The following is a 57,671-nucleotide window of genomic DNA, read 5'->3' as shown; positions in this document are numbered from 1 at the left end:
TCGTGCTCGAGGCCTCCGACGGTGCATTCAACGACCTGCTCGTGATCGGCTTCCTCTCCTCGATGAAGAGGGAGTGGGCCTGGCGCATCTCACGCGGTGAGTCGACGCGCAACCTCGAAGCGTTCAGGCACCTGCTGGAGGATCAGCCCCGCTCCTGAATCGGGGCCCCCGCGAAGTATCGGACGGAGCTTGCGAGCGGAGAACTCTGTGGGGCATCTCTAGGGTGACGGCATGACTTATACCCTCTGCCTGTTGCGCCATGGCGTCACCCCACGAAGTCCTCGCTCCTTCGTCGCTCGGTACTTCGCGGGGACCCCGACCCTAGGATGACGGCATGACTTATACCCTCTGCCTGTTGCGCCATGGCGAGTCCGACTGGAACGCCAAGAACCTCTTCACCGGATGGGTGGACGTCCCGCTCAGTGAGAAGGGTCGCGCGGAGGCCGTCTACAGCGGTGAACTGATCCGCGATGTCGGCCTGCGGCCGGACGTCGTCCACACCTCCTTGCTGCGGCGCGCCATCAGCACGTCGAATATCGCGCTCGACGTCGCCGACCGGCACTGGATCCCGGTGCGCAGGTCCTGGCGGCTCAACGAACGTCACTACGGCGCCCTGCAGGGCAAGGACAAGAAGGCCACCCTGCAGGAGTTCGGCGAGGAGCAGTTCATGACCTGGCGCCGCTCCTACGACGTGCCGCCACCGGCCATCGAGCCCGATACGCAGTTCAGCCAGGCCGGGGATGTCCGGTATGCCGACCTGGGCGACGAGGCGCCGCGCACCGAATGTCTCAAGGATGTCATCGCCCGGTTCCTGCCCTACTGGAACGACGCGATCGTGCCGGACCTCACGGCGAACAAGACCGTGCTGGTCGTCGCGCACGGCAACAGCCTGCGCGCCCTCGTGAAGCATCTGGACAACGTCTCCGACGGCGACATCGTCGGGCTCAACATCCCGACGGGTATGCCGCTCGTGTACCGGCTCGACGAGAACCTGGTGCCCACGGTGGCCGGCGGGGAGTACCTCGACCCGCACGCGGCCGCGGCGGCCGCCGAAGCGGTCGCCAACCAGGGCCGCTGACGCCCCGAGATTGTGGTAACGGGCATCAGCTCTGGGCAGAAGTCGTGTTACTGCGCACTTTCTGGTCAACCAGCGTGCCGGGCGCTGGGTGGTGAACGGTCGCAGACCGTCAGGTGAACAGTCGGCGGATCTTCGCCGGTAATGCGGCCGGCTGTGCGATCGGTCGGTCGCTGCTGCGTACATTGGGCATGTGCATGTAGCCATCGGGGTGCTCATCGGCCTGCTGCTGGGTCTTGCCGTCGGGGCAGCGCTCCTGCGACGCCGACGCGACCCCGCCCGCCCTGCAGACGACGCGGAAGGTGGCACTGCAGAGGCCGCCGCCCTCTCGCCTGCTGTGGTCGACGTGCTCGACACCCTGCAGTCGATGACGGTCATCGTCGACCCGGACGACCACGTCGTGCGCGCCTCGCACAGCGCAAAGGCTCTCGGCCTGGTGCGTAGTGGCGAGTTGGTGCACCCGGAGCTGCGCACGCTCGTTCGTGACGTGCGCGAGCGTCAGCAGGTGCGCGAGATGGAGTTCGAGGTGGCTCGCGGGCCCGTCGGGGTGGGTAGGCTGTCCATCGGTGTGCGGATCGCGCCGCTCGGCACCTCGCACGTGCTGGCCCTCATCGAGGACCACACGAGCTCGCGGCGCGTCGAGGAGACCAGGCGTGACTTCGTGGCCAATGTGAGTCACGAGCTGAAGACACCGGTCGGTGGGCTGACGCTGCTCGCCGAGGCGATGGACGAGGCACGAGACGACCCGGAGTCCGTGCACCGCTTCGCCACTCGAATGCGGACCGAGACCAGCAGGCTGGCTCGGCTGGTCCAGGAAATCGTGGAGCTGTCGAGGCTCCAGGCAGCCGACACGTTGGAGAGTCCGGACCTGGTCGACGTGCGGCAGTGCGTGCGAGAGGCCGTGGATCACCTGCTGGTGGTCGCGGAGGACCGCCAGATCCAGATCGTCACGGACTTGGGCGAGTCCGGCCGGCCGGCCGAGATCTACGGGGATGCCAACCTGGTGACGACCGCCGTGCGCAACGTCGTCGAGAATGCGATCAGCTACTCCGGAAGCGACACGACGGTGCGGGTGTCCGTGCAGACTGGCACGGACCTCGTCGCAGTGCAGGTCGAGGACGAAGGAGCCGGCATCTCACCCGACGACCTGGACCGCATCTTCGAGCGCTTCTATCGGGTGGACGCCGCCCGGTCCCGCAGCACCGGGGGCACCGGTCTCGGCCTCGCGATCGTCAAGCACATCTGTGCCAACCACGGTGGTGAGGTCAGCGTGCGCTCCGAGGAGGGCCACGGCTCGACCTTCATCGTCCGTCTTCCGCTGGCCCGCCCCAGCGGCGGCGCATCATCCCCCACGACCCGAAAGGTCTCATCATGACCCGTATTCTCGTCGTCGAGGACGAAGAGTCCATCTCCGACCCGTTGTCCTACCTGCTCGGCAAGGAGGGTTACGACGTCGCCGTCGCGGCGACCGGCCCCGACGCGCTGATCGAGTTCGACCGCACCGGTGCCGACCTCGTGCTGCTCGATCTGATGCTGCCGGGCCTGTCCGGTGTGGACGTATGCCGCACGCTGCGGCAGAAGTCGTCCGTCCCCGTGATCATGCTGACCGCCAAGGACAGCGAGGTGGACAAGGTCGTCGGACTCGAGATGGGCGCCGATGACTATGTCACCAAGCCGTATTCGTCACGGGAGCTGCTCGCCAGGATCAAGGCGGTGCTGCGCCGAGGGCAGGAGCCGGAGGAGCTGTCCGAGTCCCAGCTGACCTGCGGACCCGTGCGGATGGACGTCGAGCGGCATACGGTCAGCGTCGATGGCGAGCGACTGCCCTTGCCGCTCAAGGAGTTCGAGCTGCTCGAGATGCTGCTGCGCAACAGCGGCAGAGTGCTCACGCGAGGTCAGCTCATCGACCGGGTGTGGGGCAGTGACTACGTCGGCGACACGAAGACCCTTGATGTGCACGTGAAGCGGCTGCGCAAGAAGATCGAACCGGATCCTGGCAACCCGCAGCTCCTGGTCACCGTGCGGGGGCTGGGCTACAAGCTGGATACGCCGTAAACGGGTTGCTGACGATCAGCCGTCCGGCTCGGTGGTCTGGCCGTTCGGCGGAGCAGAGTAGGTCGGGTGGCTCGGGCTGGCCGAGCCGTAGATGCCCTGACTGAGCAGAACTGGGACCTGGATCGGCGTCGCCCCGGCCTTGCTGGTGGTGAAGGTGATGGTCATCGGCTTGCCCGGTGCCGCAGTGACCTTCGCGACGGTGACGGGTTTGATCTTGGTCTTCGAGTCACCGGAGGTCTTGCCGTCCAGCCGGACCGCCGTCTGCGCCGGTATGGTCACGGACTGGCCGGCGCCACCCTGCGGGCTGATCGTGAGCTTGACCTCCGACTGCCCGTTGTTGGTCACCATCCCGATCAATGCGCCGCGGGCACCCTTGGCAGAGGCGACGACCAGCACGTCGGACAACTGAAGCGAGCCGACCGTGGCGATCGTCCCATCCGCCGGGTCATAGCTCTGGGTCGTCTGGGCCGGCGAGAGGTACATGCAGCCACTGAGCATGGTGGCGGAAACGGCCAGGCCAAGCGCACCGAGCGCTGGGCGGGCCGGGAACAGTCGTCGCGTCACGGACGCCAGCCTAGCGGCTCGGTGCGCTCGTCGTGCTCGTGGGCCGGGATGAGACGTGTTCCGGTGCAGCCCAGCCGGAGTCGACCGACCATGGTCGGCCGGTCCGATGCCAGTTCTACCCGCGCGAAGCACGACACGCAGGTTCCTGTCAAGAGGGGTGCGGCGACGATTCCTGACCCCGTGTAAGCCTCTGACCTGCGCAAACGTTTCTGTGTGGTGCGTCACTCGTGATATCCTGAGGATCGCGAAAGGGGCAAATAACACATGGTTTTCAAGGTCGGCGAGACGGTCGTCTATCCGCATCACGGAGCGGCACTCATCGAAGAAATCAAGGTCCGCAAGATCAAAGGTGAGGATAAGAAGTACTTGGTCCTCAAGGTCGCTCAAGGTGATCTAACCATCGAGGTCCCCGCAGAGAACTGTGATCTCGTCGGAGTGCGCGATGTCGTCGGCAAGGAAGGCCTCGACAAGGTCTTCCAGGTGCTGCGCGCCGAGCACACCGAAGAGCCCACAAACTGGTCACGTCGTTACAAGGCCAACCTCGAAAAGCTCGCCTCGGGCGACGTGATCAAGGTTGCCGAGGTTGTGCGCGACCTGTGGCGCCGCGATCAGGACCGGGGTCTGTCCGCGGGCGAGAAGCGGATGCTGGCCAAGGCGCGCCAGATCCTCGTCTCCGAGCTCGCCCTCGCTGAGCACACCAACGAGGACAAGGCGGAGGCCACCCTCGACGAGGTGCTCGCCTCCTGAACGCGCACGACAGACACCACGACGCCCACGACGGAGTTTCCTCCGGCGTGGGCGTCGTCGTCGTGGCCGCCGGCTTGGGCACGCGACTGGGCGCCGGACGCCCGAAGGCCCTGGTGCTGGTCGGGGGCGAGCCGCTCGTCGTGCATGCGGTCCGCCAGGCGACGCGTGTGCGAGGGGTGTCGGCCGTGGTCGTCGTCGCCCCCGCCACGCACCTGGACGACTTCGCTCGGCTGCTGCCGCCCGGCATACGGCTGGTCGCTGGTGGGGCCGAACGCACCGACTCGGTGGCCGCCGGCCTCGCGGCGCTGCCCCGCGACCTGGAGACCGTGCTCGTGCATGATGCGGCACGAGGATTGGCGCCGGCCCGGCTGTTCGATGCGGTGGCGGACGCGGTCCGGGCCGGGGCGGACGCGGTGGTGCCCGGGCTGCCGGTCACGGACACGATCAAGCAGGTGGATCCGTCCGGTCGGGTGACGCGCACGCACGAGCGCGACGCGCTGCGGGCGGTGCAGACGCCGCAGGGGTTCCGCCGAGCGGCGCTGGAGGCCGCCCATGTCGGCGGCGCCAACGCCACCGACGATGCGGCACTGGTCGAGGCGACCGGCGGCGCGGTGATCGTGATCGACGGCGATCCGCTCGCCATGAAGGTCACGGCCCCGCCGGATCTCGAGGCCGCCGAGCGGCTGCTCGCGGCATCAGCGGAGCCCGCGCGTTCCTCACCAAATGTGCCCTTTCGCTCGAAAGGCGCTCCTGTGGCTGCGCCTTTCGAGCGAAAGGGCACAAACCGAGGGCCTTGGCTGATCGTGTTGGGTGGGCTGCCGGGTGTCGGCAAGACCACCCTGTCCCGCGCGCTCGCGACGCGAGTGCCGATGGTGCACCTGCGCGTGGACACGATCGAGCAGGCGCTGGTCGACTCGGGTGAGCTCCCCGGCCCGGTGCAGGTCGGCGGGTATGCCGTGGCCTACCGGGTCGCCGAGGATCAGCTGGCGCTTGGCCAGTCGGTGATCGCGGATATGGTCAATCCGGTCGACGAGGTGCGCGCGGCCTGGCTGCGGGTTGCCGACCGGCACCAGGCGAGGGTCTTGCAGATCGACCTGACATGCTCCGATGGCACGGAGCACCGCCGCCGGGTCACCACTCGGCGCAGCGACATCGCGACCTTGCAGCAGCCGACCTGGGAGCAGGTGCACAACCGCGTGATCGAGCCGTGGCGCCCGGACCTACGGCTCGACACGGCATACGAGACACCGGCGCAGCTCGCCGATCGCGTGCTTGCGGCCATGACCACACCAGGAGAAGGCTGAAAGAGATCACCCCACAAAGTTCTCCGCTCGCGAGCTCGCTCCGATACTTTGCGGGGACCCCACGATGAAAGGCACCCGATGAACCTGCCGCGCACCGGCATCGGCGTTGATGTGCACGCGTATGCCGACGACGGGCGGCCGCTGTTCCTCGCCGGCCTCGAGTGGCCGGGGGAGCGCGGCATCGAGGGCCACTCCGATGGCGACGTGGCCGCGCACGCGATCTGTGACGCGTTGTTCTCCGCCGCGGGCCTCGGTGACCTCGGCGTGCACTTCGGCACCGGCCGAGCGGAGATGGCCGGCGCCCACGGCAACACGATGCTGACCGAGGCGGCCAAGATCCTGGCGGCCGAGGGCTTCACGATCGGCAATGTGGCGGTGCAGATCGTCGGCAACCGCCCCAAGCTCGGCCGGCGCCGCGTCGAGGCCCAGCAGATCCTGTCGGCCGCGCTCGGCGCGCCGGTGGCCTTGTCCGCGACCACCGCAGACGGGCTCGGCCTCACCGGTCGCGGTGAAGGCGTCGCCGCGATCGCCACCGCGCTGGTCGTGGCGGTCTGAGAGATTCTCGACGGGTTCGCGGGCGCCGTCCCCGACCGCGCCGGAGATGCGTATGGTCGATACCACGACGACGAGACGAAGGAGTGGTGGTATGCCGAGCACCGTGAAGGGTGTCATCGCCCGCGCCAAGGGAGCGCCGGTCGAGGTGGTGGACGTTGTCGTCCCCGATCCCGGGCCCGGAGAAGCGGTCGTGCGGGTGGCGGCGTGCGGTGTCTGTCACACCGACCTGCACTACCGCGAGGGCGGGATCAGCGACGACTTCCCGTTCTTGCTCGGCCACGAGGCTGCCGGCACCGTAGAGGCCGTCGGCGAGGGCGTCACGGACGTCGCACCGGGTGACTTCGTCATCCTCAACTGGCGCGCGGTGTGCGGCCAGTGCCGAGCCTGCGCGAAGGGCAAGCCCTGGTACTGCTTCAGCACTCACAATGCGACCCAGAAGATGACGTTGACCGACGGCACCGAGCTCGAGCCCGCGCTCGGCATCGGCGCGTTCATCGAGAAGACCCTTGTCGCCGCGGGGCAGTGCACGAAGGTCGACAGGGCGGCCCCGGCAACCGCTGCGGGGCTGCTGGGCTGCGGCGTGATGGCCGGGTTCGGTGCCGCGGTCAATACCGGTGGGGTGACCCGCGGCGACTCCGTTGCCGTATTCGGGTGCGGTGGTGTCGGGGACGCAGCCATCGCCGGAGCGAGCGTGGCCGGTGCGACGACGATCATCGCGGTCGACATCGATGACCGGAAGCTCGCCACCGCAACAGAGTTCGGCGCCACGCACACGATCAACTCCAAAGAGTGCGATGTCGTCGAGGAGATTCGCTCGCTGACGGGCGGGTTCGGTGCGGACGTCGTCGTCGACGCAGTGGGGCGACCCGAGACCTACGAGCAGGCCTTCTATGCCAGGGATCTCGCCGGGACAGTGGTCCTCGTCGGCGTGCCCACACCGGACCTGAAGATCGAGCTGCCGCTGATCGAGATCTTCGGCCGTGGTGGCGCGCTGAAGTCCAGCTGGTACGGCGACTGCCTTCCCGCGCGCGACTTCCCGATGCTGATCGACCTCTACCGGCAGGGACGATTCGACCTGGACGGGTTCGTCTCCGAGAAGATCGGAATCAACGACATCGAGTCCGCCTTCGACAAGATGGGCAAGGGCGACGTGCTGCGATCGGTGGTGGAGCTGTGAGCGACGTTGTGCTGACCAAGGACGCAGTGCGCGTCGAGCGGGTTGTCACCTCAGGGACGTTCAACCTGGATGGCGGCAGCTGGGAGGTCGACAACAACGTCTGGCTCATCGGTGATGACGACAGCTGTGTCGTGATCGACGCGGCCCACGATGCCGGTCCGATCCTGAAGGCCGTCGGCGACCGCAAGCTGACCGCGGTGCTGTGCACGCATGCGCACGACGACCACATCGGCGCGGTCGGGGACGTGCTCGACGCAACCAAGGCTCCGGCATACCTCCACCCGGCCGACCGGATGCTCTGGGACAAGGTGTATTCCGTGCCGCCGGGGCATGAGCTGGCGGACGGCGACGTGGTGGAGGTGACGGGCACCCAGCTCAGCGTGCTGCATACGCCCGGTCACTCGCCGGGTGCGTGCAGCTTCTACCTGCCGTTTCTGGACGCGGTGTTCACCGGTGACACCCTTTTCCAGGGCGGACCGGGCGCCACCGGACGGTCGTTCAGCGACTTCCCGACGATCATCGAGTCGATCCGCACCAAACTGGCCACGCTGCCGGCGCGGACCGCGGTGCTGACCGGGCATGGCGACTCGACCACGGTCGGCGACGAGGCGCCACACATCGACGACTGGGTCACCGCCCACGACAACGGCTGACCCCTCTCGTCCGCACACAAGGGTAGGCAGAACACGTCACCTGTGACTCGTTCTGCCTACCCTTGTCACTTCCCGCCTATGCACAGGTGACACTGCGTGACATCGTTATCCACCCTCGAGGGATCGGATGCCGCATCCGCTGTTCTGGATGCAGCCGATGGCCATGCAACATGAGCCGTCAATCACGACAGGGCGCACCCAAGGAGCCCGGCTCGCAGGGCAGATCGCCATAACGCACAGTGGCGTCGTGCACCGAGCGGACCTTCGCGCGGTCGGCATCACCCGGGATGACGGTCGCACCGAAGTCCGAGCGCGGCGGTGGGCTCGCGCGGGGCGCCGCACCGTGGTCATAGACGGTCGCACCCCCACGGGTGAGGGAGCCTGGTGGTGGGCCGTATGGGAGAGCGGCTCGGGCGCAGTGCTCGATGGGGTGGCCGCCCTGACGGCAGCCGGTAGGAGCGGGTTCGGCGTCGTGCGCCTGGACGTGACGGTGCCGCGTACGAACACGGCACATCAGCAACTGGAGTCAGTCTCCATCGCCGTTGGCACCTCGGCCCGGTTGCCGGGGCAAGGGTTCCGCGAGCTTGTCCCGAGGCGGCGGCGATCCGTGCGGTGCAGCGGGCGACCAGCGATCGCCAGGCCGCATTGCTGATCTGCCTACCGGTCCAGCAGCGGCTCGTCCACCCGCAGCGGCTGCTGCAGCAGCGGGAGACGGTCAGGCGATCTGCCCGGCGCGCTGTCCTCGATGGGATCTCGCGCGCCGTATGCGATGGAGCTCACACGCTCGGCGAGCCGGATTTCGGGGGCTGTGCCACCCAGTACGGTCTCCCCGCGCCGTCACGGCAGACGGTGCACCAGCTTCGTTCCGGTCCATCTCGACGCCGAGTGGGAGGACATCGGACTCGTGGTGGAGATCGACGGCGGCCATCATGCCGCCGCGCTGAAGCGCCCTGATGACGCGCTGAGGGAGAACGAGGTGACCTTGACCTGCGGCATGGTGTTACGCATCCCAGTGCTGGCGTTCCGGCTGGATGAGAAGGGCTTCATGTGTCAGGTGGTCCGCGCGCATGTTGGGCGATCCGTGGACAAGCGGCCGTGGCTGCCTACCCTTGTTCGATCTTGCCTAGGGGTCGGGTGCGGCCGCCATTCCCTGCCCGAGCTCACGGCCACTTCACACCAATTTTCACAGAGTTGGGGTTAAGGGCAAAACACCGTGACCTGCCCTTGACCTCCCGCGTTATGGAGCGCGCTCCGCGCCGCGAATTTCTCCCCGGCGCCGCCCGGTCGATAAACTGCCGCAGTGACTCTGCAGATCTACGACACCGCCACCCGCGAGCTACGCGACTTCGAGCCGTTGCGCGAGGGCAAGGTCGGCATGTACATCTGCGGCCTCACGACACAGGGCGCCCCGCACATCGGCCACGTCCGATTTGCCGTCGCCTTCGACATCCTGCGCCGGTGGTTGACCGCCGGCCACGGGTACGACGTGACTCTGGTGCGCAACGTGACCGATATCGACGACAAGATCCTGCGCAAGTCGGCCGAGCACGACGTCGACTGGTTCGCGTGGTCCTACCAGCACGAACGAGCCACCAACGACGCCCTCGACCTGCTGGGAGTCCTGCGACCGACCTACGAGCCGCGCGCGACCGGCCATGTCACCGACATGGTCGAGATCATGCAGCGCCTCATCGACAAGGGCCACGCGTATGCCGCGGACGACGGTAGCGGTGACGTCTACTTCGACGTGCGGTCCTGGCCGGACTACGGCTCGCTGACCCGGCAGAACATCGACGACATGGAGGACGACGGGGACGCCGCGGCGCGGGGCAAGCACGACCCGCACGACTTTGCGCTGTGGAAGGGTCACAAGGAGGGCGAACCGGAGAGCGCCAGCTGGCCCACTCCCTTCGGCCGTGGTCGCCCCGGCTGGCACCTCGAGTGCTCCGCAATGGCCCACCGCTGGCTGGGGGAGTCCTTCGACATCCACGGCGGCGGCATCGACCTGCGCTTTCCACATCACGAGAACGAGCAGGCCCAGTCGCGAGCGGCCGGTTTCGGATTCGCCGGCTACTGGATGCACAACGGCTGGGTCACCCTCGGCGGCGAAAAGATGAGCAAGTCGCTGGGCAACACCCTGTCGATCCCGGAGATCACCAAGACCGTTCGGCCGCTGGTGCTGCGCTACTACCTCAGCGCCGTGCACTACCAGTCGACCATCGAATACCACGAGGGCTCACTGGTGGAGGCGCAGGCGGCCGTCGAACGCATCGAGGGTTTCCTCGACCGAGCGCTCGACGAGACGCCGACGGAGTATGCCGAGGAGCTCCCGAAGGAGTTCGCTGCGGCGATGGACGACGACCTCAACGTCTCCGGAGCGCTCGCGGTCGTCTTCGACACCATCCGGGAGGGCAACACCGCACTCGACGAGGGTGAACGCGACGACGCCCGCCGGCTGGCCCTGCAGGTGGTCGCCATGACCGACCTGCTCGGGGTGAACCCACTGGACCCGCAGTGGTCCGCCGGCGGTGACGACCGAGCCGAGCACGCGTTGGACCAGCTTGTCGGGGCCTTGGTCGAGCAGCGCAAGCGGGCCCGTGCTGCACGGGACTTCGCCACCGCGGACACCATCCGCGACGACCTGGCCGAGGCCGGTGTCGTGGTGGAAGACACGCCGAATGGTGCGCGCTGGACGCTCTCCTCTGCATCAACAAACAACGAAAAGGCCTGATATGCCTGGCAACTCACAGCGCCGAGGCGCGATCCGCAAGGGTGCGTCAAAGAAGGGTGCAACGGTCGGCACCGGCGGCCATCGCCGCAGAGCTCTTGAGGGCAAGGGCCCCACGCCGAAAGCCGGTGACCGACCGAACCACAAGGCCTACAAGAGCGCCCAGAGGCCTGGCAGCGGCCATGGCGGCGCCGGCCGATCGGGCGGCCAATCGGGGGGTCGCAAGTCGCGCAGCTCGACCGAGATCGTCGCCGGACGCAACTCGGTCCTCGAGGCGCTGCGCATGGACGTGCCGGCAACGACGCTCTATGTTGCCGGCCGCGTCGACTCGGACGATCGGATCCGGGAAGCGCTGAAGATCGCCGCCGAGCGGGTCATCCCGATCCTGGAGACCCCGCGCGGTGAGCTGGACCGGCTCACCGATGGTGCGGTGCATCAGGGGCTCGCGCTGCAGGTGCCGCCCTACGACTACGCACACCCGGGGGACCTGGTCAACCCCGAGGCACCCGGCATACCCCTGGTCGTGGCCTTGGACGGGATCACCGATCCACGCAACCTGGGCGCCATCATCCGGTCGGTGGCGGCGTTCGGCGGCCACGGAGTGATCGTGCCGGAGCGTCGCTCGGCGGGTATGACGGCCGCGGCCTGGAAGACGTCGGCCGGCGCCGCCGCGCGGATCCCCGTGGCGCTTGCGGGCAACCTGACCCGCACATTGCAGGACTTCCACAAGGCCGGGTTCTTCGTCCTCGGTCTCGACATGGACGGTGACGTCGAGCTGCCCGGGCTGGCGCTGGCCGGTGAGCCGCTGGTGATCGTGGTGGGTTCGGAAGGCAAGGGCCTGTCGCGGCTGGTGCGCGAGAACTGCGACCAGATCGTATCTGTGCCGATGAGCTCGGCCGTCGAGTCGCTGAACGCCGGGATCGCAACCTCGGTCACGCTCTACGAGATCGCTCGGCAGCGCGCGAAGCTCTGAAGGTTCGCAGACGAGAAGGGGCCGGACCACCACGGTGGTCCAGCCCCTTCGACGTGCGAGGTCCTACTTCGGCGACCGAACGACAACGGTGTGCATCACCTTGTCGGCGAGGGTCTGGTTCTTGTCGTCCCACAGCGGCCACAGCCAGCCGATGTAGCAGATCAGGCTGTCGAGGATGTGCGCGAGGTCGCGCACGAACGCGGAGCCGACGCCGATCGGCTGACCGGTCTGCTCGCTCACCAGCGTGATGCCGACCGCCTTGCGACCGACGGTCTGGCCGGTCTTGCCGCCCCTGATCCACCGGTTCCAGATCTGAATGCCGAGCATGACGAGGAACCCGACGAGCATCAGCAGCACGCCGGCGGCGCTGCCACCCGTGGAGGTGACGTTGCCGTACTGGTCGGTCTGGATGGTGCTGGCGTTCATTCCGGCGCCGATCCCGTAGATGATCGCACCGGGGATGGAGAGGAGGCCGTCGATGATGTAGCCACCGACCCGGGAGCCCCAGCCGGCGTAGTCGTGATTGCCGGCGAGCGGCTGATACGGGTTGGCGTAGGCGGGGGCGCCGGACCGGCCATACTGACCGTAGCTCTGCTGGGGCTGCTGGCCGTACTGCTGCGGCTGGCCGTACTGACCGTAGCCCTGCTGGCCGTACTGCTGCTGGCCGTTCTGGTCGTGGCTCTGCTGGGGCTGCTGGCCGTACTGCTGCTGGCCGTACTGACCGTAGCTCTGCTGGGGCTGCTGGCCGTACTGCTGCTGGCCGTTCTGGTCGTGGCTCTGCTGGGGTTGTGACTGGCCGTACTGCTGGCCCAGGCCCTGTTGCTGGCCCCCCTGCGGATTGTTCGGGTCATAAGGGTCGTAGTTGGACATGTCTTCCTCGGGGTTCTCGGATCGTGGATCAGGCACAGACCGTAGCCAGAGTCACCGCAACCTGCACGATCGCTCTGCGCTATCGGTCACTCGGACGGCGCGAACTGGCAGATGGTTCCCTGAGCATCTACGGTTTCCTCCCACGGGTGACAGGGCGCGCATGTCCATGCGGGAGCGTATACCAGTCGGGCGGCGGGTGGGCGTACCGACGCCTGGTCGGTTGCCGGGCACCGTGCTGCACCGCATACGCGACCCGCTGCTCTTCGGAACGGGCGTCGCGGGGGCCGCAGGCGTGCTGCATTTCATGAGCCCGAACCATCCGGGGCACTACCCGGGCTGTCCGTTGCTTGCGCTGACCGGGCTCTACTGCCCGTTCTGTGGTGGCCTTCGCTCGGTCGCGGACCTCACCCATGGCGACGTGTCCGGGGCCTTCGCCCGGAATCCCCTGGTGCCGCTGGCGCTCGCCGCAGGACTGGTGCTCTGGGCGCGGTGGCTGGTCACCGCTATGCAGGGACGGCCAGTGCGACCCCAGCTCGGTCCCGGTGGCAATCGCCTGGTGCTGGTGCTGGCGGTGACCTTCATGATCCTGCGCAACATCCCCGGGTGGACCTGGCTCTCACCCGCCTGACGATGCACTTTCGCTCGAAAGGCGCAGCTGTAACTGCGCCTTTCGAGCGAAAAGCACAATTGGCGAAGCTGGTCAGGGGCGCTTGGCGCGCACCGGGATCGACTCGGTGTCGACACCGACCACGGCACTCTCATCGGGCTTGTCCGGCATGACATGCTCCACGTAGTCGGCGGCGGCCGATTCGATCGTGACGTCCAGCTGGGCCTTTTCCGACATGTACCAGCGGTGTTCGAGGATCTCGTGGAAGATCTCGGCGGGCTCCATCCGCCCGCGCAGCTCTCGCGGGACCGAGCGGGTGATCGGCTCGTAGACCTGGGTGAGCCAGTCGTGAGCCACCTGTTCCTCGTCGTCGTTCTGCCGGTCCTGTGACGCGCGGAAGGAGTCGAGATCGTTGAGCAGGCGGCGGGCCTGGTTGTCCTCGACGTCCACGCCAGTGAGTCGCAACAGGCGGCGTGAATGATGGCCTGCGTCAACGACCTTGGGCTGGATCTGGATATGGGCGCCGTCGAAGTCGGTGGTGATGTCGAGCTCGCCGACATCGAACCCGAGGTCGTTGAGGCCACGGATGCGTTCCTCGACGCGCCAGCGCTTGTCGTCGGAGAACCGCTCGATGGCGGTGAGGGCCTCCCACAGCACGGCATACCGGTCCAGGATCTGCCCGGACACACTGACCGGGTCGACGTCCTCGTCGACGAAGCCGCCGCCCTGGAGGTCGAGCAGCTCGCCGGCAATGTTGACTCGCGCGATGTCGAGGTCGTGGGCGCGCTGCCCGTCGCTCAGGGTGTCGTGCAGCTCGCCGGTCTCGGCGTCGACGAGGTATGCCGCGAACTCGCCTGCGCTGCGCTTGAACAGGGTGTTGGACAGGGAGACGTCGCCCCACCAGAAGCCGGCCAGATGCAGCCGCACGAGCAGCACGGCAAGCGCGTCGATGAGCCGGTCGGCGGTGTCCGGCCGCAGGGTCTGGCTGAGCATGGCCCGGTAGGGCAGCGAGTACTGCAGGTGCCGGGTCAGCAGACACGCGTCCAGCGGTTCACCGTCGGTGCCGATCCGCCCCGCGACCACACCGACCGGCTCGACGGCGGGCACTCCGATCCGGCGCAGCATCCGCAGCAAGTTGTATTCGCGGCGGGCGATGTCGGCCTTGATCTCCTTGACCGCGATGACGCGCCCCTCGAAGCGCAGGAACCGCACGACGTGCCGCGACAGGCCGCGGGGGAGGGCCGCAAGGATGTCCTCCGGCCACTGCTCCAGTGGGGTTCGCCAGGGTAGGTCGAGCAGTGCCGGCCAGGGGCGTGCCGCAGTAATGTCGAGTGCCACCCCCTGATCGTGCCACGGCGTGGAAGCGAGCGCACCCGCCGTCGACGGTGATCCAGCGGAGCTATTGAGCCGTTTGCCGAGAGGCATACCTACCATGCGAGAGGCATACATATTTGGTGTGCCTCTCGACGAGTTGGTATGCCTCTCGGTGCCGCAAGCGGGCTCGCGCCTACTTCTGTCAGCCGACGTCTTGTCGTTGACGCCGGCGTGGGTCAGGGACGCGTCGATGGACGAGGTCGGCGGGATCGGCCGCAGTTTGAGGTAGTCGGATCGAGGGTCGAGGAACGCCGAGGCGGGGAAGTAGGTTGCACTCGTCGCGATGAACAGCATCGCGATGTAACTCGCGATTCGGCGACAACAATGCTCAGCAAGAAGTGATCCCCCCAGGCAGACGACGACTGAATCTGTGTGAAGGAAGGAAGGAACATCGCCGCAAATTGTGCTGCCGTGCAGGTGGTTTGGATCACAATTGTGCGACGTCGACCGAACTGGCCATCGGGTCGGCACAGTAAGAGGCCGGGGAGGGCGACTGTCCTTCCCGGCCTCTTACTGTGCGGTTACTGCTGCAGTGAGGGTGCCGAAACCGTGTTCGGGCTCTCGTTGTCGATGCGCTCGCCGGACTCGGCACTGAACAGGTGGATGTGGTCGCCCTTTGGCGTGAAGTGCACGGTGGTGCCCTTGTCGGGGACCCGGCGGCCGTCCACGCGAGCCACGATCTGCAGGTCGTCATCGCGGCCGGCGTTGGTGCGCCCATAGACGTAGGCGTCCGCGCCGAGCTCCTCGACCACGTCGACCTCGACCGGGATGCCCTCGCCATTCGAGTTGGGCACCAGGTCCTCCGGTCGCACACCGAGGGTGACGCTGGAACCCGCGGCCGAGAGGGCGTCCCGGCTGACCGGGTAGATCGACTGGCCGAGCTTGACTCCGCCATCGGCGACCGGCAGCTCGAGCAGGTTCATCGCCGGCGAGCCGATGAAGCCCGCGACGAAGACGTTGTTCGGTCGGTCATACATGTTGCGCGGCGAGTCGCACTGCTGCAGGACGCCGTCCTTGAGGACGGCGACCCGGTCGCCCATCGTCATCGCCTCGACCTGGTCGTGCGTGACATACACCGTCGTGACTCCGAGTCGCCGCTGCAGAGAGGCGATCTGGGTGCGAGTCTGCACGCGCAGCTTGGCGTCGAGGTTGGACAGTGGCTCATCCATGAGGAAGACCTGAGGCTGGCGCACGATGGCTCGTCCCATTGCGACACGCTGCCGCTGACCACCCGAGAGCTTCGCCGGCTTGCGGTCCAGGTATTCGGTGAGGTCGAGGATCTTGGCTGCTTCCTCGACGCGGGTGCGGATCTCGGCCTTGGGTGTGCCGGCGATCTTGAGGGCGAAACCCATGTTGTCGGCGACGCTCATGTGCGGATAGAGCGCGTAGTTCTGGAACACCATGGCGACGTCCCTGTCCTTGGGGGACAGGTTGGTCACGTCGCGGTCGCCGATGAGGATGCGGCCGGAGTTGATCTCCTCCAGGCCGGCCAGCATGCGCAGTGAGGTGGATTTGCCGCAGCCGGACGGGCCGACGAAGACGAGGAACTCGCCGTCCTCGACGGCGATGTCGAGCGAGTCGACGGAGGCGACTTCGGAGCCCGGGTAGACCCGGGTGGCCTTGTCGTAGGTGACGGTTGCCATGGTGCATCTCCTTCACCGGCAGGAACGTGCCGGACGATCCGTTGTGATGGGGATGGCGCCACGGTGTGACGCCTGCCACAACTATCGCCGGTGGTGCGGATTCTGTCCAACGGTGTCCACAGTTCGGCGCAGCCGGAGCACCTCGGCGATCACCTCGAGCACCTGTGCCGGGTCCGGTATGCGGTGGGCCGCGGCCGTGTCGCCGGGACCCACCTTGATCGTGACGTTTCCCGCGGCGGCATCGAGCACGGCAAAGGCCAGCTCATCGGTGCGATCATCGCCGAGGTAGCAGACCACGGATGCTCCACTGCGGTCGCGCAGACTGTGCAGCGCGACGCCCTTGCTCACGTCGAGGACGGTGACCTCCACGACGTCCTTGCCGAGCATCAGGTGGGTGCCGTGGACCTGCTCGGGAATGCGCGCTGCGGCCCGCGAGGCGCCCGCCGCGACCTGCGGATCGAGCCCACGGGTATGCAGCGCCACCCCGGCCTGCTTGTGCTCGACGCGAGTGCCGGGATGGGCCAGCGCAACCGACTTCATCGCCACCGACACCTGTTCCAGCTTCTCCTGGGCGTCGTCGTCCAGCTCGAAGATGTGCGGTAGCGGGGTGCTTGCCTCGGCTCCGTGGGAACCGACCAGCACAATGTCGTCGTCCTCTCGCGGGCCTGTCAGTGCGGTCAAGGTGGCGAGGTCCCGCCCCGAGACGATGGCCACCTCGACACCGGGCAGCCCGGCGAGCGCGCGCAGCGCCTCCATCGAACCGGCGACCGGCCTCGACGTGGAGGGGTCCTGGACCAGCGGTGCGAGGACGCCGTCGAAGTCGGTGCCGAAGAGGATCCGGTCGTGGCCGGCATACGCAGCAAGGGCGTCGGTCAGAGCGCCCGACAGGCCATTCATCGATGGCCCTTGGGCTTGTGCGGCGCTGCCTGCAGGTTCGTGAGGAAGTCCTCCGCCCAGTGCTGCACGTCGTTCGTCATCACGGTCCGCCGCATCGAGCGCATTCGACGGCGGTGTTCCCCCGGCGGGTCGTGCATTGCCTGCAAGATTGTCTGCTTCAGCTTGTCGATGTCATGCGGATTGCACAGATAGGCCCTCGACAGCTCATCGGCCGCACCGGTGAACTCGCTCAGCACAATCGCTCCGTCATCCGCATGGCAAGCGACGTATTCCTTGGCCACCAGGTTCATTCCATCTCGTAGCGGGGTGACGATCAGCACGTCGGCCGCAGCGAAGAGCGCGACCATCTCGGTGCGCGGGAAGGAACGGTGCAGATAGGTGAGGGCGGTGGAGCCGATGGGGGAGTGCTCACCGTTGATCCGACCGACCTCCAGCTCGACCTGCCCGCGCAGCTCACGATAGGCGGCCAGTCGCTCGCGGCTTGGGGTTGCGACCTGCACGAACACCGTTTCGCTCGGATCGAGGTCGCCGGACTGCAGCAGCTCGCCGTAGGCCTTCAGCCGGTGCCGGAGCCCCTTGGTGTAGTCCAGCCGGTCCACGCCGAGCAGGATGTGCTTGGGGTCGCCCAACTGTTCGCGAATCTCCGCTGCCCGCTGCTGCACCGCCGGGTCGCCGGCCAGCTCGCGCAGTCCGTTGTAGTCGACCGAGATCGGCACCGCGGAGGCGCGCACCGAGCGTCCGTCGGGCAGATGGACGACATCACCGCGCACGGTCACATCGAGCAGTCCGCGGCAGGCCCGCAGGAAGTTCGCGGCGTCCGGCTTGCGCTGGAAACCGAGGAAATCCGCCCCCAGCAAACCCTCCAGGATGCCCTCCCGGCCCGGCATCTGCATGAACAGCTCCACCGGCGGGAACGGGATGTGGTTGAACCACCCGATGCGCACATCGCTGCGCAGCTTGCGCAACAGGGCGGGCACCAGCTGCAGCTGGTAGTCGTGAACCCATACCGTGGCTCCGGGAGCGGCGACCTTGGCCACCTGCTCGGCAAATCGGGTGTTGACCCGCTCGTAGGCCGTGCGCCAGCGTCGGCGGAACTTGGCCGGCACGATCGCGTCGTGGTAGATCGGCCACAGGCAGTCGTTACTCTGTCCCTCGTAATAGTCGACGACGTCATCCTGGTCGAGCCGCACGGGTCGCAGATGCATGCTGTTTTGCGTGAACGCGCGGGGCGCCTTGCCTGGTTCGCCCGCCCAGCCGACCCAGGCGCCCTCTCGCCCGTGCATGACGGACTCCATCGCCGTGACCAGGCCGCCCGGGCTGCGCCGCCAGGTGATCTTGCCGTCTGCGCCGGTGACGGCGTCCACCGGCAGCCGGTTCGCTGCAATGACCAGGTCGAACGTGCGTTGTGCTGGCACCTGAGGATCTCCCCTTACGTCGACACGGACTCGCAAGCTCGCCCTGCTCAGGACAGGCTGTGAGAAGCCGTCGTGTGTCGCCAGCATAGGTGCGCCCCCGGGGTGGGGTGGCACATACGCACCCCGTTCTCGCTTACCGTGGAGGTATGCGGACCACCCCACGAAGTTCTGCGCTCGCAGGCTCCCCCCGATGCCTCGCGGGGATCCTGTGATGAGCAACGAGCGGGGAACGGGTGCGACGCCGGGCAGCGATGTCTCCGGCGCGGGCGGCCATCGGCTGCCCCAGAGTGGCCTGGTGAGTGCGATCGGCCGGCGTGCCGGCGGCGATCCCACGACCGAGCTGCCGGCCGCATACGAGGCGTTGGGGCCGTATCGGCTGATCGCCCAGGTCGGCGAGGGCGGCATGGGGGTGGTCCACAAGGCCATCGACCGGCAGGGCCACGAGGTCGCCATCAAGGTGCTGCGCGCGCACATCGCTCACGACAGTGGAGCCCGGGAGCGGCTTCGCCGGGAGGTCAGCACCCTGTCGCGGGTGCGTTCGGCCTCGGTCGCGGAGGTGCTCGACGCCGATGTCGACGGAGACCGGCCCTACCTGGTCACCCGCTACGTGCCGGGGCCGCCGCTGGATGCCGTCATTGACGAGCACGGGCCGCTCGGCCCGGATCGACTGGTGCATCTGGGCCGTGGGCTGGCGATGGCACTTCGCGCCATCCACGCCGCCGGCATCGTCCACCGTGACGTCAAGCCGGGCAACGTGCTGATGGACGGTGAGGATCCGGTCCTCATCGACTTCGGCATCGCGCACGTCGCCGACGACGTGCGCCTCACGATGACGGGCCTGGTCATGGGCACACCGGGATACCTCTCACCGGAGATCGTCGAGGGGGCGCCCGTCGCGGAGGCCACCGACTGGTGGGGCTGGGCGGCCACGCTCGCCTTCGCCGCCTCCGGGCAGGCGCCATTCGGCCGAGGCCCGATGCAGGTCGTGCTCGACCGCGTCACGCGGGGGCAGGCCGACCTGTCCGGGGTGGACGAGCGGATGCGACCGCTGCTTGCCGCGGCCCTGTCACCGCATCCGCAGGACCGTCCCACGGCGGACCAAGTGCTCGAGCAGCTGCAGGTGTATGCCGGCGGTGGGCACACCGGGATGATGCCCGTGCGGCCGGCGACCAAACGTATCCCCGGGCGTGCCGCTGCTCCCGCTGCGGCGCCACCGGTGGGCAACACCACCGTGCAGCCGCGGCGAGCGCCCGACCCCACCGAGCAGCTGTCCAGCGCGGCGCCCGTCGACCCGTACGCCGGCGGAGCAGGGCAGGCGTACCCGGGTGCTGCTGCCTACGGGCCGTCGGGTGGGCCGGCAGTCCGCCCGCAGGCGAGTCCGATGGCGGCTTCTCGCAACGACCCGCGCATCGGGCAGCCTGCGCGTACCTGGACGCTCGCCGCGCTCGCCGCCGCGGCAGTCGGTCTCTGCGCGCTGTGGCCGCTCATCGGCGTTGCCCTCATCGTGCTGTGGTCGTTCGCCGCGCGATGGGCCGACAAGGCCATGACGTCGATGGTGCTGCGACGTTTCGGCGCCGGCCCGCGCCGATCGGACAGCTTCATTGCCGTGATCTCCTCACCATGGCACGGGATCCTGGCCGCCGCGTCCACCGTGCTGACTGCGCTGATCCCCCTGTTTGTGGGGGTGTGCACGACGGTCACGGTGGCGCTCGGGTTCGCGATGACCGAGGGTGGTGACGCGCAGCTGAACCGCCCGGTGCCCATCGCGGCCGGTGTGCTCGTGGCCGTCTGGATGCTGTGGTGGGGGCCGGGTGGTGCATCGATGCGCCGTGGTTCGCGCAGCATGGTTCGTGGCGGCGTGCGCGGAGAGCAGCTCACGCGAGTGATCTGCGGACTGCTCGGCGTCATTGCGGTCGGCGCACTGCTGTGGTCGCTGGTGCATCTGCACACCCCGGTCAGCTGGTGGCCGTTCGGCAGTGCCAACCAGGTGCCACTGAACGACTACGTGCCGTCCCTGCCGGGTCGCTGAGCGCGGGGCGCCGGGCCCCCCGCTTGCTTACCGTCGGCCGGCCCGTGACACTCAGACGCGCCCGAGTGCGCGGACAGGTGATGCTCAGCCGGGGGGTTCTAGGCTGACACCCATGGTGCAGCAGCCCGGACACGACACGGATCCGCGCGGCATACCCCTGCCCGCCCGTCGGCGGTTCCTGCAGGGCGAGCCGATGACCGAACCCCTGCCGATCTCGCAGTGGCTGCGCAACACGCCGTATCGCGACCCGCGCATGATGCAGGCGCCCGAGCAGGACGCTGAGACGCGCAAGGCCCTCGAGCTGGCGGTGCGCGTCGGTGAGCTGATGCTGCGCTGCGGTGCGGCGACGCGCAATGTGGAGACGGCGGTCATTGCGGTGGCCGCCGCCACCGGGCTGCGCCGGCTTGAGCTGGACATCACCGCGCAGTCGCTGCTGCTGCAGTGCCCGATGCCGGACGGCAGCCCGGTGACGATGCTGCGCGTGGTGCGGTCCAACACTCGCGACTTCGCACGCCTGACCGCGGTCCATGAACTTGTCCAGGATCTGGTCAAGGAGGGTATCGACGACCTCGACGTCGCGCACAACAGGCTGCGCGCGATCCAGCGCGAACCGCGGCCCTACCCGCACTGGCTGGTGGCCCTCGGGTATGCCGGACTGGCCGGATCAGTGTGTGCGCTGCTGGGTGGTGGGCCGTTCGCGATCGTCATCGCGATCGTGTCCGCGCTCGTCATCGATGTGGTCGACCAGCGGCTGGACCGGCGGGGTCTGCCGAGCTTCTTCATCGCCGGCGCCGCCAGCGCGATCGCGATCGCGCTGGCCTGGTTGGGGTTCCTGGTTGCGGCGCACGGCTGGCTGGGCCTGCACATGACGCCGGCTGACTTCGCCTACGCCGTATCCGGCGGAATCGTTGTCCTCCTGCCGGGGCAGTCGCTGGCCTCGTCAGTGGAGGACGGCATCACCGGATACCCCATCACCGGCGCCGGACGACTGTTGACTGTGGCGCTGTCCACCTCCGGCATCATCGCCGGTGTGGCGATCGGCCTGTCGATCACGCTGCGGCTGGACGACGTGCTGAATCTCGACCTGACGTCACCGAAGGCACTCAACTTCTCGACGGCGCCCACGGGCATCTGGTTGCAGATCATCTGCGGCGCGATCGGTGCCCTCGCGGTTGCGGTCACCCTGCGGCTGCGCCCGCGCCACCTGCTGCCGGCCGCGTCGCTCGGCGCCGTGGCCGCGGGGATCGCCGCAAGCGCGCACCAGGCCGCCGGGCTGGGCGCGACGACTGGCGTCGCGCTCGCCGCCACGATCATGGGGGTGTGCGCGCGGCTGTTCGGGGCCCGGCTCGGCGCGCCCGCGCTGGTCATGGTGCTGCCGGCCGTCACGCCGCTGCTGCCCGGCCTGCGGATCTTCCGCGGCATGTATGACTCGGTTGCCGGCAGCATCGTCGGCAATGCCGCGGTCGGGCCGGGGGAGGCCACCTCGACCCTGTTGGGTGCGGCGGCGGTTGCGCTCGCGATCAGCGCCGGGGTGGTGCTGGGGGACGTGCTGGCCGCCCCGCTGGATGGCTCGGTGGTGCGGCGGCGCCATGCTCGCCGCCGCTGACCCGCCCACCGAGAGGTCACCAATACCCCGCGAGAAGTCACTTTGCGACGCCGACACGCGGTAGATTCGCACATCTGAGTGGTCCATACCAGACGGCGTGGCCCGAATTCACGTGATTCTCAAGATGTCGCCAAACTTTCTAAATTAGTCGAATTCCGCGGAATTCCGGGCGCGACACGCCGCAGAGTGAGAAATTTGGGACTACCGGGCCTTGTGTGGTGCATGTGGTTGCCGTTAGCGTTTGCTTGCCCTCGGGCGCTCGTGACGGTCGGTCTTCGGGGTTTCGACCGGATGTTGCGTGCAGAACTGCATACCGCATCTGTCCACACGTCTGAACGCTGAACCTTCAGCAGGCGTGCGGCCCCAAGCTATTGAGGCCGAAGGGCGGGGGACCCAATACCGGCATCCGCTGTCACGGAGGCCTTGGGGTGAAGTCGGCGCAGCCGGCCGGACGCCTGACAGTCCGAACCCGACAGCTCACCCCGCAAGCGTTCGTCAGGAAAGGAACTGCTTTGCGTTACACACCACGGCACGCGATCGCCAAACCTTCCTCATTCGCGGGGCGTCGCACGGCGGGAGTTGCGCTGGTCTCGGCCGCCACCGTCGGCGCCGGCCTGGCGAGCGCGGGAGCGGCACATGCCGCCACGCCATACAACGTCTGGGACCGCGTCGCAGCCTGTGAGAGCGGCGGCAACTGGGCCATCAGCACCGGCAACGGCTTCTACGGCGGTCTGCAGTTCACCACGTCCACCTGGAATGGTTTCGGTGGCGGGAAGTATGCCTCAAGCGCGCAGTACGCCAGCCGTGACCAGCAGATCTCGATAGCTCAGAACGTTCTTCGTGTGCAGGGACCTGGTGCCTGGCCGGTCTGCTCCAAGCGCGCCGGCCTGACGACCTCCAACGGGCTTGCGGTCGTGGTGAACCCGGGCACGGGTACGAACCCCAGCCCGAACCCGCCGCCCTCGCGCGGTGGCGCGCGCACGCTGGCAATTGATGGTTCATTCGGCCCGCTGACGACGCAGGCTCTGCAGAAGTGGGTCGGCACTCGTCAGGACGGTTCGTTCGGTCCGATCACCAAGCGCGCCTTGCAGCGCAAGATCGGCGTCGTGCAGGACGGTGTCATTGGCCCGCAAACGATCGCGGCGCTGCAGACCCGCATCGGTGCCTCGCACGACGGCGCCTGGCAGTTGAACGCCGCCACGGTCCGTGTACTGCAGGCCTACCTGAACAGATACGTGGTCTGACACGGTAGATGTCGGCAGGGGACCGCTCGGATGATCCGGGTGGTCCGTTGCTGTATGTGTCGGGTGGCCGGACGAGCATCGGCCGATTCGAACTGTGGCGGCTGCTTGGGTAGCATCAGGCGTTGCCTCAATGCAGGCAGCTGCCGGTGTGGCGCAATTGGTAGCGCACCTGTCTTGTAAACAGGGGGTTGTCGGTTCGAGTCCGATCACCGGCTCCATCGTTTGAGCAGCACATTGGCCCGCTGACCTGCGAAGATGCCACTCTTACGATGCCAGCGGACAGTTACTTTGGCGGACAAGTCATGGCTTGGATGTACTCCTTATCGCACGCCTATTGCACGTATGTTGCACGCGAGCCGAGATGACTGACGATGGTTGGCAGGTCGCGGAGAGGAATCGGGCGCATCAGGCGCCTGCCGTCGACGAGGTAACAGGCGGGCTACATCGGGCCCGACGCAGCGAGTCATTCTGCGCCCACCACGTTTCAGACCAGGTGACGCCGAGGCCTGGCTCGGTGGTGAACGATCGCTGATTGCGGCTGACCGGTGGGACCCGCCGACGGCGACGCGGGCGAGGATCGAGCATCCGCTGACGTTCGCTGACTTCTCCAGGCCCTGGCTAGCTGATCGTCCTCCCAAGCCCCGGACTCGTGAGGGATATGCGCATCTGCTTGGCCGATACCTGCTTCCGGCCTTCGGCGAGACTACCCTCACAGGAGTCACACATGGGATCGTCCGCAAGTGGTGTGTCACTTGCCAGCGTGAGCCGTACGAGCCGTTGCGGGTGGACCCGACGATCGAGGCCAATCAGTGTGAGCGGCTCGCGGTGCCGCGCAAGGAGCGGGACAACGACGCGGCCGCCCGGGCACTGGACGGGCTTCGGGCCGCGGCGAAGGGCACCGACAATGTGCTGCTGCCGATGTGCGAGGCGCTGGCCGCCCGGGCCACCGGCGGCGAGGTCAGCAACGCCCTCCGCGACATCTGGGGCACCTACGTGCCGTACGACGTCTTCTGACCATGAGAGTCTGAGAGCGCGTCGCACCAGCCAACCAGTTCCCAGCAGATGAACGCTGGGCACATAATCTGGTGCGGTTAAATCACGAATCCACTTGGCACCCACTGCTACCGGTGCGCCAGACGACCTGGACCGAGTCGTCGCACTGGTCCGAGGCCGCCCGGACCGGGTTGACGGCCGCTGGTTCGAGGACCTGCTCGAGGCCGCGCCCTCGGTCGCCGAACCCGCGCAAGCCCGCTGAAATTGCAGGTCTGCACCCTGACTCCGGCGCGCACTCCCGTTGTCACCGGCGCGGCAGACGCGCTCAATAGTGTCTATCTGCGGTATACCCAAATGAACAGGGTGCGAGCTCGTGCCTCGTTGGCCAATGTTCTTACTAGTCGCCCCTGGCGCTATCTGAGTCTGTCTTCCGCGCGAACCAGATGAGGATCCCGGAAGCGAATATGGGCAGGACCCCCCAGTACAGGACGGAGCTGGTCCACGTCCACCCGCTAGATAGCGAGACGGTGATCAGGACACCGGCGATGATCGATCCTATTTGGCCTGCGGCGTTGATCAGCGCTCCTCCGGTGGCTCTGGTGCGCGTCGGAAAGCTCTCTGCACTGAAAAACAGTAGTGCTGCGTACGGGCCGATGAGGAAGAACAGCCCGGCGCTGTATAGCACGATGATGAGTGCGAACATTCCGTTCGGGACCAGGACCAGCGCCAGGAACGAAGCCCCGCACAGTAACCAGCCGATTCCGATCGCATCGCGGCGGCCGATCCTATCGCCAAGCCACCCGAAGAAGAGATAACCGACGAACGCTGTGCCGTTGGCGATAGCCAGGATCTCGATGGAGTTGTTGAAGGTGATGTTCTTCCCGTCTGGGGCGGTCAGGAAGGAGGTACCCAGGATGTCGAAGGCGAGAACTCCGAGCCAGCTGAGCAGGAATGACAGTCCGATTGTGAGCGCTGGACGTAGCGATTCGCCTCTGAAGACCTCGACGATTGGGGTCCTCGTCTCGGTGAGCGTGAGCCCTTGCGAGTTTGCTAGAGCGCGTGCTTCATCGGTCTTTCCGGCCAGTTGAAGCCGTTCTAGTTCGCGCCGAGCGGCGAACACGGGGCTCTCCTTGAGATACCGTGCCGCGATGATCATGAAGATGGCCGGGAAGACGGAGACGATGAAGCACCATTCCCAGGAGGAGATCGGCAAGATGATATCGATGGAGACTGCCGCCAGCACCGACCCGACCGGCCAACCGGACTGCACAAGGGAGTAGATGAACCCGCGTCGCCGGATCTGTGCGGGGGTGGTGTAGGCGCGTGAGTAGATCTCTCCCAAATAGGTGGCGCTGATGGCTTGCTCGGAGTAGCCAAGACCGGCGAGGGATCGGAAGACGATCAACAGCACGGCCCCGAATGCTGCGGCCACGGCAGCCAGCCACCCGACCGCGGCGGTAGCCAACGAGAAGATCGCTGCGCCGATGACAGCGACAACGATGCCCTTCTTTCTGCCGACCTTGTCTACGAACGGCCCGATCGCGAACGCTACGACAGCGGTCCCGGCCGTGACCCAGGTGTTGATAGCGGTCGACGTGGATGAGCTCCAGCCGAACACGTGGGCAATTTTTGGAAGAAGGTTGCCGAACAGGACGAAGTCATAGACGGCGAACGTCCAAGCGAAGAAACAGATCCAGTTTGCCGTCGTGACATCTCTGGGGGAGAAGGTGGGGATGTTTTCCGATGGTGACTTCGTGGTGAACAATTTGGATACGTTGGTGGCCATTTGCTGACACGCTCCCGACAATTGGGCATGGGCCGTCACACGGCGAAGGTGAGGTGGGGATTGGAAAGCGGTGGCGTGGTGTTGGTGGCTTCCCGTGACCGGAAGCCACCAACACCACGTGAGCCCGCGCTCAGCGGGCGGGCCCTACGAGTGCGTGATCGACTGTATGGTGTGCTGCGCCCGGCGCCTGGTCGTTTCGGCGTCGTCAACGGTCATGCTGACGGGGTCGATGACGACCCCGTAGTCGGCCCGGGCGCGTTCGATGGTGGTGAACTCGTCGAGGACGTCCTCGAGAACCTGGCTGGCGGACCGCTTGTAGGGGTCGCCGTAGCCGCCACCGCTGGGCACGGTGATCTGTAGGGAGTCTCCTGCCTGGATCGGCCGGGCTGTGACTTTCGCCGGCCAGTTCTCCGCGTTCGGGGTGCCGGGGTTGCGCACCACGGAGGCGTTTAGCCCGTCCTGGCCACCGAAGATGCCCCAGGGCAGGTCGGATTCGTGCCGGTCCGCCTCGCAGGTGATGGACGTGTCGACCAGGAAGGTGTTGGTGCGGACAATCCCGATGCCACCGCGATGCTCTCCGGCGGCTGCTGGTTCCTCGCGCAGTTCGTAGCGGTCGGTCCGCATGGGGAAGCGCCACTCCAGCTCTTCGATCGGGTTGTTGCGGGTGTTGGCGATGAGGTTGTCGACCGAGTCCGGGCCGTCACTCTCCGGCCGGCCACCGTAGGAGCCTTCGTTGACTTCCAGGTATACCCAGTACTCACCGGCCTTCTGGTCCCACCCGGAGTAGGACAGGAAGTGGATGTGTGCGGAGTTCCCGGCGGTGATCTTGCCGGGCAGCACGGGCGCGAGAGCCCGCATGGCCAGGTCGACGGCCCGTTGTACTTGCCCGAACCGGGCGAAGCAGGCGGCCGGGTAGGTCGGGTTGAAGATCGTCCCCTCAGGGGCGATCACCTTGACCGGTTTCAGCATGCCCTGGTTTTGCGGCACGAACACCGGGTAGGCGACCTCGTCCAGGAACATCATCCGGGTGATGAACGTGAAGGCCGACACCGTGGTGCCCTCGAACGCGCAGTTGTAGGCGGTGGGTACCTGCGGGCTGGAGCCGGTCAGGTCGTAGGTGATCTCGTCACCCTCGACGATGACCTTCACCTTGATCGGCAGCTTCTTGCCGTAGTTCTTGCCGTCGTCGTCGAGGTAGCCGACCTCGGTCTCGTAGACACCGTCGGGGACCTTGGCGATCTCCTGGCGCAGCATCCGCTCGGAATAGTCGATCCAGCCCTGGCCGGCGTCCTGGACGGCTTGCAGGCCGTACCGGTCGACCACGCCGAGGAACCGGCTCTTGGCCAGCTCGCAGGCGGCGATCATCGCCTCGAGGTCACCGGCGTTGTGCGTGGGAGTGCGAGTGTTGGACAGGATGTGCTCCAGGAGCCGGTCCTGCCGCACGCCCCGGTCGGCGATCTTGAGGCCACGGAAGATCTGCCCCTCGGCGATGTTGTCAACGATGTCGACCATCAGGCCCGGGACGGCGCCGCCGATGTCGAGCAGCTGACCGGATGCCCCGGCGAACCCGACTCGCTTGCCGTCGTGGAAGATCGGGATGATCACCGCCACGTCGGGCGAGTGGGTGGCCCCGAGGTAGGGGTCGTTGTGCAGGATAACGTCGCCCTCGTTGATGTCGTCGCCGAGGACCTGGATGACGCCCTGAACGATCTTGGGCATCGCGCCCATGAACATCGGGGTCGAGTCCGACTCGGCCAGCACATTGCCGTCCGCGTCAAAGACGCCGGCGCCCAGGTCCTCCGACTCTCGGATGATCGAGGAGTACGACATCCGGAACAGGACGGAGGCCATCTCCTTGGCCATCGAGGAGAACGCGCCCCCGATGATCCGCATCAGGATCGGGGTGGCCAGCTCGCCGCCGGTGCTTTCTTCCTCGGCCTGTTGCGGGCACGCGACCACTATGTTGCCGTGCTCGTCGATGTTCGCGGTGAACGCCGGTGGCACGATGACGGTGGTGTCGTACTGCTCGATGATGGCCGGGCCCTCGATGCGCTGTCCGGCGCCGAGCCTGGTGCGGTCGTAGAACGGGGTGGGGAAGGTCTGGGGCTTGCCGTGGACGTCGAACGTCACGTCCTGGGTGGCCACCTTCGCCTCAGTCAACGAGTGCGAGTGTCCTGGTACGTCCGGTGCCTGTAGCGGATCCATCAGTCCGACGCCCAGCACCCGGATGTTGACGATCTCGACCCGGCCGGTCTTGTAGCGGTGCCCGTATTCGCGCTCGTGCGCCTCGTGGAAGGCCTCAATGGTGCGCTCCACCCACTGCGGGGTGATCGGGCCCTGGGGCACCTCGAATCGGACCTCGTACCCCTGTCCCTCATAGCGGCAGTCGGCCAGCCGGGTGAACGTGCGACGGTCTCGGGGGATGCCGTCCACCGACAACTGTCCGGCGGCCTCCTCAACGAGTTCGTCATAACGGTTCTGCAGTGCTGCGGTGTCCACGTCGGGCATCGTGTAGCGCGCCGTGGCGACGTACTCGTACTTCTGGTCGGTGGCGAGCAGGCCTGTCGCTGCGAGGATTCCTGGGTGTGGCGGCACGAGTACCTGCGGGATGCCTAGCTCGGCGGCGATCTCGCACCCGAACAGCGGTCCGGCGCCGCCGCCGGCGACCAGCACGAAGTCTCGAGGGTCGTAACCGCGGCGCACCGAGTTGAGCTCGATCGCCTGGCTCATGCCGAATTTTTGGATCTGCAGGGCGCCGAGGGCGGCTTCGTGCACCGACATGCCGAGCTGGTCCGCGATCGACGTCATGGCGGTCTGGGCCTTGCCGGCATCCATCTGCAGGCCACCGCCTGCGAGGTCACGGTTGGTGCGTAGCCGTCCGAGCACGACCTGCGCGTCGGTGGAGGTGGGCTCTGTGCCGCCGCGGCTGTAGCAGGCGGGGCCAGGCACAGCTCCCGCCGACTGTGGGCCAACCCGGAACACGCCTCCGGCATCGACGTAGGCGATCGACCCGCCACCGGCCCCGATGGTGTCGATGTCGACCATGGGCACCATGGCTTGATAGTCGCCGACCTTGGTGTCCAGCAGATGCCGCATCCGCAGCTTGCCCTGGGCGGCGACGCCGATGTCGGCTGAGGTGCCGCCAATATCGAGGGTGAAGACGTTGTCGAATCCGGCGTTCTGACCGGCCCAGATGCCACCGATGAGCCCGCCGACCGGTCCGGACATCAGCAGGCTTACCGGTCGCTCGGCCGCCATGCTCAGGGGCACCATGCCACCGGAGGACCGCATCAGCAGCACCTCGCGGCGGTATCCGAGATCCTTGACGGCATTCGCCAGCCGGTCCAGGTACCGGGAAACCTTCGGTCCGACATAGGCGTTCAACGCGGTCGTGGAGAATCGCTCGAACTCACGGTAGAGCGGCACGACATCACTCGAGATGGACAAGTACGCTTCCGGGAACTCGTCCGCGACGATCTGTTTGATCCGCTGCTCATGGGCGGGGTTCAGGTAGGAGTGCAGCAGGCAGACCGCGATCGCCTCGACACCTGCGTCCTTCAGGGCGCGCACCCGGTCCCGCACTTCGTCATCGTCCAGGTCGATGAGGACATCCCCGTTCGGCACTGTCACGCGTTCCTTGACGGTCAGGCGGTGCCGGCGCTTGACCAACGGGTCCGTCTGCCACGGGAGGTTCTGCTGCAGGGAGAAATTGAAGGGCTTCTTGTGCCGTGCGATGTGCAGAATGTCACGGAAGCCCTCGGTGGTGATCATCCCCACCTCGGCACCGGTGTGGGTCAGCGCGATGTTCGTCGCGACTGTGGTGCCGTGCACCAATTGATCGATGTCCGCCAGGGCAACTTCTGCCTTGGCGGTGAGCCGCTGCAGGCCGTCGAGGACGGCGCGGGAGGGGTCGTCGGGGGTGGATGGGACTTTTTCGATCACGACCCGCTTGGCGGTGTCGTCGGAGAAGTACAGATCGGTGAACGTGCCACCGACGTCAACGCCAATGCGCTTCATGGGAGTCTCCTGTGGATGCGAGCCGGGGGCGGCGCGTCTAGGTAGTCGGTTTTCGTCGGTTCGTGGTGGTCAAGGTTTCAAGCAGGTGAGGGGAGTAGGAGACCCCATCCGTAAGGCAGTTGCCCGAAATTGCGGTGGCCGCCGACTCGGGGGAGGCAGCGGCCACCGGGTAATCAGGGGGTGGTGGTTTCCTCGAACTTGGGCAGGCCGTTCAGGTAGTCCAGAACGTTGCTCAGGGGCTCGACGTCACCGAATTTGGCGTCCAGGTCGAACAGGTTCCATGCCACGACCCCCGGCACCCGATCGCCCACGGCCTCGCGGACCACGATGGGGCGGAATCCTTCGGCGATCGCGTCCTCGACCGTGTGCCGCACGCAGCCGGCAGCGGTCACGCCGGTGACGATGACGGTGTCGATGCGGTTGGCGGTAAGGAACTGCTGCAGGTTGGTGCCCGGGAAGGCGCTGGCCCGCTTCTTGGTAATGACCAGTTCCCCGGGCTCGGGGGCGATCCTGCTGTCGATCTGGACCGCGTCGCTGCCGACGGCAAGCAACTCCAGCGGGATCTTGGAGACCCACAGGCCCATGTCCGAGGGCTTGCCGGGCTCGGTCACGTCGTAGGCGGTCGTGGTGTAGATCACCGGAACACCCTTGGACCGCGCGGCTTCGTTGAGGTCCTGGCACGCGGGGATGATCGTGTCCATCTCCTTGCAGGAGAACGCGTGGTCCGGGCGTGTCCACGCGTTTGCCATGTCGATGTGAATGATCGCGGGGCGTTTGCCGTAGCCCACCCGGCGTTGGAAACCGCGCTCGGCGTACTCCGCCGAGTCGGTTTTGAAGGTCCGTTCGAGCAGCTCTTGCAGCTCGGTGGTCAGGTCAGTACCCATGTCGGTCTCCCTGTCGTAGAAGGAAAGTCGCAGATGTGCGTGAGAGAGCAATTTTGAAGTTGCTGTGTCATCACAGTAGTTGCTTGTTCAGCAACGCACAAGAGATTCGGTGAAGTTTTTGTGGCCTGGATCACGTCGCAGGGGCGCAGTCGGTCGCCCCGCGGAGGCGGTCCTCGCAGCGGGTGCTCCCCGCGCGCCAGATAGATTGGAGCCGCCAGGGGACCTGCGGCGCCCTCGGTGAACACGGAAGGAAGTAGGTCAGAACCATGCCACCTCGCACACGCCAGCCATCGGAGCACCGCCAGGGGGCCGCGGCATCCCTGTTCAATGGCCTGTCCGTACTCCAGGCCTTCTCCATCGCCCACCCCGTCCTTGGCGTCACCGAAATCGCGGACCGGGTCGGGCTGCACAAGAGCACCGTGTCGCGGATCCTGTCCGGGCTGGCAGATGTGGGCTTTGTCGAGCGCGAGGATGAGTCAGGGCGATACCGCCTCGGCCTCAGCGTCGTCGCGCTGGCAGCGCCGCTGCTCGCTGAGTTGGACGTGCGCCGAGCGGCGCTGCCCTTCCTGGAAGACCTGATGGACCAGACCTCTGAGACGGCAGCGGTCTCGGTCTGGAACGGCACCGAAGCCGTCGTGGTTGAGCAGGTGCCCAGCCCTCATCAGGTCAAGCACTCCGCCAGCATCGGCACGCGCTACACGAAACTTGAATCCTCTTCCGTCCGCGTGTTCCTGGCCGAGTTAGCCCCTGAGCATGCGCAGCAACTCCTGAACACCGGCCAGATAACACGCGGTGACAGTGTCGATCTCGCCGACCCCATCGGGCCCCGCCTGGCAAGGATCCGGGACGCCGGCGTCGCGGTCAACGACGGGCTGACCACCGACGAAGAGTTCGGGGTATCCGCGCCCGTGCGAGACGTACGAGGCTTTGCCGCCGGATGCATCACCCTCAGCGCCCCCCGCTCACGCGTGCACCGGCACGACAACCAAGACGCGCTGATCGTCGCAGTACGTGACACTGCCAAGAGAGTATCCATGCGGCTGGGCCTACCAGAAGCAGGATAAGTACCCGTCCAACCAACCAAGAAACGCCAACCGTCCGGCCGAGACAATCGTCTCCGCCTGGCTTGCGCCCATGGTGGCGAACCGCAGCGAAGACCACTCCGATCAAACAAGGCGTCCTCGAGGCGCGAGTCTGGCCGGAAGCGGCGAACTCGGGACAATGAGGCGATCACGTCGCGCCTGGACCGAGCCGTGTGCAAGCCCGAAAGTCGCTGGCCTCATTGACCTATTGAAAGGGCCTGGGGTTCGGTGCGCGTCGCTCGAAAGCGACCGTGACCTACTGTCGTGGTTGGTGTCCGCTGAGGCAGGCTTGCCACCCTCGGACACGGCGACCGACCTTCCCGCCACCAGCATGTCTGACAGCGCACGCTGCACACTGCCGGGTCGGCTGGTGCGCAGCCGCCTCCATGGGGCCCGGCTGCCCGATGATTACGCCGAACGCTGTTTGGGGACACGATAACGATCCAAGGTGGGATGGGCCCGTAGCGCCGTGACCGCCTGCTGGGGGATCCAGGCCCTCGGTGATTGCCGCCACGGAGATGCCCGAATAGGCGAATCCCCGGCCTGCGGCCGACCAAAGTGCAACCCCTCGGGGCCTTTCAGCGCCTCAAATCCGCCGTACTGCACAAAGTGGGTCGTGCACGACTCGTCGTTGGTGTTCAGCTTGGCAATGACATCGGCAATGGGCTGCGGGGCGGCCGCGCAGCGAGCCGCAACCCGGTCGTCGCGAACTGTTTGGAGAACGTGTACACAATCGTGGTCCGTTCCGGCATTGCTGGCAGCGACGCGATCGAGGACGGCGCGCCCGAACACCGCATCTCAAAATGCGCCTCGTCGGACAGCACCTGCAGATCATGGCGACGGGCCAGACCAGCGATGTCCTCTCGCTCCACCTGGCTGGATTCGGCGCTCATCGGGTTCTGAAGATCGTTGTAGATCAAGACCGTCGTCCGGGGCGTGATCAGATCCCGCATCTGGTCCACATCGATCCGGAAACCGGTCGCGGTCGGCACGTAGCGGTGGGCCTTCGCGACACCACCGTCGTAGTCGATCTGGCTCTCGTGGATCGGGTACCCGGGATTGGGGTAGAGGACCTCGTCGCCGGGGTTCATCACCGCCTGGATGAACTTGCCGATCACCGGCTTGCCGCCGGGCTGCACGACGATCTGGGTGGGATTCAAGGACGGCCACGGTTGGCACCGATGTTCTGAGCCAGCACCGCTTGCAACTGCGAGATACCCGCTCCAGGGCGGTAGCCAGTCTTGCCGGCCCGGACCGCCGCAAACATCGCCTCCACCACGTTCGGTGGAGTCGGCAGGTCGATGTTGCCGAGATGAAATGGGTAGATGTTGCCCGGATCGCCGTGCCGATCCCATTCGTGGCCAGATCCAGCGATGCCGGGTCCCCCGATAGGCCGGCTCGGCTCGACCGTTGAATCGGGCTGAGCCCGTCTTCGACCTGAGTCGCCCAGTCGTCGAAGAACTCGAGCAGTGCGCTGCTTGAGGTCGGCCACGACAACCGACCCGTGCGACCCGGACGGCCCGTGTGCGCTGCGTCCGGCGCCCCGCCGGTCATGCAGGGCACCGCCTCCGGGGAGAGCTGGAACTCGTGGATCGGGGCTTGGGACATACCCCTCGCTACCGTGTCGAGCAGGAGCACCATGACCCGCATGTCAACGGTGCCGTCTCGCTTCAGCTCCTGAATGGCCAGGGCGACGCCTTCGTATAGACACCCTGCGTTCGTTGCTGATTCGCCTCAGGTTCGGCACGGCACCCTCGGGCGCGTGGGCCGCCCCGACACCGGCTACGACGAGGCGTTCGCCGCGCTCGGAGGGCACTGGGTGGCGGGTCGGAGATCTGAGGGCCCGGGGGTATTGACAACGTCTCAGACTGTGACTAGCGTCGCATCCCAGGCAACCGGGTTGTATTGAATGCAACTTCATATTTAGTCGTCTGGATCATCTCCCTTCATCGGGCCGACATGCGCTTGGCGAGGACCTTTGCCCGGTCCGCGAGAACCAGTCCATCAGCGCGTTATCGACGCGCCCCCTTACCTTCCCTTCGACCACTCAGGAGAGTGGGCCATGGTCACCAGCAACCATTCGGAAGTTCAGTTACCCGCAGTGTCGCAGGCGGTAGCCCCACCGGCCCTCCTACGCAAGGTCATGGCTGCCAGCTTCGTCGGCAATTTCGTCGAGTGGTACGACTACGCCGTCTACAGTTACCTTGCTGCAACCATCGGAGACGTTTTCTTCCCGAAGTCGGACCGCACCACGCAACTGCTGGCCGCATTCGCAGTCTTTGCAGTCTCGTTCGTTATCCGCCCGCTTGGCGGCCTCGTATGGGGGCACTACGGCGACAAGATCGGACGTCGGACGGCACTTTCGTTGTCCATCCTGATCATGTCGGGTGCTACCTTCTGCATGGCCCTGATCCCCGGCTATGCCCAGGTTGGCCTCTGGGGCGCAGTGATCCTGCTGGTTGTTCGCCTGGTGCAGGGCTTTTCTGCGGCCGGCGAGTACGCCGGCGCCTCAGCCTTCCTTGCAGAGTATGCACCAGAGGGAAAGCGCGGCCTCTATGTCAGCACGGTTCCGGCCTCCACGGCAGCAGGCCTCCTCTTCGGCTCGCTACTGGTGGCGCTCCTCAGCGCGCTGATCAGTACGGACCAGATGCAGTCCTGGGGGTGGCGCCTGCCGTTCCTGCTCGCCGCACCACTTGGACTGATCGGGCGCTACATCCGACTCAAGTTGGAGGACACGCCCAAGTTCCGCGAGCTCGAGCTGCGGCACGACGCGAAGAACACGCCACTGAAGGATCTGTTTACCAATCACCGCCGGGCGATCCTCATCGCCTTCGGTGTCACCCTCCTCAACGCTGTGGGCTTCTACCTGGTTCTCACCTACATGCCGACCTACCTGAGTGAGGAGTTGAATGTCAGCACGACGGAGTCATTCATCGCCACATCCGTCACCTTGTTCATATACATCTTCCTGATCTTCATCATGGGCACGCTGTCCGACCGGTTCGGCCGCAAGCGCGTCCTGATCGCGGCCGGCGTCGGCTTCGCCCTCTTGACCGTCCCCTTGTTCTATGCGCTCGGTGCCGTCGGGATAGTCGGGATGGTCGCCATCGAGATAGTTCTGGCTGCTCTGCTGACCCTCAACGACGGGACGCTCGCGTCGTTCCTGTCGGAAATCTTCCCGACCCGGGTGCGCTACAGCGGATTCGCCTTCAGTTTTAACTCCGCGAACGCACTCTTCGGTGGTACCGCGCCATTCGTTGCCACGCTCTTGATCAAGCTCACCGGCAGCAAGATCGCACCGGCCTGGTATCTCGTGGCGGCAGCGATTGTTGCGGTCGCGACCATGGCGTTCGCGAAGGAGACCGCCAAGGATCCACTGCCCGACGCCTGACTTTCCATATGACTCGACTGCCACCGAGGGGCAGATGTGCGCATCGTCACCGGTGATCACCCCGGGTGACAGACCTTGATCCGGCCCTTGAAAAAGGGATCCGTGACACTACAGTGAATGCAACGACGTTGTGATTAATGCAACTTTAGATCGATGTCTGCGCTGGCCGACGCCAGATCGCGCTACGCCACCCGCGAGCTCCGAGGAGCCTCGTCCGACCACCAGAACAAAGGAGCAGTTATGACCGACACCACCACCACAGCGGCCGTTTCCGATGTCGCGCAGCTCGAGCGGCTGAAGGTGCTGCACAACGGCACCAAGGGCAAGTTGACGTTCTCGGACGCCGAGATGGAACGGCGCCTGACGGGTCTGCGCACGATCATGGCGGAGCAGGGCCTGGACGCGGTCATCCTCACGTCTTGGCACAACATCAAGTACTACTCCGACTTCCTGTTCACCTACTTCGGTCGGTCCTACGCCATGGTCGTCACGGCGAACGACCAGGTGACCATCACCGCGAACATCGATGCCGGGATGCCCTGGCGCACCAGCTATGGCGAGAACATCGTCTACACCGACTGGCGCCGCGACAACTACTTCCACGCCATCCAGGAGGCGTTGCGCCAGCGCGGTGTCACGGCGAAGCGGATCGGCATTGAGGACGACAGCCTCCCGCTCGCCACCCGTGACAAGTTCCAGGCCGCCTTCCCCGGCGCGACACTCGTCGATGTCGCGCAGGCCGCTATGCGGCAGCGAATGATCAAGTCGGATGAGGAGATCACCGTCATCCGGCACAGTGCCCGCATTGCCGATCTGGGTGGTGAGGCGGTCAAGGCTGCTGTCAAGGAGGGCATCTCCGAATACGAGGTGGCACTGATCGGCACCGAGGCGATGGTGCACGAGATTGCCAAGACCTTCCCTGAGCAGGAGGTGCGTGACACCTGGGTGTGGTTCCAGTCCGGCATCAACACCGACGGTGCACACAACTGGGCGACCACCCGGCAGGTCCGCAAGGGCGACATCCTGTCGCTCAACTGCTTCCCCATGCCCTCCGGGTACTACACGGCCCTCGAGCGCACCCTGTTCTACGGGCAGCCCGACGCGAGGTCCCTCGAGCTGTGGAACATCAACGTCGAGGTGCACAAGCGTGGACTCGAGCTGATCAGGCCCGGAGCTGTTTGCAAGGACATCGCCGCCGAGCTCAACACGATCTATGTGGAGCACGGCTTGCTCGCCAACCGCACGTTCGGCTACGGCCATTCCTTCGGCGTGCTCAGCCACTACTACGGGCGCGAGGCCGGCCTGGAGCTTCGCGAGGACATCGACACCGTGCTCGAGCCGGGCATGGTCGTCTCGATGGAGCCGATGATCACGGTGCTCGACGGACAGCCAGGCGCTGGCGGATACCGCGAGCACGACATCTGTGTCGTCGGTGCGAACGGCGCCGAGGACATCACGAAATTCCCATTCGGCCCGGATCACAACATCATCGAGGCCTGAGCGTCCCCGGGTGGCGGCACCGCCAGGTGCCGTCTTCCGGGCAGGTCAGTCGCCAGGTCAGCCCCTGACTCATAGGATCGGCCCATGCCGCGATATACAACGACCAGTGCAGGTGCACCCGGCGCCTCGGTCATCGAGAACACGGTGGCGATCCTGCGTTGCTTCAGCCCGGACCGTCAGCTGCTCGGTGTCACCGAGATCGCCAAGGAGGTCGGACAGCACAAGAGCACCGTCTCGCGGACACTGGCCTCGCTGGAGCGGGAAGGCATCGTCGAGCAGGACGCGACCCGTCGGTACCGGCTTGGTCTGGGGATCTTGACGATCGCCGGTCCGCTGCTGGCCGATCTCGATGTGCGCCGCGCCGGTTTTCCAGTGCTGCAGAGACTCACGGAAGCGACGGGCGAGACCAGCGCCCTGATGGTGTGGAACGACACCGAGGCGATCACCGTCGAGCAGATCCCCAGCCCGCACCAGGTCAAGCACACGTCGAGCATCGGGTCGCGCTACCGGACCGCACTGAGCGCGTCGGTGCAGGTGTTCCTGGCCGGCGACGATCCGGAGCGCGTCCGGCAGCTGCTCCGCGAGGGCGCCGTCACCGGCATCGGCGAGAAGGCAGTGCCGAAGTATCTGGCTCGCCTGGCTGGCGCGGCGGAGCTCGGCTATGCCGTCAACGGGGCAGAAACCGCATCCGAGGAGGTTGGTGTGGCTGCCCCCGTCAGGGACCACCGCGGTGCGATCGTCGCGGCCGTGCTGATTGCTGCTCCCCGGTTCCGCACAGACGATGCAGCGATGGACGAGCTGGGCAAGCAGTGTGCCGCCGCGGCTTCCCAGGTGACGCTGCGCCTTGGCGGGCGCACGGACCACGAAACGGAACGATGATCGAACGGGCGGGCGAGAACGCCTTCGACTACACCCTGCACGGCGGCAATGGGTCCATCAGGATGCAGTGGCATTTCTTCGACGACTCGCTCCTGGCGGTCGCCGTGCAGACCTGGGAGCTGCCGCCCGGGGCCGGCGAGGGACGGCACACCCACGACCCGGACGAGCAGCCGCTTGACGAGCTCTACCTGGTGCTCGCGGGCACCGGTCGTATGCACGTCGATGACGAGATCCATGACCTCAGCGCCGGAGACAGCGTCTTGGCCACCGCTGGCACCAGCCACGATCTGGCCAACACCGGGCCAGACCTGCTCCGCGTCCTGGTGGTCTGGGGTTCGCCAGGGACGACCGACTGGTCGCAGTTCGGGACAGCTCGAGCGGCACGACAGGCCAGAGAAGCGGGTCAGCGAACGTCGCCGATGTCCTCGGCCCAGACGGACGGATAGCGCTCCTGGAACTGGCGCATCAGTGCGCTGCAGTGCTCGTCCTGCAACAGGATGATCTCGACGCCGCGCGATCGGAGCAGCTCCAGCTCACCGGGGAACGTCTCGGCCTCGCCGACCACGACGCGGGGGATGCCGAACTGGATGATCGCGCCCGCGCACATCGCACATGGCGCGAGCGTCGTGTAGAGGACGGCTTGGCGGTACGAGGTGCGCCGGCCCGCGTCGCGCAGGCACGAGATCTCTCCGTGCGCCGTGGGATCCGAACCTTGCACGCGCAGGTTGCGTCCCGTCGCGACCAGCTCTCCGTCGAGGTCGAGGGCGCTGCCCACCGGGACTCCGCCGTCGGCGAGCCCGTCCTGTGCCTCGCGCACTGCCGCGTCGAAGCTTGACTGCTGCCACGGTCCGCCGTCGGCCGAGTTCGTCATGCGATCCACCTCATGTGTTGTCCGTCACCGCATTGTCGCGGCCGTCCCTGTGACCTCTGATGGCCCCGGCGGAAGGGTGTCCTCCAGGGCCGTCGGTCGGCAAAAGAGGACTCCGCCGATTGTCAGCGGCACCAGGGTCACTCCTAGGAAGCCGAACGATGCCTGCCAGGTGCCGGTAAGCGAGTGCAGCAGCCCGGTGACCAGTGGCCCGGCGGCGGCAAGCAGGTAGCCGAAGCCCTGCATGAAGCCGGACAGCGCGACCGCGCCCTCGTGGGTCAAGGTGCGGAGGTTGGCCAGGGCAAGGGCCAGGGGGAAGCCGGTGGCTGCCAGCCCGCAGAGCACCGTCCAGAGCAGCGGCGCGCGTGACGGCGCCAGGGCGAGGCCGGCGTATCCCACGAGATAGCAGGAAAGTCCGGCGATCACAAGGACTAGCGGATTGCGCAGCTTGACGGCGATCCAGGGGATGGTGAGCGCGAGTGGCAGGCTCATCAGCGAGTAGAGGCCGAGCAACGAGCCCGCGTCGCCGCGACTGATGCCGGCGTCCGTGAGGATCTGCGGCAGCCAGGTGAAGATCGGGTAGGTGTTCAAAGATGTCATGCCAATGAGGAGCGTGGCGCCCCAGGCAAGGCGGTTGCGTAGCAGCGCACGGACGGCGATCCGGGTGCCGGTGGCCGCCGCCACGGCGTACCCACTGGGGTCAGCGTCTGCGTCCTGGTGCGCGCTACGTGAGCCGCCGGTGCTCAGCAGCACCCAGGGCCACCCGGCCAGCAGGGATAGGCCGGCCCACCCGCCGAGGGACGTACGCCAGCCACCGGCATCGGCGATCGGCACCGCGAGGAACGCGGGAAGGGCCGTGCCGAGTTGCAGGAAGATGCCGTACAGCACGGTGAGGGCGCCGATCCGGTCGGGGAAATATCGCTTGACCAGGGGCGGGAGCAGCACGTTACCCATGCCCATCCCCACAAGCGCCACGAACTGCGGCAGGAAGAAGAAGACGGCTCCCGGAGAGAGCGCCCGGACCACCATGCCGAGGGTCGCCAGCACCATGGCCAGGGCGGCCGCGCGGTCGGCCCCGAGACGGCGGATGACCGTCGGGGTGGCGATGCCCGCGAGTCCGAAGATCACCGGCGGAAGTGCGCCCAGCACGCTGGCCTGGGTGTTCGACATGTGTAGCTGCTGCTGGATCGGCGCCAGCACCGGGGCGATCGAGGTGATGGCCGAACGGAGGTTGAGCGCGAGAAGCGGGATGGCGAGCAGGGCGAGGACGCGGCCCCCGAGGTGTCCTGCCCTCGGGGGCCGCATCCGGGTGCTCACGGGAGAGAGAATGTGCGGCGCCTTTCCGTACGGTGCTACTCATCGAGCCATTCGACGAAGTTGCCGATGAAGCCGCCGGCGATCACCCGTCGCATGACTTGCGGTGGCGCGGCGAGTTTGGCGGGATTGCGGGACGAGTCCTGGATGACGTCCATCTCGCTCCGCTCGATAGGAATTGGGGCGATGCGACAACGTTGCATTGATGGCGACGCTGATGCGTCATATGCACCATAAGAGGTGCGCTGTGACGCAGTCAACCGCTCCGCCCGGGTAATGCTTTGTAAGGCATCGCCCGTGAGCGCATGCGGGCGAGAGTCTCAGAGGGCAGCGCGAATGGACTGCTCGAATGAGGTGATGTGTGCGCGCGTGAGGTCGGCGGCCCGGTCCGGGTCGCCGGCCAGGATCGCCTTGATGAGCGGGCCGTGCTCGGCCACGTGACCAGCCATGGTCGGGAGGCGGTCCAGGAACAGGCACCAGATGCGCGTCGCCAGGTTGTCGTAGCGGATCAGGGTGTCTTCGAGATAGGGGTTGTGCGCGGTGGCGTAGATCGCGCGATGCACCTGCATGTCCAGCTGCATGAGGGCGCCGCCCGGCTGCAGGTCGTCGGGTGCGGTTCGGACCGCCGACAGGAGATCCTCCAGGTGCTCGTGGTCGGTATGGGTCGCCCGCGTTGCGGCGCTGGCGGCGGCGAACGGCTCCAACTGGCTGCGCACCTCGGAGATGTGGGTCAGGTCGGTGATGTGCACCTCGGTCGCGAAGGTGCCGCGGCGGGGGTAGGCGACGACAAGTCGCTCGGTCTCCAGGCGCTTCAGCGCCTCGCGCACCGGGGTTCTTCCCACGGCGAGCACCTTGGTCAGCTGGTCCTCGTTGATCGGGGCACCCGGCCGGATCTGCAGCATCACCAGCTGGTCCCGGATGGCGCGATAGGAGCGCTCGGCCAATGAGAGCTCGTCATTGCCGGCGTTCAGCGCCGGCGTCAAATCGGTGCCCCGTGGGGTCTTGACTGCCTCCGTCACATCGCATACCTTACTGGACAAGTTGATATATCAGTTGTCGATCAAGGTGGTGGATCATGACGATCACGCAGGACTCCGGCTCGCGAACCTCACTGCTGAACGCTTCGTTGGCCCAGGTCGACCCTGAGATCAGCGATGCTCTGGACGCCGAGCTGCGCCGACAGGAGTCGACGCTGGAGATGATCGCATCGGAGAACTTCGCCCCGGTGGCCGTTATGCAGGCGCAGGGCTCGGTGGCGACGAACAAGTATGCGGAGGGGTACCCGGGACGTCGTTACTACGGCGGGTGCGAGCACGTCGACGTCGTCGAACAGCTCGCGATCGACCGGCTCAAGGCCCTGTTCGGTGCGAGTTTTGCGAACGTGCAGCCCCACTCGGGCGCACAGGCGAACACCGCGGTGTACTTCGCCCTGTTGCAGCACGGCGACACGATTCTCGGGCTCGATCTTGCGCACGGTGGACACCTGACCCACGGCATGCGGATCAACTACTCGGGCAAATCGTTCAACGTTGTGCCCTACCACGTCGGAGGCGACGGTCGCGTCGACATGGACGAGGTCGCGACGCTCGCGCGGGAGCACCAGCCGAAAATGATCGTGGCCGGCTGGTCCGCGTACCCCCGGCATCTCGACTTCGCCCGTTTTCGGCAGATCGCCGACGAGGTGGGCGCTCTGCTGTTCGTCGACATGGCGCACTTCGCCGGTCTGGTTGCCGCGGGGCTGCACCCGAACCCGGTGCCGGTGGCGGACGTCACGACCTCGACGACGCACAAGACGCTCGGCGGGCCACGCGGCGGCGTGATCCTCACGAACGACGCGGCGGTCGCCAAGAAGATCAACTCGGCGGTGTTCCCAGGTCTGCAGGGTGGTCCGCTGGAGCACGTGATCGCCGCGAAGGCGGTTGCCTTCAAGGTTGCCGCGGGGGAGGAGTTCGCCGACCGGCAGCGTCGAACACTGGAGGGTTCACGGATTCTCGCCGAACGACTGTGCCGGCCCGACGTTGCCGCCGGAGGCGTGAAGGTGTTGACCGGAGGCACCGACGTGCATCTGGTCCTTGTCGACCTGGTCGACTCACAGCTCGACGGCAAGCAGGCCGAGGATCGCCTGCACCGCGTCGGGATCACCGTGAATCGCAACGCTGTCCCCAACGATCCTCGCCCGCCGATGGTGACCTCCGGTCTGCGCATCGGCACGCCGGCGCTCGCCACCCGTGGCTTCGGCGCAGAGGCCTTCGCAGAGGTGTCCGACATCATCGCCGCCGCGCTGGCTCCCGAGCTGCCGGACTCGGCTGTTCAGGCGCTGCGGCAGCGGGTCGCGGCGCTCGCGGACGGTCACCCCCTCTACCCGACCCTCGAAGGGAACCAGTCATGACCGACATGGATCAGCCGAGCACCCCGGGTGCGGACCTGCCCGACCACCCGGACTTTCTCTGGCGCAATCCGGATCCGAAGCCGTCATATGACGTGATCATCGTCGGTGGTGGCGGTCACGGTCTGGCGACTGCGTACTACCTTGCCAAGAACCACGGCATCACCAACGTCGCGGTGCTGGAGAAGGGGTGGCTCGCCGGCGGCAACATGGCGCGCAACACCACCATCATCAGGTCGAACTACCTGTGGGACGAGAGCTCGGGAATCTATGAGCACTCCCTCAAGCTGTGGGAAGGGCTCGCTGAGGACCTGGACTACCCGATTCTCTTCAGCCAGCGCGGCGTCCTCAATCTGGCACACACCCTGCAGGACGTCCGTGACAGCGTGCGTCGCGTGAACGCGAATAACCTCAACGGGATCGACGCCGAATGGATCGACGCGCAGGGCGTCAAGGAGCTGTGCCCGATTGTCAACATCAGCCCCGATGTGCGGTATCCGGTGCTGGGAGCCACCTACCAGCCCCGGGCCGGGATCGCCAAGCACGACTACGTGGCCTGGGGATACGCCAGGCGGGCGAGCGACATGGGCGTCGACCTCATCCAGGACTGCGAGGTCCAGGGCATTGACATCGTCAATGGTCGAGTGGTCGGCGTGCAGACGTCGCGCGGACCGATCCGCGCCGGCAAGGTGGCTCTGTGCGGAGCGGGACACAGCTCGGTCCTGGCAGACATGGCCGGGATCCGCGTGCCGCTGCAGTCGCACCCGCTCCAGGCGTTGGTGTCCGAGATTCTCCAACCTGTGCACCCGACCGTGGTCATGTCGAATGCCGTTCACGTCTACGTGTCCCAGGCGCACAAGGGCGAGCTGGTCATGGGCGCCGGGATCGACAGCTACAACGGGTACGGGCAGCGTGGGTCGTTCCATATCATCGAGGACCAGATGTCCGCTGCCGTGGAGCTGTTCCCGATTTTCGCCCGAGCGCACGTGCTGCGCACCTGGGCTGGCATCGTCGATGTCACACCAGACGCCTCTCCGATCGTGGGACTCACCGAGGTCGAAGACCTCTACCTCAACTGCGGTTGGGGAACCGGTGGTTTCAAGGCCACACCGGGGGTCGGGTCGTGCTTCGCGCACACCGTCGCACACGGCCGGCCGCACCCGTACAACGAACCATTCACCCTCGACCGGTTCACGACCGGCGCGCTCGTCGACGAGCACGGCGCCGCCGCAGTCGCCCACTGACGTCCCGATTGCTTGCCATTTCAAGGAGTTCATGATGCAGCTCATTCCCTGCCCGTGGTGCGGGCCTCGTGAGGAAGTCGAGTTCCACTACGGCGGCCAGGCGCATGTCGCATATCCCGCAGCCCCAGCCGACCTGTCCGATCGGGAGTGGGCCGAGTACGTCTTCTTCCGGGACAACCCGAAGGGACTGTTCGCCGAACGATGGGTGCACTCGACGGGCTGTCGCCGGTGGTTCAACGCCATCCGTGACACGGGCACCCACGACTTTCGTGCCGTCTACCGTCCGAACGAGCCCAAGCCGGTGATCTCATGACAAACTCATTCCGCACATCGACCGGCGGCCGCGTGAACCGTGAGCTGCCACTGAGCTTTCAGTTCGACGGCACGCCCTACAGCGGCTATGCCGGCGACACCCTGGCGTCCGCGCTGCTGGCCAACGGTAAGCATGACATCGCCTCGAGCATCAAGTTCGGTCGCCCGAGGGGCGTCTTCGCTGCGGGGCCGGAGGACCCGAGTGGCGTGATCCAGATCGAGGAGCCGTTCCCGGAGCCGATGCTCATGGCCAGCACCGTTGAGCTGTATGACGGTCTGGTCGCCTCGGGCCTGCCCGGGCAGGGTTGGCTGGCCGACCGGCCGGACCCCGCACGATACGACGCGGTGCATCATCACTGTGACCTGCTGGTTGTGGGAGCCGGACCCGCCGGGCTGAGCGCGGCACTCACGGGAGCCCGTGCCGGTGCCCGGGTGGTCCTGGTCGACTCGCTCTCCGAGGCCGGCGGATCGCTGCTGGGCAGCACCGAGGTCATCGACGGTCGACCGGCGCTGGAGTGGGTCGAGTCTGTCACCGCGGAGCTGGACGAGCACCCGGACGTGCTGCACCTCCAGCGCGCCACGGCATTCGGTTGCTACGACGACGGATTTGCTCTCGCCTTGGAGAATCGAACCGATCATCTCGGTGGCGCGGCCGATCCGGACGACACACGTCAGCGAGTCTGGCGGATCCGTGCACAGTATCTGGTGATCGCAACTGGCGCGCACGAACGGCCGGTGGTCTTCAACGACAACGACCGGCCGGGCATCATGCTCGCGGCGTCCGCGCGCACCTTCCTGCACCGGTTCGGTGTGCTGGCCGGTGGGCGAGCGGTTCTCTTCACGACGAACGACAGCGCCTATGCTGCGGCATTCGACCTGTCCGACGCCGGCGTGACCATCGTCGCCGTCGCCGACTCCCGCGCTCAGGTGTCTGAACGACTCCAGGACGGTTGTGTGAGACGGGGGATTGCGCTGCACACCGGCCATGTCGTGTCTGGGACCGATGGAGACCGTCGGGTCGAGTCCGTGGACATCGCGGCCCTCACTGGCGACAACGAGGTGGGCCAAGCCGAACGCGTTGCGGCGGACCTGCTGCTCGTCTCTGGTGGCTGGAACCCCGCCGTGCACCTGTTCAGCCAGGCTCGCGGCCGGTTGCGCTATGACGACGGGATCGGTGCGTTCGTCCCGGCCGAGGATCTTGAGCAGGGTCGCGCCGTCGGCGCTGCGGCCGGGCACTTCGGTCTCGCAGATGCACTGCGAGATGGGGCGAGCGCTGCTGCCGCGGCTCTTGGCCCCACCGCCACTGCAGCCGTCACCGAGCACCAGGTCGACGACCTGGTCGAGGCCCCTTCGGCGGTGCTGTGGTCGGTGCCCGGATCGGGCGAGACAGGAATGGCATTCGTTGATCTGCAACGTGACGCGACGACCCAGGACGTGCTGCGGGCGGTGGGCGCCGGGCTACGTTCGGTCGAGCATGTCAAGCGCTACACGACGATCGGAACCGGACTCGACCAGGGCAAGACCTCCGGAGTGGTGACTTCCGGCATCATCGCGGACGCCCTGGGCGTCGGCGTGGCCGAGCTGGGTGTCACCACCTACCGGCCGCCCTACACGCCAGTGGCGTTCGCGGCGCTGGCCGGCCGCAACCGTGGTCAGCTGCTCGACCCGGTGCGGCTCACCCCGACGCACGTCTGGGCGCTGACGCGCGGCGCGGAGTTCGAGAACGTCGGCCAGTGGAAGCGCGCCTGGTACTTCCCGCGGGAGGGCGAGAGCATGGACGGGGCCGTTGCCCGGGAGTGCCGTGCAGCCCGGGAGGGTGTCGCGTTCATGGACGGCTCGACCCTCGGCAAGATCGATGTGCAGGGCCCGGGTGCCGGCGAGCTGCTCGACCGCATCTATACCAACATGATGAGCACCCTGAAGGTCGGCCGTGCCCGCTACGGGGTCATGTGCGGCGCAGACGGGATGGTCGTTGACGACGGCACGGTGATCCGGCTCGCTGACGAGCACTTCCTGCTCACCACCACGACGGGCAACGCCGCCTCCGTGCTGGAGACCATGGAGGAGTGGCTACAGACAGAGTGGCCGGAGCTGCGGGTGCACCTCACATCGGTGACGGAGCACTGGGCGACCTTCCCTGTTGTCGGGCCGAAGTCTCGGGAGGTCATCGCTGCACTCGTGCCCGACCTCGACGTGTCGAACGACGCCTTCGGTTTCATGACGTGGCGCGACGCGGAGATCGCGGGTGTCCCGGTGCGAATCGTCCGGATCAGCTTCTCCGGCGAGCTGGCGTATGAGGTGAACGTCTCTGCGTGGCACGCCATGGCGGTTTGGCGGGCGATCGCGGAAGCGGGCCGGCCGCATGGCATCACGCCCTACGGCACCGAGACCATGCACGTCCTTCGCGCCGAGAAGGGATTCCCTATCATCGGCCAGGACACCGACGCCACCATGACGCCGCAGGACCTGGGGATGAGCTGGGTGGTCTCCAAGAAGAAGGAGGACTTCGTCGGCAAGCGGTCCTTCACCAGGCTGGAGAACCAGCGCGAAGACCGTAAGCAGCTGGTGGGTCTGCTCCCGCAGGACCCATCGGTGCTGCTGCCGGAGGGAGGTCAGGTCATCGAGACCGCTGACCTTCCAGAAGCGCCGGTGCGGATGCTCGGCCACGTCACGTCCAGCTATCACAGCGCCACCAGCGGGTGCACGTTCGCCCTCGCCGTGGTGCGAGGTGGGCGTGATCGGCTCGGCGAGACCCTCTACGTGCCGATGAACGGCACACCAGTGCCGGTCACGGTGAGTGACACCGTGCTCTACGACAAGGAAGGAGCCCGTCGTGACGGCTGACGATGTGGCAGTGGATCAGCGAGTGAGCCCACTGGAGCTCTGGCGTGCCGAGTTCAAGGCGCTGCCTGCCGGCGTTCGGCTGAGGGAGTTGGCGTTCCTGACGCAGCTGAGTCTGCGCCTCGTACCGGAGTCACCCGCGGTGGCTGCAGTATCCGAGGCACTCGGTGTGGCTCTTCCCTTGGAGCCTTGCAGCTCGGCCGTGGCGGGCGAGGTGACTGTGCTGTGGCTCGGACCGGACGAGTGGCTGGTGATGACGCCCACGGGCGATGGCGAGACCGAACGCAACCTGCGCGCTGCGGTGCAAGGGCACGGCGCGGTGATCGATGTCTCTGGACAGCGCACCACGGTCAGTGTGAGCGGTCCGCGGGCTCGCGACCTGCTCGCGCACGGGTGCTCCATCGACCTGCATCCGCGGGTCAACCACGCAGGCAGCTGTGTGCAGACGCACCTCGCGAAGGCAGGCGTGGCCATCTGGACGCGTGACGACTCAGGGACCGACTTCTGGGTGGTCGTGCGGACGTCGTTCGCCGACTATCTGGCGCGTTGGCTGGTCGACGCGTGCGTGCCTCATCGACAGGACCCGCAGTGGCAGTAAGCGTCTTCGACCTGTTCAAGGTCGGCATCGGCCCGTCCAGCTCGCACACTGTCGGGCCGATGCGCGCTGCTCGTTCGTTCGCGTCGAGCCTCGAGCAGGAGCAGCTCTTGCCCACGGTTGCCGCGGTTCGAGCCGAGATGTTCGGCTCACTCGGTGCCACGGGCCATGGTCATGGCACAGTCAAAGCAGTCGTGCTCGGGCTGTGTGGCGAGGCGCCGGACGAGGTGGACCCGAGTGCTGCAGAGCCGGCAGTGGAGCGGGTCCGACAGACACGGCGGCTGCCGCTCCTCGGTCACACCGAGGTCGACTTCGACGTCGACGAGGATGTCGTCCTTCACCGTCGCAAGCGGCTGCCACTGCACGTCAACGGCATGCGGTTCACCGCACAGGATGCGGCAGGCGCCGTACTCAGCGAGCGTGAGTACTACTCGGTGGGCGGCGGGTTCGTGCTCGACACCGACGAGATGGGCCAGCAGCGCATCGTCCCGGACAGCACGCCGGTGCCGTATCCCATCACGAGCGGTCAAGATCTGGTGGCACAGTCCGCGGCCAGCGGCCTACCCATCAGCGGGATCATGCTTGCCAACGAGCTCACCTGGCGCACCGAGGAGGAGGTGCGGGCCGGGCTGCTGCACATCTGGTCGGTCATGCAGGACTGCGTGCGCCTCGGATGCGCTGCTGAGGGAGTGCTGCCCGGAGGCCTCAAGGTGCGCCGACGAGCCCATCAACTTCACCATGATCTGCAGGTGGCGCATGACTCGGACCCACTGGATGCGATGGACTGGGTGACGCTCTATGCACTGGCGGTCAACGAGCAGAATGCCGCCGGTGGCCGGGTCGTCACGGCGCCGACCAATGGGGCTGCAGGGATCATTCCTGCGGTCTTGCACTACTACCGCGACTACGTCGGCGGTTTCAGTGACGACGGTGTGGTTAGATTCCTGCTCACTGCTGCCGCGGTCGGCGTGCTGTTCAAGGAGAACGCCTCAATCTCCGGTGCCGAGGTCGGGTGTCAGGGCGAGGTCGGATCGGCCTGCTCGATGGCGGCGGCCGGGCTGGCGGAGCTGCTTGGTGGGACACCGTCACAGGTGGAGAACGCCGCCGAGATCGGCATCGAGCACAACCTCGGACTCACCTGTGACCCGGTCGGCGGGCTCGTGCAGATTCCCTGCATAGAGCGCAACGCAATCGCTTCGGTGAAGGCGATCGCGGCAGCGCGCATGGCTATTCGCGGTGACGGAGCACATCACGTGTCCTTGGACAAGGCCATCAAGACGATGCGCGAGACGGGTGCGGACATGAAGGACAAATACAAAGAGACGGCACGCGGCGGCCTCGCGCTCAACGTCGTCGAGTGCTGAGGAGAAACGACATGACTGAGATCCGTGAGAATGCCGAGCAGTTTGTGTTGAATGTCGCATGCCCGAACCGGCCGGGCATCGTGCACGCTCTGACCTCGGTGCTCATCGCGCACGAGTGCGATATCGCGCAGCACCAGCAGTTCGACGACCACGTGCACGACATGCTATTCACCCGCACGGCATTCGGCCTGGCGACTGCGGACGCTGATGTGCTCCGAACGGAGATCGGCGTCGTGGCCGACCGGTTCGGCATGACGTGGCAGCTGCATGATGCGCGGCGTCCGGTGCGTGCGCTTGTCATGGTCAGCAAGTTCGGGCACTGCCTGAACGACCTGCTGTATCGCTGGACCGCGGGAAGCCTTGATGCCGACATCGTGCAGGTCGTGTCCAACCACGAGGACCTGCGCCCGATGGCGGAGCGGGCCGGCGTGCCTTTCACCTATGTGCCGGTCACCAAGGGCTCGAAGCCCGAGGCCGAGGAGCGGCTGAAGCAGATCGTCATCGAGAACGACGTCGACTTGGTCGTGTTGGCCCGCTACATGCAGGTGCTCTCCGACGACCTGTGCACCTGGATGGGCGGGCGAGCGATCAACATCCATCACTCGTTCCTGCCGAGCTTCAAGGGTGCCCGGCCCTACCACCAGGCGTACCTACGCGGCGTCAAGCAGATTGGTGCGACCGCCCACTACGTAACGCCCGATCTCGACGAGGGACCCATCATCGAGCAGGATGTCACCCGGGTCGACCACAGCCTCTCGCCGGACGACCTGGTCGCGACCGGACGCGACGTAGAGTCGCTGGTGCTGGCTCGGGCCGTCCAGTGGCACGCGCAGCACCGTGTGCTGCAATACGGCTCACGCACGGTGGTGTTCAAGTAGGGGCGACTGCCTTCCGACCTGAGTATATGTTCCGGATGGCGGGTCGTGGGCGGATTTTGGGTAGGACCAGTGGGCGATATCTCCGGGCCTCACCTGAGTCGGGTTGCTCCTCGGTGGCCGAGCCGGACGGGACGGTACGGCATACCAACAGGAGTCGATGAGGTGAGGTGGTCCAAGAACCGCGGGCTTCCGCGGTTCTCGGCCCTGCGCTGTGGCTCGACTCCTGTTCGTGTGACGACGGGCATCCGGCATGCCGTTCAAAATGGGTCACGCAAATTGCCTGTTACCGGCGAGTAGAAGGACCATGCTGTCTCTGGTCCCGGACATTGGGTCCGGGGAGCGGAGAAAGAAGCATCACATGCATCGTTCATCTCGATTCAGGACAGCGTTGATCGGCGGATCCGCCGTATTTGCGCTGGCCTGTGCCACCCCTGGGTTTGCCAACGCGGCAGCGTCGCCCGGACACAACCGTCACGCGGTGACGGTCAAGCCGGCCTGGACAACCCACGCCTCCGCGCAGTCGGCCGTCACCGGCGCGCATCACCTCAGCTTCAACGTTGTGCTCAACATGCGTGACGCCGCGGGGGCGCAGGCTCTCGCGAAGGCGGTGTCCGACCCGGCAAGCGCCGAGTACGGGCACTACGTGACGGCGGCGCAGTGGCGCCACCGGTTTGCACCCACCAGTTCGCAGATCGCCGACGTCGTGGCCTGGCTCAAGTCGCAGGGCCTGACCGTCGGCACGGTGCCGGCCAACGGGCGGTTCATTCCGGTCACGGGGTCCGTCAGCGCCGTGAACCAGGCCTTCCAGACCACCATGCGGCACTACAGCCTGCGCGGCGCCGCGCAGACCGCGCCGAGCACCAGCCTGACTGTGCCCGAATCGATCTCACCACTCGTCGCGGGCGTGTCAGGCCTCGACTCCACGGCAATGGCGCATCCGACATCGAATACCGGCACCACGACCTCCGACCTCAAGGGTCCGAGTTCGTCGCCCGAAATGATGCGGCCACTGACAAGCACGTCCACCTCGACGCTGCCCGGTCCACCGCCGGCATTCGTCAATGCCGGCCCATGCTCGAAGTACTACGGTCAGAAGTCCGCGAAGGCGCTGCCGAAACTGGTCAAGAACCCGATGAGCTATGCCGTATGCGGTTACCAGCCCGCCCAGATCCGCGGGGCCTACGGGCTGGACACGGCATCCCGACTGAAGCTGAACGGCAGCGGCGTGACGGTGGCGATCGTCGATGCCTATGCCGCGCCGACGATCTATCAGGACGCCTCGAAGTACGCTCGCAAGCACGACCAGCGAAACCCGCTGCTCAAGTCGAAGTTCACCCAAGACCTGCCCTCGTCCTACAGCCACGTCAACGAATGCGGTGGCAACGGGTGGTACGGCGAGGAGACCCTGGATGTGGAGGCGGTGCACGCGACCGCTCCCGGCGCAAACATCAGGTATGTCGGCGGCGCCAGTTGTTATGACACCGATCTCGACGCGGCGGTCAACCGTGTCGTCGACCAGCACTCGGCCACGATCATCACCAACTCCTACGGTGATGCCGGTGAGCCGACATCGATCACGGATGTGGCGGCCGAGCACCAGACGGCCATCCAGGCAGCAGCGGAAGGCATCAGCCTGCTCTTCAGCTCGGGTGACAACGGTGACGAGGTTGCAGACCTCGGCTACCGGACGGTGGACTACGAGGCCTCCGACCCGTGGGTGACCGCGGTGGGAGGTACATCGCTGAAGGTCAACCGCTACAACGGCTATGCCGGCGAGCAGGGCTGGGGCACGGGAAAGTCCACCCTGACGAACGGCAAGTGGGACCCGAAGCCACCGGCCTACGTCTACGGCGGTGGTGGCGGCACGAGCAAGCTCTTCACCCAGCCGTGGTACCAGAAGGGTGTCGTGCCGACAAGCATCTCCAACTACTTCGGCAACGGCCCGCACCGGGCCGTTCCCGACGTGGCGATGGACGCCGACCCGCAGACCGGGTTCCTCGTCGGCGAGACGCAGGCCTTTCCCAACGGTTCGACGCGCTACGCCGAGTATCGGATCGGCGGGACGTCGCTTGCCAGCCCGCTGTTCGCGGGAGTGGTCGCGGTGGCCAGCCAGGGTAACCATCGACCGCTCGGCTTCTTGAACCCGTCGCTCTACAGCCTGTCCGGCACGCATGCCCTTCGCGACGTCAACCACGGCAAGGCCGTGACCGACGCGGTCGTGCGGGTCGACTACGTCAACGGTGTCAACGCGAAGGACGGCACCGTCACCTCGGCTCGCACGCTGAACCAGACCGGGACGATCTTCACCCGCAAGGGGTATGACGACGTCACCGGCGTCGGAAGCCCGAACGGGTTGTCGTTCCTGCGGGCACTGCAGCACCGCTGATCCAAACGCCCGAGTGGCGGGTTCAACGCTCGAGCGTTGAACCCGCCACTCGGGCGTTGGTCACTGGGGCTCGTTCACCGGAACACGACGGTTCGGTCGCCGTAGAGGAGGACGCGGTGCTCCCGTGCCACTTGACGGCGCGGGAAATGGTCTGCGCCTCGACGTCCCGACCCGCGGTGATCAGACCCTTGGGGGTGAACGCGTGGTCTACTCTGATCCCCTCCTGCTCGATGATCGGCCCTTCGTCCAGGTTTGGGGTGACGTAGTGCGCGGTGGCTCCGACCTGTTTTGACGCCGCGGGCAAAGGCCTGGTGGTAGGGCTTGGCGCCCTTGAAGGTGGGCAGGAACGAGTGGTGGATGTTGATGGCTCGACCGGCCAGCTTCGTGCACAGATCGTCGGTGAGGACCTGCATGTACCGAGCCAGAACGATCAGGTCCCCTCTATGTCGATGTCGTTCTTGTCGATCAGATCGAGCAGCTGTGCCTCCGCGGCCGCACGCGTCGACGCGTTGATGGGCAGGTGGACGAACGGCACTCCGGCGGACTCGGCGATCGGCCGCCGCAGATCCTCATCGTTGGACAGCACCAGCACGAGGTCAACGTCAAGGGCGCCGGTACCCCACCGATGGAGCAAGTCGTTGAGACAGGGCTGGACTTGGATACCATGATCAGTGCACGGGTCGGCCTACCGGCGTCATGGATTTGCCAATGCATGTCGAATTCGGCTGCTACCGCTGAGAAGTCGGTGCGAAGCTCATCGACCGCCAGTTCGGCGCCCTCGCTGCCACTGAATGCGCCCGCAGGAATAGGTGGCCGTGTGCGGCGTCGTCAAACTGTTGATGCTCGGTGATGTCGCTGCCGTGATCGATCAGGAACGGTGTCACGGCGTGCACGATGCCGATCACGACGGCGTTCTCCTTGCACTGCAGCGTGATCGCACTGGATGTCAGAAAGAAGCGTGCAGCGTAGTCCTCGCTGGAGTGCGGTAGTAGTGACGCGTTGTCGTGCGGTACGGCCGGGATGTTCACGGCGGTGCTGTTGGTCGGCGCGGTCACCAATCCGCCGCCGGCGGCGCTCTCATCATTCACTGCGAGAGCAGACACCAGCACCGAGTCACGTGGACATCTGGCCCGCCACAGTCACGACAAGTTCGACAACCGATGTGCATCGCGTCAGTGCAGGGTGCGGGGGAGGTGGTGCTTGAGGGCGAGGGCGGCGGCTTCGGACCTAGACGAAACGCCTAGCTTGCGGAAAATCTTCGAGATGTGGAACTTCACGGTGTTCTCGCTGATCCCCAGTTGGGTGGCGATGACGCGGTTGCGCTGCCCGGTTGCGAGGTGCTCGAGCACCTGGAGCTCTCGTCGGCCCAGGTTCCATGCCGAGACGTCACTGCCGTGTATGGGTGGGGGGTCCAGCGGCAGAACTATTGCCATCTCGCTGCCCCAGTCTTGTGTCGCAGCCAGTGACAGCTGCCCGTTGAGCGCGATGACTCGCTGACGGAGCGAGTCGAACTGGGTGCTGTCGATGCTGAGCTCACCGGGGCCATCGTCACGAATCTCGATCAATAGGTTGCGACCGTCGCAGTCCCACTTGACTCGCACTCGACGGATCCCCTGCTGATCGGCGAGGGCCAGCACTGCGCCACGCACGACCGCGCGGGCGCCGTGGGCGACTGCGCTAGGCAGGGCACGGCCGTCAACGGGCGGTTCGACGAACTGGAGGTCGATGTCGCGGTAGCGCACGAGTGGGCGCAGATCGCCGCGCAGTCGTGCGAATGCTGTGCGCACTGGTTCATCGGTGAAGGTGCGTATCTGGTTCGCTTGGGTGCGCAGGTGGACCAGGGCGTCGACGGCAAGACTGGTCGCGGCCTGCCTTGCTGCTCGGTCATCCAACGTGGCGCCGCGCAGCACGGCCAGCAGCGACTCGAGCGTCGTGGTGTGTCGATCGGTGACCTCGGTGATAGCTTCCGCGCGAATGCTGGATGCGGCGCGGGACTCCATCAGATAGGTCGGTGAAGCTTCCCGCGCGCGTTGCTGGATGCGCAGTGCGAGCACCTGCCAGAGGCTGAGTACGAGTCGATCCAGTTGCGGCTCACCCGGGCTGGTCAGCACTAACAGGGCATCCGTGTTGGCGAGCGCGGCCAGCACCGGCTGCAGGTGGCCCGCGACCGGCATCGTGGCACGCCAGACCGTGTTCACCTTCGCATCGCCTCGTAACGCATCGAGTTCGGAGATCGTCGTGTGCATCACCAGTGCAGCCTCGCCGTAGTGCTTCTTGGGCTGCTCGAGGTCGGCGCCGTCCAGAATGAACAATGCGGAGTGGGGCAGGTAGTCGGCCAGCAGCATGGAAAAGTGCTCCGCCACGTCGGGTAGAGGAGAGGCCAGGACCTTCACTAGTCCGTCAAGAGCGTTCTGATAGTGGGCATTCCGGTCGAGGGTGTCAGAGACGTCGGCGCCGGTGGCCCTCGTTGAAGAGAGCGTCATGTCATCAAGCATAGGTGCGGGTGAGGTGTCGACCTACCTGTTTGGGTAGTGCGGGCTGTCCCGAATGACGATCGCCTTGTTCCTCCAACATTCGCAATGATGCAGGGACCGGCCGCATGCGCGGCGCCAGAGAGCCTCAACGTCGTGACGAGAGGAATGGACATGTCAGGAAACAGAGCCATTGCGTATAAGGGGTCGGGGACAGTCGAGGTCATCGATACCGAGTATCCGACGTTCGAGCTGAAGGATGGTCCAGGTGTGAACCCGGCGAACGTGGGCCGGAAGGTGCCGCACGGGGTGATTCTCAAGACGGTGACCACCAATATCTGTGGCTCGGACCAGCACATGGTCCGCGGACGCACGACGGCACCACTGGATCTGGTGCTCGGCCACGAGATCACCGGGGAGGTCGTGGAGAAGGGCCCCGATGTCGAGTTCATCACGGTCGGCGACATCGTCTCGGTGCCGTTCAATATCTCCTGTGGGCGGTGCCGCAACTGCAAGGTGGGCAAGACCGGCATCTGCCTCAATGTGAACCCGGACCGGCCGGGCAGCGCGTACGGGTACGTCGATATGGGTGGGTGGGTCGGTGGGCAGGCCGAATACGTGCTGGTTCCCTATGCGGACTGGAACCTGCTGAGGTTTCCCGACCGAGACCAGGCCTTGGAGAAGGTCATGGATCTGACCATGCTGTCCGACATCTTCCCGACCGGGTTCCATGGGGCGGTGACCGCGCGCGTGACGGTCGGTTCGACCGTGTATGTCGCCGGTGCCGGTCCGGTCGGCCTGGCCACGGCGGCGAGTGCCCAGCTCCTTGGCGCGGCGGTGGTCGTCGTCGGTGACCTGAACGAGCAACGACTCGGGCAGGCGCGCAGCTTCGGGTGCGAGACCATCAACGTGGCAAACGGTGCACCCGAGGACCAGCTCGAGCAGCTGCTCGGTGTACCCGAGGTCGATGCGGCGATCGACGCCGTGGGCTTCGAGGCGAGGGGCCACGGCGGGGGCGCGAAAGCTCAGGAAGCACCGGCGACCGTGCTCAACTCGCTGATGGAGATCACCGCCGCCGGTGGTGCGATCGGTATCCCGGGACTGTACGTCACCGGCGACCCGGGCGCGGTCGACGAGGCCGCCAAGGCCGGCTCGCTATCTATGAGCTTCGGCACCGGTTGGGCAAAATCACTGTCGTTCACCACCGGCCAGTGCCCGGTCATGAAGTACAACCGGCAACTCATGATGGCGATCCTGCACGACAAGGTGCAGATCGCCAAGGCCGTCAACGCGACCGCGATCCCCCTGGAGGACGCACCACGCGGGTATGCCGAGTTCGACGCCGGTGCCGCAACCAAGTACGTCCTGAACCCAAACGGCTATCTCACCGCATAACCGATCCCACCCGATGAAGTTCACCACGAAGGAGCTATCAATGTCAGCACTGTCACTCGCGGATGCCCGCACCATCTTCGCCGCGGCCGAGAAGCGCGCCGAAGAGCTCGGCCAGCCGATGAACATCGCCGTCGTCGACGCCGGCGGCAACCTCATCGCCCACGAGCGGATGGACGGCGCCTGGATGGGCAGCGTCAACATCTCGATCAACAAGGCATGGACCGCGCGAGCCTTCGACATCTCCACGAAGGACCTTGCCGATAACTCCGGACCAGGCCAGCAGTTCTTCGGCATCCACACCAGCAACGACGGCAGAGTCATGATCTTCGCCGGGGGCATCCCCCTGAAGCGTGACGGCGAGGTCGTCGGTGGCCTGGGTGTCAGTGGCGGCGGCGGCGACCAGGACCAGGCTGTCGCCGAGGCCGGGGCCGAGGCCCTCGGCTGATCCGGCCAGAAGCCTCTCAGTCCTGTAAGCCCTCCCGCGGCGCCGCTCTCGGGGCCCGGCCGCCGCGACACGGCGGCCGGGCCCCGAGAGGGCAAAGCCCGCCAGCTCGACAGTGAATGCGACGGCGACCTGACGGTGGGCCAGCCGAAGGACTGGGCGGCGGGCGTGCCGGGGGTGACGCACTCGATGGGCCCGGGCTTGTCCGAGATGGGGATGCGTCGTGGTGTGACGGGCCTGCTGGCTCTGAACCAGAAGGATGGGTTCGACTGCATGAGCTGTGCGTGGCCGGATCCGGAGCATCGCAAGACTGCCGAGTTCTGCGAGAACGGTGCGAAGGCCCTGACGTGGGAGGCGACCCCGCTCGTGGTGCCGGAGTCGTTCTGGGCGGAGCACTCCATCGACGATCTGCTGGGCAAGACCGACTACTGGTTGGGTCAGCAGGGGAGGTTGACCGATCCGGTATACAAGCCGGTCGGCAAGGACCACTACGAGCCGATCAGCTGGGAGAAGGCATTCGAGGTCATCGCCGACGAGCTGAACGCTCTGGAGAGTCCGAACGAGGCGGCGTTCTACACCAGTGGTCAACCCGCTGCCGGAGGCGGGGTTGAAGCGGTACAAGAACCCACAACGGCTGCGGGGGATCGTCGGTCATGGCACCGACCTGGTCGACCAGTTTCTGCAGATCCGGATGGCGGGTGACATGGCGTTGCTGCAGGCGGTGTCCAAGCGGGTGCTGGATGCGGAGGCGGCACGGCCGGGTGAGGTGTTTGGATCACGAGTTCCTTGAGCAGTACTGTGCCGACGATCAAGGAGATCATCAACCTGTTGCTGCTGCGTGGCAACCGTTCGCATGCGGTGGTGGGTCGGGCTGCGATGATCCTGCCGACGATGGGGCGCAGCGAGGTGGATCTGCAGGCCTCCGGCGAGCAGTTCGTCACCGTCGAGGACACGGTCGCCGCAGTGCACGCCTCGACGGGCAAGCTGGCCCCGGTGTCGCCGCATCTGTTGTCGGAGATCTCGATCGTCACGCGGATGGCTCGCGCGGTGCTCGGCTCGAAGGTGCCGGTGGACTGGGCGCGGTTCGAGCACGACTACGACAGCATCCGGGACCACATCTCGCGCGT

49 protein-coding genes, 1 tRNA gene, 2 pseudogenes and 1 riboswitch (1 of these 53 running past the window's edge) are annotated in these 57,671 nt (G+C 66.4%); of the genes and pseudogenes, 35 read left to right on the top strand and 17 right to left on the bottom strand.

From position 1 onward, the window contains the following. The 4 genes from FGL98_RS00255 to FGL98_RS00240 form a co-directional block, all read left to right on the top strand. Positions 1-158, top strand: the end of a protein-coding gene (locus FGL98_RS00255; protein WP_146314663.1) for a type III secretion system chaperone family protein. The gene continues 373 nt to the left of window position 1, outside the view; only the last 158 of its 531 coding nucleotides appear in the window; its start codon lies off the left edge, out of view; it ends in the stop codon at positions 156-158. Positions 159-334: 176 nt separating this feature from the next. Further along, positions 335-1,078 carry a phosphoglyceromutase gene (locus tag FGL98_RS00250; protein ID WP_146314662.1) on the top strand — a complete coding sequence of 248 codons (744 nt, stop codon included), beginning with the start codon at positions 335-337 and terminating at the stop codon, positions 1,076-1,078. Between the two features lie 190 nt (positions 1,079-1,268). After that, positions 1,269-2,450: a sensor histidine kinase gene (locus tag FGL98_RS00245; RefSeq protein WP_146314661.1), complete on the top strand. Its 1,182-nt coding sequence runs from the start codon at positions 1,269-1,271 to the stop codon at positions 2,448-2,450. Next, positions 2,447-3,130 carry a response regulator transcription factor gene (locus FGL98_RS00240; protein ID WP_146314660.1) on the top strand — a complete coding sequence of 228 codons (684 nt, stop codon included), beginning with the start codon at positions 2,447-2,449 and terminating at the stop codon, positions 3,128-3,130. Before FGL98_RS00245 ends, FGL98_RS00240 begins: the two co-directional genes overlap by 4 nt. Positions 3,131-3,145: 15 nt before the next feature. On the opposite strand, the gene FGL98_RS00235 is transcribed toward FGL98_RS00240, so the two are convergent. Continuing rightward, a complete protein-coding gene (locus tag FGL98_RS00235) occupies positions 3,146-3,694 on the bottom strand; it encodes a hypothetical protein (RefSeq protein ID WP_146314659.1) in 549 nt (182 codons plus the stop codon). 264 nt (positions 3,695-3,958) lie between these two features. Between FGL98_RS00235 and FGL98_RS00230 the strand changes: the two genes are divergently transcribed. The 6 genes from FGL98_RS00230 (at position 3,959) to FGL98_RS00205 (ending at position 8,782) form a co-directional block, all read left to right on the top strand. Further along, a complete protein-coding gene (locus FGL98_RS00230) occupies positions 3,959-4,441 on the top strand; it encodes a CarD family transcriptional regulator (RefSeq protein WP_146314658.1) in 483 nt (160 codons plus the stop codon). A 47-nt stretch (positions 4,442-4,488) separates the two neighbouring features. Continuing rightward, entirely contained in the window at positions 4,489-5,745 is a 1,257-nt protein-coding gene (gene ispD / locus FGL98_RS26870; protein WP_146314657.1) for a 2-C-methyl-D-erythritol 4-phosphate cytidylyltransferase, read from the top strand. 78 nt (positions 5,746-5,823) lie between these two features. After that, entirely contained in the window at positions 5,824-6,300 is a 477-nt protein-coding gene (gene ispF / locus FGL98_RS00220) for a 2-C-methyl-D-erythritol 2,4-cyclodiphosphate synthase (protein WP_146314656.1), read from the top strand. 91 nt (positions 6,301-6,391) lie between these two features. Continuing rightward, on the top strand, positions 6,392-7,477 hold the full coding sequence (locus tag FGL98_RS00215) for an S-(hydroxymethyl)mycothiol dehydrogenase (RefSeq protein WP_146314655.1): 1,086 nt from the start codon (positions 6,392-6,394) through the stop codon (positions 7,475-7,477). After that, positions 7,474-8,130: an MBL fold metallo-hydrolase gene (locus FGL98_RS00210; RefSeq protein WP_246136290.1), complete on the top strand. Its 657-nt coding sequence runs from the start codon at positions 7,474-7,476 to the stop codon at positions 8,128-8,130. The genes FGL98_RS00215 and FGL98_RS00210 overlap by 4 nt, the downstream gene beginning before the upstream one ends. A 127-nt stretch (positions 8,131-8,257) precedes the next feature. Further along, positions 8,258-8,782, top strand: a complete 525-nt coding sequence (locus tag FGL98_RS00205) for a hypothetical protein (RefSeq protein ID WP_146314654.1) — start codon at positions 8,258-8,260, stop codon at positions 8,780-8,782. A gap of 5 nt (positions 8,783-8,787) precedes the next feature. Here the strand turns inward: FGL98_RS00205 and FGL98_RS26625 are convergent, their stop codons facing one another. Then, positions 8,788-8,910 carry a hypothetical protein gene (locus FGL98_RS26625; RefSeq protein WP_281289134.1) on the bottom strand — a complete coding sequence of 41 codons (123 nt, stop codon included), beginning with the start codon at positions 8,908-8,910 and terminating at the stop codon, positions 8,788-8,790. 520 nt (positions 8,911-9,430) lie between these two features. Between FGL98_RS26625 and cysS the strand changes: the two genes are divergently transcribed. Together cysS and rlmB are read left to right on the top strand one after the other, a co-directional pair. Then, positions 9,431-10,861, top strand: coding sequence for a cysteine--tRNA ligase (cysS, locus tag FGL98_RS00200; protein WP_146314653.1), 1,431 nt, complete (start codon positions 9,431-9,433; stop codon positions 10,859-10,861). Between the two features lies 1 nt (position 10,862). Further along, positions 10,863-11,831 carry a 23S rRNA (guanosine(2251)-2'-O)-methyltransferase RlmB gene (rlmB, locus tag FGL98_RS00195; protein WP_146314652.1) on the top strand — a complete coding sequence of 323 codons (969 nt, stop codon included), beginning with the start codon at positions 10,863-10,865 and terminating at the stop codon, positions 11,829-11,831. Between the two features lie 63 nt (positions 11,832-11,894). Here rlmB and FGL98_RS00190 read toward each other — a convergent pair whose 3' ends face one another. After that, positions 11,895-12,737 carry an RDD family protein gene (locus FGL98_RS00190; protein ID WP_222431931.1) on the bottom strand — a complete coding sequence of 281 codons (843 nt, stop codon included), beginning with the start codon at positions 12,735-12,737 and terminating at the stop codon, positions 11,895-11,897. Between the two features lie 124 nt (positions 12,738-12,861). Here FGL98_RS00190 and FGL98_RS25150 point away from each other — a divergent pair, with 124 nt between their 5' ends. Further along, entirely contained in the window at positions 12,862-13,329 is a 468-nt protein-coding gene (locus FGL98_RS25150) for a DUF2752 domain-containing protein (protein ID WP_246136289.1), read from the top strand. Positions 13,330-13,401: 72 nt separating this feature from the next. On the opposite strand, the gene FGL98_RS00180 is transcribed toward FGL98_RS25150, so the two are convergent. The 4 genes from FGL98_RS00180 to FGL98_RS00165 form a co-directional block, all read right to left on the bottom strand. Then, the gene (locus FGL98_RS00180; RefSeq protein ID WP_146314649.1) at positions 13,402-14,646 is read right to left on the bottom strand and encodes a DUF4032 domain-containing protein; all 1,245 of its coding nucleotides are present in this window, start codon (positions 14,644-14,646) and stop codon (positions 13,402-13,404) included. 557 nt (positions 14,647-15,203) lie between these two features. Then, positions 15,204-16,325: an ABC transporter ATP-binding protein gene (locus FGL98_RS00175; RefSeq protein ID WP_146314648.1), complete on the bottom strand. Its 1,122-nt coding sequence runs from the start codon at positions 16,323-16,325 to the stop codon at positions 15,204-15,206. Positions 16,326-16,406: 81 nt separating this feature from the next. Further along, positions 16,407-17,222, bottom strand: a complete 816-nt coding sequence (otsB, locus tag FGL98_RS00170; protein ID WP_146314647.1) for a trehalose-phosphatase — start codon at positions 17,220-17,222, stop codon at positions 16,407-16,409. Next, positions 17,219-18,637, bottom strand: coding sequence for an alpha,alpha-trehalose-phosphate synthase (UDP-forming) (locus FGL98_RS00165; RefSeq protein ID WP_246136288.1), 1,419 nt, complete (start codon positions 18,635-18,637; stop codon positions 17,219-17,221). Before FGL98_RS00165 ends, otsB begins: the two co-directional genes overlap by 4 nt. Positions 18,638-18,848: 211 nt before the next feature. On the opposite strand from FGL98_RS00165, the gene FGL98_RS00160 reads away from it, so the two are divergent. The 6 genes from FGL98_RS00160 (at position 18,849) to FGL98_RS25145 (ending at position 24,771) form a co-directional block, all read left to right on the top strand. Further along, positions 18,849-20,666, top strand: a complete 1,818-nt coding sequence (locus tag FGL98_RS00160) for a serine/threonine-protein kinase (RefSeq protein ID WP_186525888.1) — start codon at positions 18,849-18,851, stop codon at positions 20,664-20,666. 112 nt (positions 20,667-20,778) lie between these two features. Beyond that, positions 20,779-22,272, top strand: a complete 1,494-nt coding sequence (locus tag FGL98_RS00155; protein WP_146314644.1) for a threonine/serine exporter family protein — start codon at positions 20,779-20,781, stop codon at positions 22,270-22,272. 326 nt (positions 22,273-22,598) lie between these two features. Continuing rightward, positions 22,599-22,778, top strand: a riboswitch (cyclic di-AMP (ydaO/yuaA leader). Between the two features lie 6 nt (positions 22,779-22,784). Next, the gene (locus tag FGL98_RS00150) at positions 22,785-23,516 is read left to right on the top strand and encodes a transglycosylase family protein (protein WP_146314643.1); all 732 of its coding nucleotides are present in this window, start codon (positions 22,785-22,787) and stop codon (positions 23,514-23,516) included. A gap of 142 nt (positions 23,517-23,658) precedes the next feature. Beyond that, positions 23,659-23,734 (top strand) — tRNA-Thr (locus FGL98_RS00145). Positions 23,735-23,891: 157 nt separating this feature from the next. Continuing rightward, a complete protein-coding gene (locus tag FGL98_RS26620; protein WP_146314642.1) occupies positions 23,892-24,530 on the top strand; it encodes a methylmalonyl-CoA mutase family protein in 639 nt (212 codons plus the stop codon). Between the two features lie 94 nt (positions 24,531-24,624). Next, a complete protein-coding gene (locus FGL98_RS25145) occupies positions 24,625-24,771 on the top strand; it encodes a hypothetical protein (protein ID WP_186525887.1) in 147 nt (48 codons plus the stop codon). A gap of 135 nt (positions 24,772-24,906) precedes the next feature. Here FGL98_RS25145 and FGL98_RS00135 read toward each other — a convergent pair whose 3' ends face one another. From FGL98_RS00135 to FGL98_RS00125, 3 genes are all read right to left on the bottom strand, one after another. Beyond that, positions 24,907-26,334, bottom strand: a complete 1,428-nt coding sequence (locus tag FGL98_RS00135; protein ID WP_246136286.1) for an MFS transporter — start codon at positions 26,332-26,334, stop codon at positions 24,907-24,909. Between the two features lie 105 nt (positions 26,335-26,439). Further along, positions 26,440-30,312, bottom strand: a complete 3,873-nt coding sequence (locus FGL98_RS00130) for a hydantoinase B/oxoprolinase family protein (protein ID WP_146314641.1) — start codon at positions 30,310-30,312, stop codon at positions 26,440-26,442. Between the two features lie 173 nt (positions 30,313-30,485). Next, a complete protein-coding gene (locus tag FGL98_RS00125; protein WP_146314640.1) occupies positions 30,486-31,196 on the bottom strand; it encodes an isochorismatase family protein in 711 nt (236 codons plus the stop codon). 266 nt (positions 31,197-31,462) lie between these two features. On the opposite strand from FGL98_RS00125, the gene FGL98_RS00120 reads away from it, so the two are divergent. Continuing rightward, entirely contained in the window at positions 31,463-32,260 is a 798-nt protein-coding gene (locus FGL98_RS00120; RefSeq protein WP_146314639.1) for an IclR family transcriptional regulator, read from the top strand. 656 nt (positions 32,261-32,916) lie between these two features. On the opposite strand, the gene FGL98_RS00115 is transcribed toward FGL98_RS00120, so the two are convergent. Together FGL98_RS00115 and FGL98_RS26865 are read right to left on the bottom strand one after the other, a co-directional pair. Next, the gene (locus FGL98_RS00115; RefSeq protein WP_342779926.1) at positions 32,917-33,438 is read right to left on the bottom strand and encodes an aminotransferase class I/II-fold pyridoxal phosphate-dependent enzyme; all 522 of its coding nucleotides are present in this window, start codon (positions 33,436-33,438) and stop codon (positions 32,917-32,919) included. Then, positions 33,435-33,770 carry a hypothetical protein gene (locus FGL98_RS26865; RefSeq protein WP_342779925.1) on the bottom strand — a complete coding sequence of 112 codons (336 nt, stop codon included), beginning with the start codon at positions 33,768-33,770 and terminating at the stop codon, positions 33,435-33,437. The genes FGL98_RS00115 and FGL98_RS26865 overlap by 4 nt, the downstream gene beginning before the upstream one ends. A 570-nt stretch (positions 33,771-34,340) precedes the next feature. Here FGL98_RS26865 and FGL98_RS00110 point away from each other — a divergent pair. The 4 genes from FGL98_RS00110 to FGL98_RS00095 all read left to right on the top strand — a co-directional run bounded on the left by FGL98_RS00110 (position 34,341) and on the right by FGL98_RS00095 (position 38,494). Beyond that, a complete protein-coding gene (locus FGL98_RS00110) occupies positions 34,341-35,669 on the top strand; it encodes an MFS transporter (RefSeq protein ID WP_146314638.1) in 1,329 nt (442 codons plus the stop codon). Between the two features lie 240 nt (positions 35,670-35,909). Further along, entirely contained in the window at positions 35,910-37,169 is a 1,260-nt protein-coding gene (locus tag FGL98_RS00105) for an aminopeptidase P family protein (protein ID WP_146314637.1), read from the top strand. An 84-nt stretch (positions 37,170-37,253) separates the two neighbouring features. Next, complete coding sequence (locus tag FGL98_RS00100) at positions 37,254-38,048, top strand: IclR family transcriptional regulator (RefSeq protein ID WP_146314636.1); 795 nt, start codon at positions 37,254-37,256, stop codon at positions 38,046-38,048. Continuing rightward, positions 38,045-38,494: a cupin domain-containing protein gene (locus FGL98_RS00095; RefSeq protein WP_146314635.1), complete on the top strand. Its 450-nt coding sequence runs from the start codon at positions 38,045-38,047 to the stop codon at positions 38,492-38,494. Before FGL98_RS00100 ends, FGL98_RS00095 begins: the two co-directional genes overlap by 4 nt. Here the strand turns inward: FGL98_RS00095 and FGL98_RS00090 are convergent. The 3 genes from FGL98_RS00090 to FGL98_RS00080 form a co-directional block, all read right to left on the bottom strand. Continuing rightward, entirely contained in the window at positions 38,452-38,919 is a 468-nt protein-coding gene (locus FGL98_RS00090; RefSeq protein WP_146314634.1) for a nucleoside deaminase, read from the bottom strand. The genes FGL98_RS00095 and FGL98_RS00090 overlap by 43 nt on opposite strands. A 24-nt stretch (positions 38,920-38,943) precedes the next feature. Next, positions 38,944-40,233, bottom strand: coding sequence for an MFS transporter (locus FGL98_RS00085; RefSeq protein WP_146314633.1), 1,290 nt, complete (start codon positions 40,231-40,233; stop codon positions 38,944-38,946). Positions 40,234-40,550: 317 nt separating this feature from the next. Further along, complete coding sequence (locus FGL98_RS00080; RefSeq protein ID WP_425460966.1) at positions 40,551-41,249, bottom strand: GntR family transcriptional regulator; 699 nt, start codon at positions 41,247-41,249, stop codon at positions 40,551-40,553. A 56-nt stretch (positions 41,250-41,305) separates the two neighbouring features. On the opposite strand from FGL98_RS00080, the gene glyA reads away from it, so the two are divergent. The 8 genes from glyA (at position 41,306) to FGL98_RS00040 (ending at position 52,236) form a co-directional block, all read left to right on the top strand. Further along, on the top strand, positions 41,306-42,619 hold the full coding sequence (gene glyA / locus FGL98_RS00075) for a serine hydroxymethyltransferase (RefSeq protein ID WP_146314632.1): 1,314 nt from the start codon (positions 41,306-41,308) through the stop codon (positions 42,617-42,619). A 5-nt stretch (positions 42,620-42,624) separates the two neighbouring features. Next, positions 42,625-43,860, top strand: a complete 1,236-nt coding sequence (locus tag FGL98_RS00070; protein ID WP_146314852.1) for a sarcosine oxidase subunit beta family protein — start codon at positions 42,625-42,627, stop codon at positions 43,858-43,860. A 34-nt stretch (positions 43,861-43,894) separates the two neighbouring features. Further along, on the top strand, positions 43,895-44,173 hold the full coding sequence (locus FGL98_RS00065) for a sarcosine oxidase subunit delta (protein WP_146314631.1): 279 nt from the start codon (positions 43,895-43,897) through the stop codon (positions 44,171-44,173). After that, entirely contained in the window at positions 44,170-47,016 is a 2,847-nt protein-coding gene (locus tag FGL98_RS00060) for a glycine cleavage T C-terminal barrel domain-containing protein (RefSeq protein WP_146314630.1), read from the top strand. The genes FGL98_RS00065 and FGL98_RS00060 overlap by 4 nt, the downstream gene beginning before the upstream one ends. Continuing rightward, on the top strand, positions 47,006-47,611 hold the full coding sequence (locus FGL98_RS00055; protein ID WP_222431930.1) for a sarcosine oxidase subunit gamma: 606 nt from the start codon (positions 47,006-47,008) through the stop codon (positions 47,609-47,611). The genes FGL98_RS00060 and FGL98_RS00055 overlap by 11 nt, the downstream gene beginning before the upstream one ends. Further along, the gene (locus FGL98_RS00050; protein WP_146314629.1) at positions 47,602-48,972 is read left to right on the top strand and encodes an L-serine ammonia-lyase; all 1,371 of its coding nucleotides are present in this window, start codon (positions 47,602-47,604) and stop codon (positions 48,970-48,972) included. Before FGL98_RS00055 ends, FGL98_RS00050 begins: the two co-directional genes overlap by 10 nt. Positions 48,973-48,983: 11 nt before the next feature. Continuing rightward, the gene (gene purU / locus FGL98_RS00045; RefSeq protein WP_146314628.1) at positions 48,984-49,850 is read left to right on the top strand and encodes a formyltetrahydrofolate deformylase; all 867 of its coding nucleotides are present in this window, start codon (positions 48,984-48,986) and stop codon (positions 49,848-49,850) included. 358 nt (positions 49,851-50,208) lie between these two features. Next, on the top strand, positions 50,209-52,236 hold the full coding sequence (locus FGL98_RS00040) for a S53 family peptidase (RefSeq protein ID WP_146314627.1): 2,028 nt from the start codon (positions 50,209-50,211) through the stop codon (positions 52,234-52,236). 74 nt (positions 52,237-52,310) lie between these two features. Here FGL98_RS00040 and purU (FGL98_RS26615) read toward each other — a convergent pair. Together purU (FGL98_RS26615) and FGL98_RS00025 are read right to left on the bottom strand one after the other, a co-directional pair. Then, positions 52,311-53,339, bottom strand: a pseudogene (purU, locus tag FGL98_RS26615) (formyltetrahydrofolate deformylase). 69 nt (positions 53,340-53,408) lie between these two features. Further along, positions 53,409-54,719 carry a LuxR C-terminal-related transcriptional regulator gene (locus FGL98_RS00025; protein WP_146314625.1) on the bottom strand — a complete coding sequence of 437 codons (1,311 nt, stop codon included), beginning with the start codon at positions 54,717-54,719 and terminating at the stop codon, positions 53,409-53,411. Positions 54,720-54,881: 162 nt separating this feature from the next. On the opposite strand from FGL98_RS00025, the gene fdhA reads away from it, so the two are divergent. From fdhA to FGL98_RS26980, 3 genes and pseudogenes are all read left to right on the top strand, one after another. Further along, entirely contained in the window at positions 54,882-56,102 is a 1,221-nt protein-coding gene (gene fdhA / locus FGL98_RS00020; protein WP_146314624.1) for a formaldehyde dehydrogenase, glutathione-independent, read from the top strand. A gap of 40 nt (positions 56,103-56,142) precedes the next feature. Then, entirely contained in the window at positions 56,143-56,547 is a 405-nt protein-coding gene (locus FGL98_RS00015; protein ID WP_146314623.1) for a GlcG/HbpS family heme-binding protein, read from the top strand. A gap of 129 nt (positions 56,548-56,676) precedes the next feature. Next, positions 56,677-57,671 (top strand): annotated as a pseudogene (locus FGL98_RS26980) (molybdopterin-binding domain-containing protein); the annotation flags it as partial.

This window comes from Leekyejoonella antrihumi, assembly GCF_007845645.1.
Classification (GTDB): Bacteria; Actinomycetota; Actinomycetes; order Actinomycetales; family Dermatophilaceae; genus Leekyejoonella; species Leekyejoonella antrihumi.
The sequence above is the reverse complement of the archived record's forward strand: the minus strand, read 5'-3'. Positions and strand labels throughout refer to the sequence as shown.

Excerpts from the sequence above, each read along its gene's own strand:
- FGL98_RS00090 (WP_146314634.1), bottom strand. The coding sequence starts at position 38,919 with ATGACGAACTCGGCCGACGGCGGACCGTGGCAGCAGTCAAGCTTCGAC.
- rlmB (WP_146314652.1), top strand. The coding sequence starts at position 10,863 with ATGCCTGGCAACTCACAGCGCCGAGGCGCGATCCGCAAGGGTGCGTCA.
- FGL98_RS00205 (WP_146314654.1), top strand. The coding sequence starts at position 8,258 with ATGCCGCATCCGCTGTTCTGGATGCAGCCGATGGCCATGCAACATGAG.
- FGL98_RS00110 (WP_146314638.1), top strand. The coding sequence starts at position 34,341 with ATGGTCACCAGCAACCATTCGGAAGTTCAGTTACCCGCAGTGTCGCAG.
- ispF (WP_146314656.1), top strand. The coding sequence starts at position 5,824 with ATGAACCTGCCGCGCACCGGCATCGGCGTTGATGTGCACGCGTATGCC.
- FGL98_RS00125 (WP_146314640.1), bottom strand. The coding sequence starts at position 31,196 with ATGGGTACTGACCTGACCACCGAGCTGCAAGAGCTGCTCGAACGGACC.
- FGL98_RS00120 (WP_146314639.1), top strand. The coding sequence starts at position 31,463 with ATGCCACCTCGCACACGCCAGCCATCGGAGCACCGCCAGGGGGCCGCG.
- FGL98_RS00215 (WP_146314655.1), top strand. The coding sequence starts at position 6,392 with ATGCCGAGCACCGTGAAGGGTGTCATCGCCCGCGCCAAGGGAGCGCCG.
- FGL98_RS00015 (WP_146314623.1), top strand. The coding sequence starts at position 56,143 with ATGTCAGCACTGTCACTCGCGGATGCCCGCACCATCTTCGCCGCGGCC.
- FGL98_RS00095 (WP_146314635.1), top strand. The coding sequence starts at position 38,045 with ATGATCGAACGGGCGGGCGAGAACGCCTTCGACTACACCCTGCACGGC.
- FGL98_RS00065 (WP_146314631.1), top strand. The coding sequence starts at position 43,895 with ATGCAGCTCATTCCCTGCCCGTGGTGCGGGCCTCGTGAGGAAGTCGAG.
- FGL98_RS00070 (WP_146314852.1), top strand. The coding sequence starts at position 42,625 with ATGGATCAGCCGAGCACCCCGGGTGCGGACCTGCCCGACCACCCGGAC.
- otsB (WP_146314647.1), bottom strand. The coding sequence starts at position 17,222 with ATGAATGGCCTGTCGGGCGCTCTGACCGACGCCCTTGCTGCGTATGCC.
- fdhA (WP_146314624.1), top strand. The coding sequence starts at position 54,882 with ATGTCAGGAAACAGAGCCATTGCGTATAAGGGGTCGGGGACAGTCGAG.
- FGL98_RS00105 (WP_146314637.1), top strand. The coding sequence starts at position 35,910 with ATGACCGACACCACCACCACAGCGGCCGTTTCCGATGTCGCGCAGCTC.
- FGL98_RS00155 (WP_146314644.1), top strand. The coding sequence starts at position 20,779 with ATGGTGCAGCAGCCCGGACACGACACGGATCCGCGCGGCATACCCCTG.
- FGL98_RS25150 (WP_246136289.1), top strand. The coding sequence starts at position 12,862 with ATGTCCATGCGGGAGCGTATACCAGTCGGGCGGCGGGTGGGCGTACCG.
- FGL98_RS00250 (WP_146314662.1), top strand. The coding sequence starts at position 335 with ATGACTTATACCCTCTGCCTGTTGCGCCATGGCGAGTCCGACTGGAAC.
- FGL98_RS00040 (WP_146314627.1), top strand. The coding sequence starts at position 50,209 with ATGCATCGTTCATCTCGATTCAGGACAGCGTTGATCGGCGGATCCGCC.
- FGL98_RS00240 (WP_146314660.1), top strand. The coding sequence starts at position 2,447 with ATGACCCGTATTCTCGTCGTCGAGGACGAAGAGTCCATCTCCGACCCG.
- FGL98_RS00130 (WP_146314641.1), bottom strand. The coding sequence starts at position 30,312 with ATGAAGCGCATTGGCGTTGACGTCGGTGGCACGTTCACCGATCTGTAC.
- purU (WP_146314628.1), top strand. The coding sequence starts at position 48,984 with ATGACTGAGATCCGTGAGAATGCCGAGCAGTTTGTGTTGAATGTCGCA.
- FGL98_RS00230 (WP_146314658.1), top strand. The coding sequence starts at position 3,959 with ATGGTTTTCAAGGTCGGCGAGACGGTCGTCTATCCGCATCACGGAGCG.
- glyA (WP_146314632.1), top strand. The coding sequence starts at position 41,306 with ATGACGATCACGCAGGACTCCGGCTCGCGAACCTCACTGCTGAACGCT.
- FGL98_RS00175 (WP_146314648.1), bottom strand. The coding sequence starts at position 16,325 with ATGGCAACCGTCACCTACGACAAGGCCACCCGGGTCTACCCGGGCTCC.
- FGL98_RS00060 (WP_146314630.1), top strand. The coding sequence starts at position 44,170 with ATGACAAACTCATTCCGCACATCGACCGGCGGCCGCGTGAACCGTGAG.
- FGL98_RS00100 (WP_146314636.1), top strand. The coding sequence starts at position 37,254 with ATGCCGCGATATACAACGACCAGTGCAGGTGCACCCGGCGCCTCGGTC.
- FGL98_RS00160 (WP_186525888.1), top strand. The coding sequence starts at position 18,849 with ATGAGCAACGAGCGGGGAACGGGTGCGACGCCGGGCAGCGATGTCTCC.
- FGL98_RS00025 (WP_146314625.1), bottom strand. The coding sequence starts at position 54,719 with ATGACGCTCTCTTCAACGAGGGCCACCGGCGCCGACGTCTCTGACACC.